Source organism: Paraburkholderia unamae (assembly GCF_003096875.1).
Lineage (GTDB): Bacteria > Pseudomonadota > Gammaproteobacteria > Burkholderiales > Burkholderiaceae > Paraburkholderia > Paraburkholderia unamae.
In genome coordinates, this window is sequence record NZ_QEOB01000009.1 from 227,934 (window position 1) to 283,365 (window position 55,432).

General features: G+C 67.1%; 52 protein-coding genes and 1 other RNA gene (1 of these 53 running past the window's edge). 26 read left to right on the plus strand and 27 right to left on the minus strand.

Going from position 1 to position 55,432, the window contains the following annotated elements:
- Positions 1-246 carry the 3' portion of a type II toxin-antitoxin system RelE/ParE family toxin gene (locus tag C7402_RS20225; protein WP_116611821.1) on the plus strand. The gene continues 42 nt to the left of window position 1, outside the view, so the window shows 246 of its 288 coding nt (coding positions 43-288); its start codon lies beyond the left edge, outside the window; its stop codon occupies positions 244-246.
- 53 nt (positions 247-299) lie between these two features.
- On the opposite strand, the gene C7402_RS20230 is transcribed toward C7402_RS20225, so the two are convergent.
- On the minus strand, positions 300-1,466 hold the full coding sequence (locus C7402_RS20230; protein WP_112172589.1) for an ABC transporter substrate-binding protein: 1,167 nt from the start codon (positions 1,464-1,466) through the stop codon (positions 300-302).
- Between the two features lie 98 nt (positions 1,467-1,564).
- Positions 1,565-2,506: a CysB family HTH-type transcriptional regulator gene (locus C7402_RS20235; protein ID WP_112172590.1), complete on the minus strand. Its 942-nt coding sequence runs from the start codon at positions 2,504-2,506 to the stop codon at positions 1,565-1,567.
- Positions 2,507-2,735: 229 nt separating this feature from the next.
- On the opposite strand from C7402_RS20235, the gene C7402_RS20240 reads away from it, so the two are divergent.
- The 6 genes from C7402_RS20240 (at position 2,736) to cobA (ending at position 8,989) form a co-directional block, all read left to right on the plus strand.
- Positions 2,736-4,415 carry a nitrite/sulfite reductase gene (locus tag C7402_RS20240; protein ID WP_112172591.1) on the plus strand — a complete coding sequence of 560 codons (1,680 nt, stop codon included), beginning with the start codon at positions 2,736-2,738 and terminating at the stop codon, positions 4,413-4,415.
- Between the two features lie 35 nt (positions 4,416-4,450).
- Positions 4,451-4,987, plus strand: coding sequence for a DUF934 domain-containing protein (locus C7402_RS20245; protein ID WP_116611822.1), 537 nt, complete (start codon positions 4,451-4,453; stop codon positions 4,985-4,987).
- On the plus strand, positions 4,984-5,763 hold the full coding sequence (locus C7402_RS20250) for a phosphoadenylyl-sulfate reductase (protein ID WP_112172593.1): 780 nt from the start codon (positions 4,984-4,986) through the stop codon (positions 5,761-5,763). The genes C7402_RS20245 and C7402_RS20250 overlap by 4 nt, the downstream gene beginning before the upstream one ends.
- Before the next feature lie 99 nt (positions 5,764-5,862).
- Positions 5,863-6,825 carry a sulfate adenylyltransferase subunit CysD gene (cysD, locus tag C7402_RS20255; protein ID WP_116611823.1) on the plus strand — a complete coding sequence of 321 codons (963 nt, stop codon included), beginning with the start codon at positions 5,863-5,865 and terminating at the stop codon, positions 6,823-6,825.
- A gap of 25 nt (positions 6,826-6,850) precedes the next feature.
- Positions 6,851-8,167, plus strand: a complete 1,317-nt coding sequence (locus C7402_RS20260) for a sulfate adenylyltransferase subunit 1 (RefSeq protein WP_112172595.1) — start codon at positions 6,851-6,853, stop codon at positions 8,165-8,167.
- Positions 8,168-8,221: 54 nt separating this feature from the next.
- Positions 8,222-8,989: a uroporphyrinogen-III C-methyltransferase gene (gene cobA, locus C7402_RS20265; protein WP_112172596.1), complete on the plus strand. Its 768-nt coding sequence runs from the start codon at positions 8,222-8,224 to the stop codon at positions 8,987-8,989.
- A gap of 79 nt (positions 8,990-9,068) precedes the next feature.
- On the opposite strand, the gene C7402_RS20270 is transcribed toward cobA, so the two are convergent.
- The 3 genes from C7402_RS20270 to lptF all read right to left on the minus strand — a co-directional run bounded on the left by C7402_RS20270 (position 9,069) and on the right by lptF (position 11,778).
- The gene (locus tag C7402_RS20270) at positions 9,069-9,446 is read right to left on the minus strand and encodes a sirohydrochlorin chelatase (RefSeq protein WP_112172597.1); all 378 of its coding nucleotides are present in this window, start codon (positions 9,444-9,446) and stop codon (positions 9,069-9,071) included.
- Positions 9,447-9,513: 67 nt separating this feature from the next.
- Entirely contained in the window at positions 9,514-10,662 is a 1,149-nt protein-coding gene (gene lptG, locus C7402_RS20275) for an LPS export ABC transporter permease LptG (protein ID WP_112172598.1), read from the minus strand.
- A gap of 15 nt (positions 10,663-10,677) precedes the next feature.
- Entirely contained in the window at positions 10,678-11,778 is a 1,101-nt protein-coding gene (gene lptF / locus C7402_RS20280) for an LPS export ABC transporter permease LptF (RefSeq protein ID WP_112172599.1), read from the minus strand.
- Positions 11,779-11,912: 134 nt separating this feature from the next.
- Between lptF and C7402_RS20285 the strand changes: the two genes are divergently transcribed.
- The 3 genes from C7402_RS20285 to C7402_RS20295 are packed head-to-tail and all read left to right on the plus strand — an operon-like array spanning position 11,913 to position 14,351.
- Positions 11,913-13,424 carry a leucyl aminopeptidase gene (locus C7402_RS20285; protein ID WP_112172600.1) on the plus strand — a complete coding sequence of 504 codons (1,512 nt, stop codon included), beginning with the start codon at positions 11,913-11,915 and terminating at the stop codon, positions 13,422-13,424.
- A 52-nt stretch (positions 13,425-13,476) separates the two neighbouring features.
- The gene (locus tag C7402_RS20290; RefSeq protein ID WP_116611824.1) at positions 13,477-13,893 is read left to right on the plus strand and encodes a DNA polymerase III subunit chi; all 417 of its coding nucleotides are present in this window, start codon (positions 13,477-13,479) and stop codon (positions 13,891-13,893) included.
- A gap of 59 nt (positions 13,894-13,952) precedes the next feature.
- On the plus strand, positions 13,953-14,351 hold the full coding sequence (locus tag C7402_RS20295) for a DUF2486 family protein (protein ID WP_224040656.1): 399 nt from the start codon (positions 13,953-13,955) through the stop codon (positions 14,349-14,351).
- A gap of 52 nt (positions 14,352-14,403) precedes the next feature.
- On the opposite strand, the gene C7402_RS20300 is transcribed toward C7402_RS20295, so the two are convergent.
- Positions 14,404-14,772, minus strand: coding sequence for a c-type cytochrome (locus C7402_RS20300; RefSeq protein ID WP_112172603.1), 369 nt, complete (start codon positions 14,770-14,772; stop codon positions 14,404-14,406).
- Positions 14,773-14,913: 141 nt separating this feature from the next.
- On the minus strand, positions 14,914-16,587 hold the full coding sequence (gene ilvD / locus C7402_RS20305) for a dihydroxy-acid dehydratase (RefSeq protein WP_116611825.1): 1,674 nt from the start codon (positions 16,585-16,587) through the stop codon (positions 14,914-14,916).
- A gap of 162 nt (positions 16,588-16,749) precedes the next feature.
- On the opposite strand from ilvD, the gene C7402_RS20310 reads away from it, so the two are divergent.
- Together C7402_RS20310 and lgt are read left to right on the plus strand one after the other, a co-directional pair.
- Complete coding sequence (locus C7402_RS20310) at positions 16,750-17,694, plus strand: LysR family transcriptional regulator (protein WP_116611826.1); 945 nt, start codon at positions 16,750-16,752, stop codon at positions 17,692-17,694.
- A gap of 283 nt (positions 17,695-17,977) precedes the next feature.
- Positions 17,978-18,901 (plus strand): prolipoprotein diacylglyceryl transferase, encoded by a 924-nt coding sequence (lgt, locus tag C7402_RS20315; protein WP_112172606.1) that lies wholly within the window; start codon positions 17,978-17,980, stop codon positions 18,899-18,901.
- A 92-nt stretch (positions 18,902-18,993) separates the two neighbouring features.
- Here the strand turns inward: lgt and C7402_RS20320 are convergent, their stop codons facing one another.
- From C7402_RS20320 to C7402_RS20340, 5 genes are all read right to left on the minus strand, one after another.
- Positions 18,994-19,725 carry an SIMPL domain-containing protein gene (locus C7402_RS20320; RefSeq protein ID WP_116611827.1) on the minus strand — a complete coding sequence of 244 codons (732 nt, stop codon included), beginning with the start codon at positions 19,723-19,725 and terminating at the stop codon, positions 18,994-18,996.
- 172 nt (positions 19,726-19,897) lie between these two features.
- Positions 19,898-20,356, minus strand: coding sequence for an EVE domain-containing protein (locus C7402_RS20325; RefSeq protein ID WP_112172608.1), 459 nt, complete (start codon positions 20,354-20,356; stop codon positions 19,898-19,900).
- A 122-nt stretch (positions 20,357-20,478) separates the two neighbouring features.
- A non-coding RNA gene (gene ssrS / locus C7402_RS20330) (6S RNA) lies at positions 20,479-20,660 on the minus strand.
- Between the two features lie 94 nt (positions 20,661-20,754).
- Positions 20,755-21,069: a cell division protein ZapA gene (locus C7402_RS20335; RefSeq protein WP_112172609.1), complete on the minus strand. Its 315-nt coding sequence runs from the start codon at positions 21,067-21,069 to the stop codon at positions 20,755-20,757.
- A complete protein-coding gene (locus C7402_RS20340; RefSeq protein WP_112172610.1) occupies positions 21,066-21,419 on the minus strand; it encodes an ATPase in 354 nt (117 codons plus the stop codon). The genes C7402_RS20335 and C7402_RS20340 overlap by 4 nt, the downstream gene beginning before the upstream one ends.
- A gap of 402 nt (positions 21,420-21,821) precedes the next feature.
- Here C7402_RS20340 and C7402_RS20345 point away from each other — a divergent pair, with 402 nt between their 5' ends.
- From C7402_RS20345 to cobC, 5 genes are read left to right on the plus strand one after another with little or no spacing between them, the layout of a single operon-like run.
- A complete protein-coding gene (locus C7402_RS20345; protein ID WP_116611828.1) occupies positions 21,822-22,889 on the plus strand; it encodes a FecCD family ABC transporter permease in 1,068 nt (355 codons plus the stop codon).
- Positions 22,886-23,719 carry an ABC transporter ATP-binding protein gene (locus tag C7402_RS20350; RefSeq protein ID WP_116611829.1) on the plus strand — a complete coding sequence of 278 codons (834 nt, stop codon included), beginning with the start codon at positions 22,886-22,888 and terminating at the stop codon, positions 23,717-23,719. Before C7402_RS20345 ends, C7402_RS20350 begins: the two co-directional genes overlap by 4 nt.
- Before the next feature lie 40 nt (positions 23,720-23,759).
- Positions 23,760-24,836, plus strand: a complete 1,077-nt coding sequence (gene cobT / locus C7402_RS20355; protein WP_116611830.1) for a nicotinate-nucleotide--dimethylbenzimidazole phosphoribosyltransferase — start codon at positions 23,760-23,762, stop codon at positions 24,834-24,836.
- 10 nt (positions 24,837-24,846) lie between these two features.
- Positions 24,847-25,605: an adenosylcobinamide-GDP ribazoletransferase gene (locus C7402_RS20360; protein ID WP_116611831.1), complete on the plus strand. Its 759-nt coding sequence runs from the start codon at positions 24,847-24,849 to the stop codon at positions 25,603-25,605.
- Complete coding sequence (cobC, locus tag C7402_RS20365) at positions 25,590-26,177, plus strand: alpha-ribazole phosphatase (RefSeq protein WP_116611832.1); 588 nt, start codon at positions 25,590-25,592, stop codon at positions 26,175-26,177. Before C7402_RS20360 ends, cobC begins: the two co-directional genes overlap by 16 nt.
- A 36-nt stretch (positions 26,178-26,213) precedes the next feature.
- Here cobC and C7402_RS20370 read toward each other — a convergent pair whose 3' ends face one another.
- Genes C7402_RS20370 through cobU form a run of 4 tightly spaced genes read right to left on the minus strand, consistent with a single transcriptional unit; the run spans position 26,214 to position 29,635 of the window.
- Entirely contained in the window at positions 26,214-27,134 is a 921-nt protein-coding gene (locus tag C7402_RS20370) for a cobalamin-binding protein (RefSeq protein WP_224038872.1), read from the minus strand.
- Complete coding sequence (gene cobD, locus C7402_RS20375; protein ID WP_116611834.1) at positions 27,134-28,159, minus strand: threonine-phosphate decarboxylase CobD; 1,026 nt, start codon at positions 28,157-28,159, stop codon at positions 27,134-27,136. The genes C7402_RS20370 and cobD overlap by 1 nt, the downstream gene beginning before the upstream one ends.
- On the minus strand, positions 28,152-29,087 hold the full coding sequence (cbiB, locus tag C7402_RS20380; protein ID WP_116611922.1) for an adenosylcobinamide-phosphate synthase CbiB: 936 nt from the start codon (positions 29,085-29,087) through the stop codon (positions 28,152-28,154). The genes cobD and cbiB overlap by 8 nt, the downstream gene beginning before the upstream one ends.
- Entirely contained in the window at positions 29,087-29,635 is a 549-nt protein-coding gene (gene cobU / locus C7402_RS20385; RefSeq protein ID WP_116611835.1) for a bifunctional adenosylcobinamide kinase/adenosylcobinamide-phosphate guanylyltransferase, read from the minus strand. The genes cbiB and cobU overlap by 1 nt, the downstream gene beginning before the upstream one ends.
- Positions 29,636-29,762: 127 nt before the next feature.
- Between cobU and C7402_RS20390 the strand changes: the two genes are divergently transcribed.
- A complete protein-coding gene (locus C7402_RS20390; protein WP_244314888.1) occupies positions 29,763-31,271 on the plus strand; it encodes a cobyric acid synthase in 1,509 nt (502 codons plus the stop codon).
- Between the two features lie 33 nt (positions 31,272-31,304).
- Here C7402_RS20390 and C7402_RS20395 read toward each other — a convergent pair whose 3' ends face one another.
- Positions 31,305-31,724: a PaaI family thioesterase gene (locus C7402_RS20395; RefSeq protein ID WP_112172619.1), complete on the minus strand. Its 420-nt coding sequence runs from the start codon at positions 31,722-31,724 to the stop codon at positions 31,305-31,307.
- Positions 31,725-31,920: 196 nt separating this feature from the next.
- On the opposite strand from C7402_RS20395, the gene C7402_RS20400 reads away from it, so the two are divergent.
- Positions 31,921-32,553 (plus strand): ParA family protein, encoded by a 633-nt coding sequence (locus tag C7402_RS20400; protein WP_112172620.1) that lies wholly within the window; start codon positions 31,921-31,923, stop codon positions 32,551-32,553.
- Between the two features lie 48 nt (positions 32,554-32,601).
- Here C7402_RS20400 and panD read toward each other — a convergent pair whose 3' ends face one another.
- The 4 genes from panD to C7402_RS20420 all read right to left on the minus strand — a co-directional run bounded on the left by panD (position 32,602) and on the right by C7402_RS20420 (position 35,438).
- Complete coding sequence (panD, locus tag C7402_RS20405) at positions 32,602-32,988, minus strand: aspartate 1-decarboxylase (RefSeq protein ID WP_028207747.1); 387 nt, start codon at positions 32,986-32,988, stop codon at positions 32,602-32,604.
- A 146-nt stretch (positions 32,989-33,134) separates the two neighbouring features.
- On the minus strand, positions 33,135-33,977 hold the full coding sequence (gene panC / locus C7402_RS20410; protein ID WP_112172621.1) for a pantoate--beta-alanine ligase: 843 nt from the start codon (positions 33,975-33,977) through the stop codon (positions 33,135-33,137).
- Positions 33,978-34,338: 361 nt separating this feature from the next.
- A complete protein-coding gene (locus C7402_RS20415) occupies positions 34,339-35,253 on the minus strand; it encodes a segregation and condensation protein A (RefSeq protein ID WP_244314889.1) in 915 nt (304 codons plus the stop codon).
- On the minus strand, positions 35,253-35,438 hold the full coding sequence (locus tag C7402_RS20420; RefSeq protein WP_112172622.1) for a DUF3460 family protein: 186 nt from the start codon (positions 35,436-35,438) through the stop codon (positions 35,253-35,255). The genes C7402_RS20415 and C7402_RS20420 overlap by 1 nt, the downstream gene beginning before the upstream one ends.
- A gap of 538 nt (positions 35,439-35,976) precedes the next feature.
- Between C7402_RS20420 and C7402_RS20425 the strand changes: the two genes are divergently transcribed.
- Both C7402_RS20425 and C7402_RS20430 read left to right on the plus strand, forming a co-directional pair.
- On the plus strand, positions 35,977-37,662 hold the full coding sequence (locus tag C7402_RS20425) for an autotransporter assembly complex protein TamA (RefSeq protein WP_116611925.1): 1,686 nt from the start codon (positions 35,977-35,979) through the stop codon (positions 37,660-37,662).
- Between the two features lie 61 nt (positions 37,663-37,723).
- Positions 37,724-42,181, plus strand: a complete 4,458-nt coding sequence (locus tag C7402_RS20430) for a translocation/assembly module TamB domain-containing protein (protein WP_116611836.1) — start codon at positions 37,724-37,726, stop codon at positions 42,179-42,181.
- 91 nt (positions 42,182-42,272) lie between these two features.
- Here the strand turns inward: C7402_RS20430 and metG are convergent, their stop codons facing one another.
- Both metG and C7402_RS20440 read right to left on the minus strand, forming a co-directional pair.
- Positions 42,273-44,423 (minus strand): methionine--tRNA ligase, encoded by a 2,151-nt coding sequence (metG, locus tag C7402_RS20435; RefSeq protein WP_116611837.1) that lies wholly within the window; start codon positions 44,421-44,423, stop codon positions 42,273-42,275.
- 465 nt (positions 44,424-44,888) lie between these two features.
- Complete coding sequence (locus C7402_RS20440; RefSeq protein WP_112172625.1) at positions 44,889-45,542, minus strand: YiaD family glycine zipper/OmpA-like lipoprotein; 654 nt, start codon at positions 45,540-45,542, stop codon at positions 44,889-44,891.
- Positions 45,543-45,863: 321 nt separating this feature from the next.
- On the opposite strand from C7402_RS20440, the gene apbC reads away from it, so the two are divergent.
- The 5 genes from apbC (at position 45,864) to C7402_RS20465 (ending at position 51,537) form a co-directional block, all read left to right on the plus strand.
- Positions 45,864-46,952 (plus strand): iron-sulfur cluster carrier protein ApbC, encoded by a 1,089-nt coding sequence (gene apbC / locus C7402_RS20445; RefSeq protein ID WP_112172626.1) that lies wholly within the window; start codon positions 45,864-45,866, stop codon positions 46,950-46,952.
- 129 nt (positions 46,953-47,081) lie between these two features.
- Positions 47,082-47,639 (plus strand): superoxide dismutase family protein, encoded by a 558-nt coding sequence (locus tag C7402_RS20450; RefSeq protein ID WP_372460544.1) that lies wholly within the window; start codon positions 47,082-47,084, stop codon positions 47,637-47,639.
- Positions 47,640-47,860: 221 nt separating this feature from the next.
- Positions 47,861-48,430: a dCTP deaminase gene (dcd, locus tag C7402_RS20455; RefSeq protein ID WP_028210539.1), complete on the plus strand. Its 570-nt coding sequence runs from the start codon at positions 47,861-47,863 to the stop codon at positions 48,428-48,430.
- An 81-nt stretch (positions 48,431-48,511) separates the two neighbouring features.
- Positions 48,512-50,791 carry an arginine/lysine/ornithine decarboxylase gene (locus tag C7402_RS20460; protein WP_112172628.1) on the plus strand — a complete coding sequence of 760 codons (2,280 nt, stop codon included), beginning with the start codon at positions 48,512-48,514 and terminating at the stop codon, positions 50,789-50,791.
- Positions 50,792-50,820: 29 nt separating this feature from the next.
- A complete protein-coding gene (locus tag C7402_RS20465; RefSeq protein ID WP_116611838.1) occupies positions 50,821-51,537 on the plus strand; it encodes a lysozyme inhibitor LprI family protein in 717 nt (238 codons plus the stop codon).
- Here the strand turns inward: C7402_RS20465 and C7402_RS20470 are convergent.
- The 4 genes from C7402_RS20470 to C7402_RS20485 all read right to left on the minus strand — a co-directional run bounded on the left by C7402_RS20470 (position 51,524) and on the right by C7402_RS20485 (position 55,418).
- Positions 51,524-51,793, minus strand: a complete 270-nt coding sequence (locus tag C7402_RS20470) for a DUF1090 family protein (RefSeq protein WP_116611839.1) — start codon at positions 51,791-51,793, stop codon at positions 51,524-51,526. The genes C7402_RS20465 and C7402_RS20470 overlap by 14 nt on opposite strands.
- A gap of 98 nt (positions 51,794-51,891) precedes the next feature.
- Complete coding sequence (locus C7402_RS20475; RefSeq protein WP_116611840.1) at positions 51,892-52,821, minus strand: bestrophin family protein; 930 nt, start codon at positions 52,819-52,821, stop codon at positions 51,892-51,894.
- 211 nt (positions 52,822-53,032) lie between these two features.
- On the minus strand, positions 53,033-54,448 hold the full coding sequence (gene argH / locus C7402_RS20480; RefSeq protein ID WP_116611841.1) for an argininosuccinate lyase: 1,416 nt from the start codon (positions 54,446-54,448) through the stop codon (positions 53,033-53,035).
- A 145-nt stretch (positions 54,449-54,593) separates the two neighbouring features.
- Entirely contained in the window at positions 54,594-55,418 is an 825-nt protein-coding gene (locus C7402_RS20485) for a helix-turn-helix transcriptional regulator (protein ID WP_116611842.1), read from the minus strand.
- Between the last annotated feature and the right edge of the window lie 14 nt (positions 55,419-55,432).

Below are 55,432 nucleotides of genomic sequence, written 5' to 3' on the forward strand. Positions count from 1 at the left end.
GCGATATTCAACTTTGCCGTGACGGATAGCCCGCGCAGGGCGATCGTGTGGGACGAACGGATTTCGGCATCCGTTCGACGTCTGCGGCTTTTTCCCAACCTTGGCCGCGTTGGCCGCGTGAGCGGCACGCGCGAGCTGGTGATCGAGTCAACACCGTTCGTGCTTGCCTACCGGTACGAGGACGACGCACTCACGATACTGCGCGTCGTGCATAGTGCGCGGCGATGGCCGGGCAATATCGACTAAGCGGCGGCGGGGCTGCAATGAACGCCGCCGCTCGTCGAACCCGCTCGTCGAACCTATTGCCCGAGATACACGAACTTGCCGCCGCGTACCGTGCCCATCACGCTGGCGCGCTGGTCGAGGCCCACGTGGTCCGTGGGGCTCGTGTTCACCATGCCGTTGGGCACGACCACTTCGTGCGCGTGTTCCAGTTCGTTGCGCAACGCCACGCGGAACGCCTCCGTGCCCGGCTGCGCGGTCTTGAGCGCGCGCGTGACGGCATCTTGCAGGCGCGGGTACACACCCGCGGCGTCGCCCGCGAACTGCGTGACGGTGCCGGGACCGTACTTGGCCTCGTAGGCGTCGACGAAGGCGAGCGCCGCCTTCTGCGCGGGCTGGTCGGCGGGCAGCGTGCGCGCCACGACCACAGGCTGGGTCGGGAACAGCGTGCCTTCCACGTCCTTGCCGCCGAGCTTGATGAACTCGGGCGTGGCGATGCCGTGCGTCTGATAAACCGGCCCCTTGTAGCCGCGCTCGATCAGCGTGCGCTGCGGCAGCACGGTCGGCGTGCCCGCACCCGCAATCAGCATGGCGTCGGGTTTGGCCGCCATCAGCTTGAGAATCTGGCCCGTTACGCTCGCGTCGGTGCGGTTGTAGCGCTCGGTCGCGACGATCTGGATATTGCGTTCCTTCGCGAACTTCGTGAACTCGTTGAGCCAGCTGTCGCCGTAGCTGTCGGCAAAGCCGATGAAGCCCACCGTCTTCACGCCGTGCGCGGCCATGTAGCGCGTCATGACGTCGGCCATGGCGGCGTCGGTCTGCGCCATCTTGAAGGCCCACACGCGCGGGCCCTGCTGCGGCTCGACCACCGAGCCGGAGCCGACCAGCGTGATCATCGGCGTCTTGTTTTCGGCCACCGGGTCGAGCGCCGCGAGCGCCGCCGGCGTGATGTTCGGCCCGACGATCACGTCCACGTGGTCTTCGTTGATGAGCTTGCGGATGTTGCGCACGGCGGCGCCCGGGTCGGAGCCGTCGTCGAGCACGATGTAGTCGGCCTTCTGGCCCGCGATCGTCTCGGGCCACATCAGCATGGCGTTCTTGCTGGTGATGCCGATGGCGGCGGCAGGCCCCGTGCTCGACAGGTCGATGCCGACCTTGATGTCGGCGTGGGCGGTGCTCGCGAAAGTGGCGGCGGCAAGCGCGGCCGCCGCGACGAGCGGGCGCAAAAACGTGTGCAACTTCATCCGTTGAGTCTCCAGGCGAAAAGTGAAGCGGGAAGTGATGTTCTTGTGATACCGATTTTGTCTGATTTTTCTTCCGCAGCGGCCCCGGCCGCGGACCGCTACAGCTCGTAACTCTCGTGCTCGCCCTTGAGCGCCTGCTCGATCAGCTTGCGGTTCAGGCTCGGTGAAAGCAGTTCGACGAGCGTATACACATAGCTGCGCAGGTAAGCCCCCTGTTTGAGCGCCACGCGCGTGACGTTGCTGCCGAACAGGTGCCCCACGGGCACGGCACGCAGGTGGCGGTCGCGCTCGGCGTTGAAGGCGATGTCGGCCATGATGCCCACGCCCAGACCCAGTTCCACGTAGGTCTTGATCACGTCCGCATCGATGGCTTCCAGCACGATGTCGGGCGAGAGGCCGCGCAGGCGGAACGCGTCGTTGATCTTGGTGCGGCCGGCGAAGGCGTTGTCGTAGGTGATCAGCGGATATTGGGCCAGATCGTCGAGCGAGAGCGGCTTGCGCTCCAGCAACGGGTGGTCGGGCAGCATCACCGCCACATGGTGCCAGGTGAAGCAGGGCAGCGACACCAGCTCCTTGTAGCCGGAGATCGCTTCCGTGGCGATGCAGAGGTCGGCCTGGTCATGGAGCACCATTTCCGCGACCTGCGTGGGGCTGCCTTGCAGGATCGAGAGATGCACCTTCGGAAAGCGCCGCTTGAATTCGGCGATGGCGGCGGGCAGCGAGTAGCGCGCCTGCGTGTGCGTGGCGGCGATGGTCAGGTTGCCCTGGTCCTGTGCGGCATAATCCTTGCCCACGCGCTTGAGGCTCTCCACCTCCTGCAAAATGCGCTCCACCGAGGCGAGGATGATCCGGCCCGGCTCCGTGAGCGAGCGCACGCGCTTGCCGTGGCGTGTAAAGATTTCGACCCCAAGCTCGTCCTCCAGCTCGATGATCGCCTTCGAAACGCCCGGCTGGCTTGTATACAGTGCCTTGGCCGCTTCGGTGAGGTTGAAGTTCTGGCGCACGGCCTCGCGGACGAAGCGGAACTGGTGCAGGTTCATAGATAACCCTTATAACCTGTGTGCATATCGACCTGATTTTTGAGTCGTTTGAAATATAAGGCGAGTTTATTACCATTCCTCCAACTTTTCCAATATGGATATCTGTTTTGGTCATTAGCAAATGACTGGCGCGATTGAAGGGCGCCGGGCATGAGCCAGAACAGAGAGTGCGAAGTCGGAGCGCGGCGTAACCGGAACGCCGCGAATGAACCAACCCTGGGGTCCCCGAATGTACCAATACGATCAGTACGACCAGACCATCGTCGACGAACGCGTCGCGCAATACAGCGACCAGGTTCGCCGCCGCCTGTCGGGCGAATTGAGCGAAGAAGAGTTCCGCCCGCTGCGCCTGCAAAACGGCCTGTACTACCAGCGCCACGCGTACATGCACCGCATCGCGATTCCGTACGGCAATCTGCGCAGCGACCAGCTCCGCATGCTCGCCACCATCGCGCGCGAGCACGACCGCGGCTACGGCCACTTCTCGACGCGCTCGAACATCCAGTACAACTGGATCAAGCTCGAAGAAACGCCGGAAATCCTGCGCAAGCTCGCTTCGGTCCAGATGCACGGCATCCAGACGTCGGGCAACTGCATCCGTAACATCACCGCCGACCAGTTCGCGGGCGTCGCGCCCGACGAAGTCATCGACCCGCGTCCGTGGGCCGAGATCCTGCGTCAGTGGTCGACGTTCCACCCCGAATTCGCGTGGCTGCCGCGCAAGTTCAAGATCGCCGTTTCCGGCTCAAAGGAAGACCGCGCGGCCGTGCAGATCCACGACCTCGGCGTGTACCTCGAGCACAACGAGAAGGGCGAAGTCGTCGCGAGCATTCTCGCGGGCGGCGGCCTTGGCCGCACGCCGATCGTTGGCGCCATCATCAAGCGCGACCTGCCGTGGCAGCATCTGCTGACCTACTGCGAAGCCGTGCTGCGCGTGTACAACCGCTATGGCCGCCGCGACAACATGTACAAGGCGCGTATCAAGATTCTCGTGAAGGCGCTCTCGCCCGCGAAGTTCGCCGAGCAGGTCGAAGAAGAGTGGCAGCACCTGAAGGACGGCCCCTCGACGCTCACGCAGGAAGAACTCGATCGCGTCTCGCAGTATTTCGTGCCGCCGGCGTATGAAAAGCTCGCCGACACGGACACGTCGTACGAAAAGCATCTGCTGGAAAACCGCGCGTTCGCGCGCTGGGTCGAGCGCAACGTGCGCCCGCACCGCGTGCCGGGCTACGCGTCGGTCACGATCTCGCTCAAGCCGCGCGACATCGCGCCGGGCGACGCCACCGACGTGCAGATGGACGCCGTGGCCGGCTGGGCCGACGAGTACTCGTTCGGTCAGATCCGCGTGTCGCACGAGCAGAACCTGATTCTCGCCGACGTGAAGAAGCGCGACCTGTTCGCGCTGTGGGAAAAGGCGAAGACGCAAGGTTTCGCGACCGCGAACATTGGTCTGTTGACCGACATCATCGCGTGCCCGGGCGGCGACTTCTGCTCGCTCGCGAACGCGAAGTCGATCCCCATCGCGCTCGCGATCCAGGAGCGTTTCGACAACCTCGATTTCGTCTACGACCTGGGCGACCTGACGTTCAACATCTCGGGCTGTATCAATGCGTGCGGTCATCACCACGTCGGCAATATCGGCGTGCTGGGCGTGGACAAGGACGGTTCGGAGTGGTACCAGGTCACGCTCGGCGGTGAGCAGGGCACAGGCGCCAACGGCGCGCGCCTTGGCCGCGTGATCGGCCCGTCGTTCTCGGCGGAAGAGATGCCCGACGTGGTGCAGAAGGTGGTCGACACGTTCGTCGAGCACCGCATCGACGGCGAGCGTTTTATCGACACGTACGACCGCATCGGCATTACGCCCTTCAAGGAGCGCGTCTACGCTTCGCGCCAGCCGGCCCACGCTTAAAAGCAGCACGCAACGAGATACGAGAGTCAAACACGATGGCATTGATTATCAAACAACGCGAGATCGTCGAAGACAACTGGCAAGTCGTGCGCGCGGCTGAAGACGGCGCGCTGCCGGAAGTCGGCGCACTGCCCGCCGGCAAGGTGCTGGTGCCGCTCGCCTACTGGCAAGCGCAGCGCGAAGCGCTGGTTGCCTCGCGCGGCAAGGACGAACTCGGCGTGTGGCTCGCGCCGGACAGCGAACCGGCCGATATCGCCGCCGACTTCGACAAGCTCGCGCTGATCGGCGTGGACTTCCCGGTGTTCCGTGACGGCCGCGGCTTTTCGATTGGCCGCCTGTTGCGCGAGCGCTATGGCTACCAGGGCGAACTGCGCGCGATCGGCGACGTGCTGCGCGATCAACTGCGCTTTCACGAGCGTTGCGGCTTCGATTCGTTCGCCGTGCGCGCCGACAAGGACATCAACGACGCGCTCAAGGCGTTCACCGAATTCACGGTGCAATACCAGGGCGCGTTTGACGAGCCGTCGCCGCTGTTCCGCCGCCGCCTCGCGCAACAAGGCGCCGCAGCATGAGCACCGTTTCTTCCACGCCAGCCAGCGAAATCACGGCTGACCTGCAAGCGAAGATCGAGCGCCTCGACGCGCTGCTCGATTCGATCGCGGCACGTCACGCCAACGTGAAGCTAGCCAGCAGCCTCGCGGCTGAAGACATGCTGCTCACCCACGCGATCCTGTCGCGCGGTGTGAAGATCGGCATCTTCTCGCTGAACACGGGCCGCCTGCACGCCGAAACGCTCGGCATGCTCGACGCCGTGCGCGAGCGCTACGGCTACGAAATCGAGCAGTTTCATCCGCAGCAGGACGCGGTGGACGAGTATGTCGCCCAGCACGGCCTGAACGCGTTCTACGAGAGCGTGGACCTGCGCAAGCGCTGCTGCGAGATCCGCAAGGTCGAGCCGCTGAACCGCGCGCTTTCGGATGTTTCCGCGTGGGTCACGGGCCAGCGCCGCGAGCAGTCGGTCACGCGCGCGGAACTGCACGAGGAAGAACGCGACGAAGCGCGCAACATCGACAAGTTCAATCCGCTCGCGGACTGGACCGAAGCCGATGTGTGGGCCTACCTGCGCGGCTTCGAGGTGCCGGTGAACCCGCTGCATGCGCGCGGCTACCCGAGCATCGGCTGCGAGCCGTGTACGCGTGCGATCCGTCCCGGCGAGGACAGCCGCGCGGGCCGCTGGTGGTGGGAATCGCGCGACACGAAGGAATGCGGCTTGCATATCACCTCTGTGTCGGCCATTCCGGTCGTCGAAGTGTCGCCTCTGGTGTCGCCCATCGGCCAGCCGAACTAAGATTGAAGTTTGTCGTGCCGTCGTCAAGACCGGCGCGCTACCGAATACCGAGTACTGCGTGCCCCGTAAAAAGGGCGCGAATCAACGAAGGATCCGAACATGAGCACCACGCTCGACTCAGCAGTGAACGCACCGCTCCAGGTCACGGCGAACCGCATGGACCACCTCGACTGGCTCGAAGCCGAGTCGATCCACATCCTGCGTGAACTCGTCGCCGAATGCAGCAAGCCTGCGCTGCTGTTCTCGGGCGGCAAGGATTCGGTCGTCGTGCTGGCGCTCGCACTGAAGGCGTTCGGCCTCGGCGCGAACCGCAAGACCTCGCTGCCGTTCCCGCTCGTGCACATCGACACGGGTCACAACTACGAGGAAGTGATCGACTTCCGCGATCGTCGCGCTGCCGAAATCGGCGCCGAACTCGTGGTCGGTCACGTGGAAGATTCGATCAGGAAGGGCACGGTGCGCCTGCGCCGCGAAACCGATTCGCGCAACGCCGCGCAAGCGGTCACGCTGCTCGAAACCATCGAAGAATACGGCTACACCGCGATGATCGGCGGTGCGCGCCGCGACGAAGAGAAGGCCCGCGCGAAGGAGCGTATCTTCTCGTTCCGCGACGAATTCGGCCAGTGGGATCCGAAGGCGCAGCGCCCGGAACTCTGGAGCGTGTACAACGCGCGCCTGCACAAGGGCGAGCACCTGCGCGTGTTCCCGATCTCGAACTGGACGGAACTGGACGTGTGGCAATACATCGAGCGCGAGAAGCTCGAACTGCCGTCGATCTACTACGCGCACCAGCGCGAGATCGTGCGCCGCAACGGCCTGCTCGTGCCGGTCACGCCGCTCACGCCGATGAAGGAAGGCGAGGTCAGCGAAATGGCGCAGGTGCGTTTCCGCACCGTGGGCGACATCAGCTGCACCTGCCCGGTGGCGAGCGATGCCGACAACGTCGAGAAGATCATCGCTGAGACGGCCGTGACTGAAATCACGGAACGCGGTGCGACGCGCATGGACGACCAGGCGTCGGAAGCCGCGATGGAACAGCGCAAGAAGCAAGGTTATTTCTAAAGAGCACGCAGAGGAAGAAACGAACATGGTTACGACGCATCAACCTGAAGACCTCGGCGTGCTGCGCTTCATCACGGCGGGCAGCGTGGACGACGGCAAGAGCACGCTGATCGGCCGCCTGCTGTACGACAGCAAGGCAGTTTTGAGCGACCAGCTTTCGGCGCTTTCGCGTGCGAAGAACAAGCGCACCGTCGGCGACGAGATCGATCTCTCGCTGCTCACCGACGGCCTCGAAGCCGAGCGCGAGCAGGGCATCACGATCGACGTGGCGTATCGCTACTTCGCCACGGCCAAACGTAAGTTCATCATCGCGGATACCCCCGGCCACGAGCAGTACACGCGCAACATGGTGACGGGCGCTTCGACCGCGCACGCCGCGATCATCCTGATCGACCCCACGCGCGTGACGGTCGAAGACGGCGTGACGCAACTGCTGCCGCAGACCAAGCGTCACAGCGCCATCGTCAAGCTGCTGGGCCTCCAGCACGTGATCGTCGCGATCAACAAGATGGACCTCGTCGACTACAGCGAAGCGACGTTCAATCTGATCCGCGAAGCCTATGTCGCGCTCGCGCGTCAGCTTGGCCTCGCCGACGTGCGCTTCGTGCCGGTTTCGGCGCTCAAGGGCGACAACATCGTGGCCGCGAGCGAGCGTATGCCGTGGTACGCGGGCGAGCCGCTCCTCGACGTGCTCGAACAACTGCCGGTCGCGCAGGCTACGGCCGAAGCGCTGCGCTTCCCGGTGCAGTGGGTCGCGCGCCAGGACGGTTCCAGCGCCGACGATTTCCGCGGCTACATGGGCCGTGTCGAAGCGGGCGAAGTGAAGCTCGGCGACGCCATCTCGGTGCTGCCGGCCGGCCGTAGCGCCACGGTTGCCGAAATCATCGCGCCGGTGCCGGGCGGCACGGCGCAAGTGGATCGCGCATTCGCGGGCCAGACCGTCACGATCCGCCTCGCGGAAGACGTCGATGTTTCGCGCGGCGACACCTTCGTGCCGGCGGCCGATGCCGTCGAGCCCGCGAAGAAGATCGAAGCGGACCTGTGCTGGTTCGACGACGAGCCGCTCTCGCCGCAGCGCAAGTACCTGCTCAAGCAGACCACGAGCACGGTGTTCGCGAAGATCGGCGCGGTCAAGCAGGTGCTGGACGTGCACACGCTCTCGCACGCGACCGACCGCCACGAACTCGCGATGAACGATATCGGCCGCGTGGCGCTCTCGCTGCAAAAGCCTTTGGTCTGCGACCTGTATGATGCGAATCCTGGCACCGGCGCATTCGTGCTGATCGACGAGGCGACGCATCACACGGTGGCCGCGGGCATGATCCGCGCGTTCTCGGCATAAGGCCTGGCCGCGACGTTGCGGCCGCGCGCGGCCGCAACAATGGATTCGAAGCAAATGGGCAAGGTATATCTGATCGGCGCGGGACCGGGCGCAGCGGACCTCATCACGGTGCGCGGCGCGCGGCTGCTCGCGGGCGCCGACGTCGTGCTGCATGATGCGCTCGTTGAGCCGGCCATGCTGGACTACGCACCGCAAACCGCGAAGTTCATCGCGGTCGGCAAGCGCTGCGGGCAGCGCTCCACGGCGCAACACTTCATCAACAAGCAACTCGTCGATGCGGCGCGCGAGCACGCCGTGGTCGTGCGCCTGAAGGGCGGCGACCCGATGCTGTTCGGCCGCGCCGACGAGGAAATGCGCGCGCTCGAAGCGGCCGGCATCGAATTCGAAGTCGTGCCGGGCATCACGGCGGCGCTGGCGAGCGCGGCGACGCTGCAACGCTCGCTCACGCTGCGCGGCGTGGCCCGCAGCGTGGCGCTCGCCACGTATTCGCGCGCGGCGGGCAGCGAAGAGATTCGCGAGCAGGTCAACGCCGATTCGCTGGTGTTCTACATGGGCCGCGACAGCGCGCCCGAGATTGCGCGCCAGTTGATCGAGGCGGGTCGCGCAGGCGCGACGCCCGTGGCGATCGTCGAAGCATGCAGCACCGCGCGCGAGCGCACGCTCACGCTCACGCTGGCGGCCCTCGAAGCGGGTGAGGCGCAGGAATGGCTCGACCCGGCGCAGCCGAGCCTGCTCATGATCGGCGACGCCTTTGCGCAACGAGCCGGGCAGGCGCAACGCGACGACGACGCGCAGGACGATAGCCGCCGCGCCGCTGCATAAACGCCGCACGCAAAAGGCAAGGAAAGCAAAACGGGCTCGCTGAAAATAGCGAGCCCGTTTTTTTATGCGTGAGCGTTTTTTAGTCGCGTTCGTTGCCGATGCAATACCGCACGATGGCATCGAGCACGGCGTCGTCCTCTCCAACGGCCCCCGCGCAACGCAGATGCACATTCGGATGCGCGCTCTGGCACTGTGCGATCAGCGCGGGCAGATCGCGCCGCACGTGGCCGCCCTGGCCGAAGAACACGGGCACGACCGTGATCGTGTCGCAGCCCGCCGCGGCCTGCCCGGCGATGGCGTCGGGCAGGCTCGGCGTCATGAGTTCGAGAAAGGCGAGGCCGACCGGTCCCGCATCGCCGCGCGCGGCCGTGAGCTTCGCGGCGAGGCGCTGAAACGGCTCTTGCCAGCGCGCGTCGCGCGCGCCGTGGCCGAAGAGGATCATGCCGTGCGTGCCCATGCTGGCGAGCCTGTGCGAGTGAACGAAGTAGCGAACTGGCGAAACTGGCTGGCGAGGGCGCCCGCCCTCAATGCCGGTCGACCCATTTGAGTCCGATCAGCCCCACCGCGAGGTAGATGAGCCCCGGTGTCGCCGCCGTGAGCGGCGCGGGCCAGGTGTTCAGTGTACCCACGTGCGAGAACAGCGTGTTCACGAGCTGGAAGCTCATGCCGAGCATGATGCCGCCGAACACCTTCATGCCCACCACGCCCGCGCGCGTATGCAGATACGCGAACGGCAGCGAGAGCACGAGCATCACGAACACGGCGAACGGGTAGAGCAGCTTGCGCCAGAACGCGATCTCGTAGCGCTGCGAGTCCTGATGGTTCTCGGTCAGATGCTGGATATAGCGGAACAGGTTGAACATCGACATGCGGTCGGGCGACACGAGCAGCACCGAAAGGATTTGCGGCGTGAGTTCCGAGCGCAGCGAGTATTCGGGAGCCGACGTCTGCTGGGCGCGATAGACCGGGTTGAGCGCGTCGGCCGGCTGGTTCTGCGGCGGCGGCACGCCGATCAGTTCGGTGTCGGTCACATCCTTGAGCAGCCAGTGGCCCGGCGGCTGGAACGTGCCGCTCTTCGCGAGACGCACGTTGGAGAGCCGGAACTGCGAATCGAATTCGTAGATGCGCACGTTCGTGATGGTCGCGTCGGGCAGCAGTTCGCCCACGTTCACGAAGCGCGTGACCTGCTCGCCGTCGGCGCGTGCGCTGAGCGTGTCCTTCACCCACACGCCCGACTGGAAGTTGCTCGACACGGCCGAGCCGAGCGCCTCGAGACGCACGCGCTCGGAAAGCTGGTCGGTGTACGGCCCGACCACTTCGCCGATCAGATAGGTGAGCAGCACGAGCGGCACGCCGATCTTGAGCAGCGAGCGCAGCGCCTGGTTCGTGGCGAGGCCGGACACGCGAAAGATCGTGTACTCCGAGTTCGCGGCCATTTGCGCGAACACGTAGATCGCCGCGATGAGCGCCGCGACCGGGATGATCTCGTAGAGCCGCGAGGGCGCCTGGAGCGCCACGCGCAGCACCGCGTACTGGAACTTGTAGTTGCCGTGCCCGACCGAGTTCAGCTCGTTGATGAGGTCGAAGAAGAAGAACAGGCCCGAGAAGGCGAACAGGATGAAGATGAACGTCAGATAAACCTGGCGTGCAAAGTATTTCTCGTAAATGCGCATCGGTCAGTTCCCCTCTCAGTTTCCAGGGGAGGTGCGCTGGAACATCGCACGTGTAATGAGCGGCCGGTTGCGCACACGTATCCAGAAGATGAACACCACGAGCGCGAACACCACGAGGTGCAGCGAGACGAGTCCCACGGCGAACGGCATTTTGCCTTGCTCGATCTGCGACTGCACGACGTTGAGCAGGTTCGAATAGGTGAGGTAGATCAGCACCGCCATCACGAGGTTGATCGTGCGGCTGCGGCGCGGGTTCTGGTACGCGAGCGGAATGCCGAGCAGCATCAGGTTGATCGCGATGAGCGGCAGCCCGGCGCGCCAGGCCAGCTCGCCCAGGTTGTCGTTGCTCGGCTGGCGCAGGAGGCCCGGCGTCGACGTGGTGCTCGCCGACGGCGTGTTCACCACGGGCTGGCTCGTGATCTTCACGCCATAGCGCTGGAACTCGCTGATGCGAAAGTCCGGGTGGCCCGGCTCGCCGTCGTAGCGGCGGCCGTTCTCCAGCACGACGAAGCGGTCGCCGCCCTTCATGGTTTCGGTGTGGCCGGTCTTCGAGACGATCACGCTGACCTTGCCGTTTTCCGTGCTCGTGACGAACACGTTCTCCACGCGGCCCTGGTCGGGGCTCATGCTCTCGATGAAGAACACGCGGTGCGTGGTGGGCGATTCGCGGAACTGGCCGGGTGCGAGCAGCGACACTTCATCGCGCTGCTGGAAGCGCGCGCGAATGAGCTTGCTCTGCGCGTTCGACCACGGCCAGCCGACGAAGGCGAAGAACACGATGAGCAGGATGATCGGCGCGGAAAACGTGGCGACCGGCTTGATCAGGCGCGTGAGGCTCACCCCGGAGGAGAGCCAGACGACCATCTCGGAGTCTTTGTACCAGCGCGTGAGCACGAACAGGATCGACACGAAGAGCGTGACGATGAGCATCACGGCCATGTAGCCGATCACGGTGAGGCCGATCAGCACCAGCACATCGCGCGGGTCGATTTGACCGGACGCGGCGAAGCCGACGATGCGGATCATCATCGTCGTCAGCATGATCGTGAGCAGAACCATGAACACGGCGCCGGCCGTGTACGCGAGTTCGCGCTGCAGGGAACGTTCGAAGATCATTCTAGATGGGCAGGGCGGACGGCCCGTGCCGGGAGGCGCGCAGCTCGCGCAACCGCCCAGGAGCCGCCGCGGGAAAAATAGCGGATAATTGCGGCTTTCATCCTAAGCCCTGATTTTATCCGAGGACAAGCGCGATGGACTTTAGCATAAAAGCCTGTGACTGGAGCAAAGGCGGGGAAGGCCCCTTCCTGACCGGCAAGTCGGATTGCGTCGTGGTCGGCGTGTTCGAGGCGCAAACCCTCTCGGGCCCGGCGTTCGCGATCGACAGCGCCATTGGCGGCGCAATCGCGCGCGTCGTCAAGGCCGGCGACATCGACGGCAAGGCAGGCTCCACGCTGTTCCTGCCGGAAGTGAGCGGCATTGGCGCCTCGCGCGTGCTGCTCGTGGGCCTCGGCAAGCAGGACGCCTTCGGCCAGAAGGCCTATGGCGACGCCGTGCGGGCCGCCTGGCGCGCCATCCTCGGCACGAAAATCGCGCAGGCCACGTTCACGCTCGCGCAACTGCCGGTGAAGGAGCGTACGGGCGACTGGGGCGTGCGCGCCGCCATTCTCGCGCTGCGCAACGAGACCTACCGCTTCACGCAGATGAAGAGCAAGCCCGACGTTTCGCAGCGGGCCCTGAAGCGCGTGGTCTTCAGCATCGACGCCGCCGAGGAAAAGGCCGCGAAGCTCGCCGCCAAGCAGGCCGCCGCGCTCGCCAACGGCATGGACCTCACGCGCGACCTCGGCAACCTGCCGGGCAACGTCTGCACGCCGACCTATCTCGCGGCCACGGCCAAGAAGCTCGCGCGCGACTGGAAGCTCAAGGTCGAGGTGCTCGGCCAGCGCCAGATCGAAGCGCTCAAGATGGGCTCGTTTCTTTCTGTAACAAAGGGCTCGGTCGAACCGCCGCAATTCATCGTCCTGCACTATCAGGGCGGCAGCGCGAAGGCGGCGCCCATCGTGCTGGTCGGCAAGGGCATCACGTTCGACACGGGCGGCATCTCGCTCAAGCCCGGCGAGGGCATGGACGAAATGAAGTACGACATGTGCGGCGCGGGCTCGGTGCTCGGCACGATGCGTGCGGTCGCCGAAATGGGGCTCAAGCTCAACGTGATCGGCATCATCCCGACCTGCGAGAACATGCCCGCGGGCAACGCCACGAAGCCGGGCGACATCGTCACGACGATGGCGGGGCTCACGGTCGAGGTGCTCAACACCGACGCCGAAGGCCGCCTCATCCTGTGCGACGCGCTCACCTACGCCGAGCGCTTCAAGCCGGCCGCCGTGATCGATATCGCCACGCTCACGGGCGCGTGCATCATCGCGCTCGGCCATCACAACAGCGGGCTCTTCTCGAAGGACGACGCGCTCGCGGGCGAGTTGCTCGACGCCTCGCGCGAAGCGAACGATCCGGCCTGGCGCCTGCCGCTCGACGACGAGTATCAGGACCAGCTCAAGTCGAACTTCGCCGACCTCGCCAACATCGGCGGCCGGCCGGCTGGCAGCGTGACGGCGGCGTGCTTCCTCTCGCGCTTCACCGAAAGCTACCCGTGGGCCCACCTCGACATCGCGGGCACCGCGTGGAAGAGCGGCGCGGCCAAGGGCGCAACGGGCCGCCCGGTCCCGCTGCTCGCGCAGTTCCTCATCGATCGCGCGGCGCAATGACGGCAGGCATGGCGATTGCTGCATGCATAACGGTGCGCGCGGTGGAGCAGGCATGACGCGCATCGATTTCCACACGAACGTCGGCGACTCGCTGCTGTATGCGTGCCGCCTCGTGCGCAAGGCGTATCAGGCGGGCCAGCAGGCGGTGGTGCTGGCCGAGCCCGCGCGTCTGCGCGCGTTCGACGAGATGCTGTGGACGTTCTCGCCGCTCGACTTCGTGCCGCATTGCATGGCGGGCAGCCCGCAGGTGGAGGCGTCGCCCATCGTGCTCGCGGTCGATCTCGAACGTGCGCCGCATCATCGCGTGCTGCTCAATCTCGGCGCGGCGGTGCCGCCGCAGTTCGCACGCTTCGAGCGCCTGCTCGAAGTGGTTGGCGATGCGCCCGACGAACTTGCGTCGGGGCGCGAGCGCTATCGTTTTTACCGCGACCGCGGTTACGCGCTCAACAACTACAAGCAGGGCGGCTGAGTCCGGGCGCGAGTGGCGTACCGGCCCCTGGCCGACTGCTCGGATCGATGGAGGTAAACATGTCCGGCATGCACGACACGGAAGAAGCTGCGATTCCGCTCTTGAGCGAGGTGATGGTGGCCGGCAATCCGCTGCGCGCCCATAACGTCGAAGAGGCGAAAAGCGCGACGGCCGCCGCCGTGAAGGCCGCCGTGGCCGAGCGCGAGGGCCTGTTCGCGCACGACGCCGACGCGCTCGTCGAGCGTCTGCGCGGGCGGTGTCTGACCTGGCTCACGGGCGAAGGCCGCGCCGTGATCGAGGCGCGTTGCAGCGCCGCGATGCAGGAGCATTCGACCTGGCTCGTGGGGCAGGTGTCGCGCGAGATCGGTCTCGCGCTCGAAACCGAGCTCAAGGTGTGGGTGAAGGCCGCCGTGCGCGAAGAACTCGCGGCGCGCGCGGGTCCGACGACCGCGGCCTGAAGCGGCCAAGCCGCGTGGCGCGGCGTCGCCGGGCCACGCGGCGCTTTGCACCTCACTTGAGCGTGAGGATCCAGTTCGCGAGCGTGGCCGCCTGGCCAGGATTGAGCTGCGTATTGGCCGGCATGGGCACCGTGCCCCATACGCCGGTGCTGCCTTCCAGAATCTTGTGGGTGAGGTAGGTTGGGGCGTCCGGCTTGCCGGCGTACTTCGCGGCGACGTCCCGCAACGCCGGACCCATGAACGTGCGGGTGACCGAATGGCAGCTCATGCAGTTTTGCTGCTGGGCAAGCGCCAGGCCCGTGGGACCGTGCTGTGCGTAGGCCGCGCCTGAGGCGAGTGCGCCGAAGGCTCCGAGAGAGCCAAGCGCGAGGGCGGCGGCGAGCGTCGCTGTCTTGTTCTTCGCTTGCGACTTCCGTTTCATACTGGTCTCCGCCAACGTGGTCGCCGGCTGTGTCGTCGCATTATAAGAGCAAAGGGCGCACGTCCCCGACGTGCGCCCCTTGCGTTACGACAGATCACGATTGCCGCGAATGACGCGGCCCCCGACCATGATGACTCGCTACTAGCCCGTCACCGCGCCCAGATTCGCAGGGCGCGCGAGCGCCGCATACTTCGCGAGCACGCCGCGCGTGTAGCGCGGCGCGGGCTGCTTCCAGGCCGCGCGGCGGCGCGCGAGTTCGGCGTCGTCCACGTTCAGTTGCAGCAGCAGTGTGTGCGCGTCGATGGTGATCGAATCGCCTTCCTGCACGAGGGCGATGGTGCCACCTTCGAACGCCTCCGGCGCCACGTGCCCCACCACCATGCCCCAGGTGCCGCCCGAGAAACGACCGTCGGTGATGAGGCCCACCGATTCCCCGAGCCCCTTGCCGATGATCGCGGAGGTGGGCGCGAGCATTTCCGGCATGCCGGGGCCGCCCTTCGGGCCGAGATAGCGCAGCACGACCACGTCGCCGGCCTTGATCTTGTCGGCGAGGATCGCTTCCATCGCGCTCTGCTCGTCTTCGAACACGCGCGCGGGGCCGGTAATGACCGGGTTCTTCAGGCCCGTGATCTTCGCGACCGCGCCTTCGGTCGCAAGGTTGCCCTTGAGGATGGCGAGGTGGCCTTCCTTGTACAGCGCCTGGCTAATGGGGAAGATCACTTTCTGGTCGGCGCGCGGCGTGGACGGCACGTCCTTCAACTCTTCGGCAATGGTCTTGCCCGTGATCGTGATGCAGTCGCCGTGCAGCAGACCGGCGTCGAGCAGGATCTTGAGCACCTGCGGAATACCGCCCGCCGCATGCAGGTCGGTCGCGACATATTGCCCCGAGGGCTTCAGGTCACAGATCACCGGCACTTTCTTGCGCATGCGCTCGAAGTCGTCGATGGTCCAGTCGATTTCCGCGGCGTGCGCGATGGCGAGGTAATGCAGCACGGCGTTGGTCGAGCCGCCCGTCGCCATGATGAGCGCCACGGCGTTTTCGATCGACTGCTTCGTGATGATGTCGCGCGGCTTGAGATCCTTCTTCACGGCCTCGACGAGCACGCGTGCCGACTCCGCCGCGGAACCGACTTTCTCTTCGTCGGGGTTGGCCATCGTCGACGAATACATGAGCGACATGCCGAGCGCCTCGAACGACGAGCTCATGGTGTTCGCGGTGTACATGCCGCCGCACGAGCCCGTGGACGGGCAGGCGTTTTTCTCGACGCCTTCGAAATCCTCTTCGGTCATGCGCCCGGCCGTGAATTCGCCCACCGCCTCGAAGGCCGAGACGATGGTGAGCGCCTTGCCTTTCCAGTTCCCCGGACGGATGGTGCCGCCGTACACGTAGATGCCGGGCACGTTGATGCGCGCGAGCGCGATCATGCCGCCGGGCATGTTCTTGTCGCAGCCGCCGATCACGACCACGCCGTCCATCCACTGGCCCTGCACGCAGGTCTCGATGCAGTCGGCGATGACTTCGCGCGAGACGAGCGAATACTTCATGCCTTCGGTGCCCATCGACATGCCGTCCGAGATCGTGGGCGTGCCGAAGGTCTGCGGGTTCGCATCGGCGCCCTTGATGGCCGCGACGGCCGCGTCGGTGAGCCGTTGCAGCCCCGCGTTGCAGGGCGTGATGGTCGAATGCCCGTTGGCCACGCCGATCATGGGCTTGTCGAAGTCGGTCTTCTCGTAGCCGAGCGCGTAATACATCGAGCGGTTCGGCGAGCGGGCGACACCCTGCGTGATGTGCTTCGAACGACGGTTATAGGGCATGGGGATCTCCGGTGGGCGTTGTCTCGGATGCCGGGCCTGGGTTTTCTTGTGGGGCAGGGCGCCAGCGTGTGCATAGAAGGATGCGGTTTCCCGAGAGCGATGTCTAATATATTATTCGTGGCCTATTGAGTCGGAAAACATATCAATACGGAAGCCCGCCCGATGAGTGCCACCATCCCCGATCTGCGCCAGCTGCGCTATTTCGTGGCCGTTGCCGAGGAGCAGCATTTCGGCCGCGCGGCGGCGCGACTTTCGATGACGCAGCCGCCGCTGTCACAAGCTATCCGCGCGCTGGAAGAGACGCTGGGCGTGGCGTTGTTCGCGCGCACGCGGCGCTCGGTGGAATTGACGGCGGTGGGGGCCGATCTGCTGCCCGAGGTGCGGCGGCTGCTCGCCTCGGCCGAAGCGCTGCGGCCGCTCGCGCAGAGCCTCGCGCGCGGCGAGGCGGGCGTGCTGGCGCTGGCCTTCGTTTCGACCGCCGATTACGGCCTGCTGCCGCTGTTGCTGCGCGACTTCGGCGCGCGCTATCCGCGCGTGCGTCTGCAACTCGCCGAGGCCACGAGCGACGTCCAGGTCGAGGAACTGGTGGCGGGGCGCATCGACGCGGGCCTCGTGATCGCGCCCTTGCCGCCGCGCCATGCGGCGCAGCTTTCCTATGTGCCGATCGCGCGCGAGCCGCTCGTGGTCGCCATGCCGTCGGCGCTGTCGGCGCGTCTGGGCGTGGCGGCCACCGACGACTGGCACGACGAGCCCGTGAGCCTGCGCGATCTCGCCGATGCGCCGCTCGTTGTTTTCCCGCGCCATCTCGCGCCCGGCTTCTACGACACGATCATGGACTGCTACGGCGCGGCGGGCCTCGCGCCGGTCGTCGGCCAGGAGGCGATCCAGATGCAGACCATCGTGAGCCTCGTCTCGGCCGGCATGGGCGTGGCGCTCGTGCCGCAGTCGCTGCGGCATCTGCGGCGCACTGGCGTCGTGTACCGGCCGCTCGCCGCGGCCGCGCCGGTGATCGAAACGGGGCTCGTGTGGCGCTCGGCCGAGGTGAGCCCTGTGCTTGCGGCTTTTATCGAGATCGTGCGCGCGCACGCGGCGACGGGCCGGCGCTGACTGCGCCAGGCCGCATCAGGTCGCATTCGCTCACGGTAGTCGCATTGGGCCGCGCGCCACGCGGCGCTTTCATCCGTCACCGTTACACTCGCTGCGCGCCGCAAACGGTGCGTTTTGGTTCGGGCGCCCTCGCGTCGGCGATAATGTCACGCCATGACGTTCCGGCGGCGAACCTCCCCGCTTTGCAAACGTCCAACGCGCTTTGCCCGCTCGTGCTTTGCCAACTGCGGCGCTGCTTACAACCCGATTTCAACCGATCTCGCCGACAAGACCTCACTCCACGATGCTCATCCACCCGAACTTCGACCCCATCGCCATTCATCTGGGGCCGCTCGCCGTGCGCTGGTACGGCCTCATGTATCTCGTCGGCTTCATCCTCGCGATCGTGATCGGCCGTCTGCGTCTGCGCCTGCCATTTGTGGCCGCGCAGGGCTGGACCGCGAAAGACATCGACGACATGCTGTTCTATGGCGTGCTCGGCACGATCCTCGGCGGGCGCTTAGGTTACGTGCTGTTCTACAAGGCGAGCTGGTATTTCGCACATCCGCTCGACATCTTCAAGGTGTGGGAAGGGGGCATGTCGTTTCACGGCGGCTTTCTCGGCGTGACCTTTGCGATGGTCCTGTTCGCGTGGCAGCGTGGACGCACGTGGCTGCAAGTGACGGACTTCGTCGCGCCGATGGTGCCCACGGGTCTCGCCGCGGGGCGTCTGGGCAACTTCATCAACGGTGAACTCTGGGGCCGCGTGACCTCGCCCGACTCGCCGTGGGCCATGCTGTTCCCCGGCGCCGCGAACGACGACGCCGCATGGCTCGCCGCGCATCCGCAACTGGCCGCGCAGTGGCACCTGAACGAAGTGTTCGCGCAGTACCATCTGCTGCCGCGCCATCCTTCGGAGCTCTATGAAATCGCGCTCGAAGGCATTGCGCTCTTCATCGTGCTGATTCTTTTCTCGCGCAAGCCGCGCCCCGTTGGCGCGATCTCGGCGATGTTCCTGATCGGCTACGGTCTCGCGCGTTTCACCGTGGAATTCGCGCGCGAGCCCGACGACTTCCTCGGCTTGCTCGCACTCGGCCTTTCGATGGGTCAATGGCTCTCGCTGCCGATGATCATCGCGGGCATTGGCTTGATGGCGTGGTCGTATCGCCGCGCGAAGCGCAGCAAGAACGGCAACGACGGCGCGCCGGTGGCGAGCGCGAAGCGCTGATGCCCACGCGAGCGCGTTTTGCGTTTTAGCCCATGAAAAAGGCCACGGTTTGCACCGTGGCCTTTTTTTCCGCGAGCGCGATGGGCTGCGCGTTACTTCATCTGCACCGAGCCGGAGACGTTGACCGTCACGGTGGAGGTGCCGCCTTCGAGGGGCACGGGCGCGGACATCTTCGCGTCAGCCGAAGCGGCGCGCGCGCTCATCATCATCACGGGGCGCGGCATCACGCCGGAATGCCCCACGTTCACGTCGCGAATCGTGTAGCTGCTGTATCCGAACGCGCGCGTGGCCGACAAGGCCTGGTCGCGAAACGAGGCGATCGCCTGGCCCGAGAGTTTTTGCTCCGCTGTGCGTTGCGCTTCGGGCGAAAGCGAGAACTGCACGTTGCCCACCTGCATGACCGAAGCGAGATCGCCGGCAAGCTTCGACGCCGCCGCGAAATCATGCGATTCGAGCACGACTTCCGTGCGGCCGCGCCAGGCCGAGATGCGCCCGTCGCGATCGGTGGAGGGGAAGATCGAGAACTGGCCCGAGCGCGCGGTCACGCCCGCGACGCCCTTGGCCCGTTGCAACGCGGAGTCGGCGCGCTGGTTGAGCGTGGCGGTGAGCGAAGAGGGGTCGCTTGCTTCCTGCTCGTAGAACAGCGTAATGGTGACGACATCTTGCGGCACTTCGGCGCTGGCCTGCGCGGAAAGCGAAAGCACGCCCGCGGGCTGATAGCGCGCGTCGCTCTGTGCGAATGCGGCGCGCGGCGCGAGCGTCATGGCGAGGGGCACGGCGGCCGCGAATGCGGCGGCGAGCGTGACGGCGGTTTTTCTGTTCATTGAGGCTCCTTGCAGAACTTGTGTCGCGGGCGCAGCACAGCCAACACAGGCCACGCCGTACGACTGTGCGCGATTGTGCTTGAACTCGCGCGCGCATGTCGTCTGCGTGCCGGGTCTCGCGATGCGTACGGCCCATGCCACGGCAAAGTCGCGTGGCAGCCTCACATCGCGATCACATCAACTGTTTCGTGATGAAGTTCCACTCAGCCGTGGTGACCGGCGTGATCGAAAGACGATTGCCCTTCGCGAGCACGCGCATGTCCGCGAGTGCTTCGTGCTCACGCAAGGCGGCAAGCGCAATCAGCGGACACTTCTTCTTGAACACGACATCGACGAGCATCCAGCGCGGATTCTCGTGTGTCGATTTCGCGTCGTAGTAAGGACTCTTCGCATCGAATTGCGTGGGGTCGGGGTACGCCGTGGACGACACCTGCGCAATGCCCGCGATGCCGGGCTCGGGACAGCTCGAGTGATAGAACAGCACGCCGTCGCCGGGCTGCATCGTGTCGCGCATGAAATTGCGCGCCTGATAGTTGCGCACACCCGTCCACGGCAACGTGCGTTGTGGTGCGTTCGCGAGATCGTCGATGCTTGCTTCGTCGGGTTCGGACTTCATCAGCCAGTAGCGCATGAGTCGAAGGTCACGTCGAAAGGGGAGGGGGCGGGCGCGCGTGCAAGCGCACGCGTAAGCACATGAAGAAATGTGCCGCACAATGGAAAACGGCATCGGACACAGGTCCGATGCCGTTTGAATAGGTCCCCGCCATAGCCGCTAGGCCGGCATCCTGAACCGAGGGTTCAGAATTGGTCGCAGTTAGCAGCACTTTGGGTACATCAGACAGTGTGACGCGCACGCCCGTGCTACAAATTTCCGCAACCGTGCACATGGCATTGGTTCAAGGAATATATGACCTTGGCGAACCAGGCAGGGAAGCTGACTAAACTCGTTGGTAGCGCGTGGTGTTTAGAAACAATCCAACGCTACCCATGAACAACATCATACCGCAGTGCTACGACTTGCTACAGCGCTTATTGCACCCCGTGCTGCTGGATGACGGCGCCGAGTTGTTCATTCATTTGACGCATTGTACGACGGATTTCTTCGGCTGGGAATGCTTCGCCGTGTCGCACGCTCGTTTGCAGGCGCAGCAGTTCCGAGGCGATCGAAAGCGCCGCCATGACCGCGATGCGATCGGTGCCGCGCACGTTGCTGTGATTGCGGATCTTCGACATTTCGGCGTCGACGCGCGCCACCGCTTCGAGCAGGGCTTGTTCCGTTTCTGCCGAACAGGCGAGGCGATAGGTTTGCCCGAGTATCGTCGCTTCGATCTGCTTGGTGCTCATGCATTTTCTCCGTGGCGGGCCGCGTTGCTGTCGTCGTCGTTGCTCGGTGACGGTTCGAGCAGATCGAGCTGGTTCTCGCGTTCGTTGCTCGCGCGTGCGCGCGGCAGCTTTTCGAGAATCGCGTTCAGGCGTACCTGCGCGTCGTCGATCTTGGCCGAGAGCGCATCGCGCTCCGCTTGCAACGCATTGCGCTCTTCGCGGACCTGTTCGAGCTCGGCGCGCGTGGCGTCGCATTGCGCACGCAGCTGTGCGAGTTGCTCTTCGAGTGCGAGGCGTGCTTCATGATGGCGCTGATTAATCTGGATCAGCCGCCCGATGTTCTGTGAGAGTGTTTCGAGTTCGTTGAGCATGTGCTGCGTCCTCTAAAGACAGGCATTCTAGCGCGGATTAACGCGCATTCCGATAATTGTGTCGTTTCCAGACGTAACAACCCGGCTTCTTACCTGAATGAGGCCTGAATCCCGCACTACGTGCTGCACAAAGGCGCAGCAGGAACGCAAATTGCCCATGCCGCGCCCGCGCGACGTCGCCGCGATCGCGGCCCGTGCGTTATAACATCACGAGTTCGCGGCTTCATGCGTGGCTAAAGCTTGCCTGACAAAAGAGATTGATTCGCTGCATTGATCCGTATGTTTGTCTGCGGGTGAATGTCACTTTGTCAGCATCGCTTTGCATGCGTTGCCCGGCCGTTTTGAATGCCCCTTTGTTTTCTCGTGTGAAGTTTTTTAAACCTGTCGCCGCCGAATTTTCCGATGCGCTCCGTAAGCCGCGATAAAGCCCCTGACGTCCCCGCGTTGCCGACGCTGCCGCGCCGCTCGATGAGCGCGCGCCGCGCATGGGCAATCTGGGGCGCGCTCGCCGCGGCGGCGCTCGTGGTGTTCGCGGCGTCGCTCGCGAGCGGCAGCGTGAGCGTTACGCTCGCACAGGCGCTGGCGGCGCTCTCGCCCGCGCACGGCACGCCCGACATGGCCACCGAAATCGTGCGCACGCTGCGCCTGCCGCGCGCGCTGGCCGGTTTCGCGTGCGGCGCGTTGCTCGCGCTGGCGGGCGCGTTGTTGCAGGTGTTGCTGCGCAATCCGCTGGCGGAGCCCTACGTGCTCGGCGTGTCGGGCGGCGCGGCCGCGTTCGCGCTCGTGGCGATGATCGCGGGCGTGGCATGGTGGGGCGTGCAGGCGAGCGCCTGCGCGGGCGCGTTCGTTTCGATCCTGCTCGTGCTCGGCCTGGCGCGCCGGGAGCTCTGGCGCGGCGAGCCGCAGGACAGTTCGCCAAAACTGCTGTTGACGGGCGCGGTGACGGCGGCCGGTTGGGGCGCGCTGATCACGTTGCTGCTCACGCTCGCCCCCGATACGCACCTGCGCGGCATGCTGTTCTGGCTCACGGGCGACCTGAACGGCGCGGGCATGCCGTGGCCCGCGCTTGCGGCGCTCGCGATCGTGCTGGCGGGCGTGGTGCCGGCCGCGCCGATGCTCAACGTGCTGCTGCGCGGCGACGCCGCCGCGCAGGCGCTCGGCGTGCCCGTGCTGCGCCTGCGCGTTGGCATCTATCTTGCCGCGTCGCTCGGGGCGGCGGCGGCCGTGACTACGGGCGGCACCATTGGTTTCGTCGGGCTCGTCGTGCCCCACATGTTGCGCCTCGCGTTCGGTAACGATCAGCGCATGCTCGTGCCCGCCGCCGCGCTCGCGGGCGGCCTGGCCGTGATGGGCGCGGACCTCGTCGCGCGCACCGTGGCCGCGCCCGCGCAATTGCCGGTGGGCGTCGTGACGGCGCTCGCGGGCGTGCCCGTGTTCCTGTGGATGCTGCTCGCGAGGCGCACACGATGAGCGACGCACGCGCATCGCTGCTCGCCGCCCACGCGCTCACCTTGCGCGCGGGCGCACGCACCCTCGTTCAGGCGCTCACGCAGCGCTTCGATGCCGGCGAGATCTGGTGCGTGGCGGGCGCGAACGGCGCGGGCAAGACGACGCTCATCGGCGCGCTCGCGGGCCTGCGCGAACCGGCGGCGGGGCGCGTGGAAGTGGAAGGCATCGCGCTTGCGCAGTGGCCCGCCGTGCGCCTCGCGCAGCGCCGCGCGCTCATGCCCCAGGATCAGCGCGACGCATTCAGCGCGAGCGTGCTCGACACCGTGCTGCTCAATCGCTATCCGCATCTGGCCGGCTGGGGCTGGGAGGGCGACGCCGATCGACAAGCCGCGCATGCCGCGCTCGCCACGCTCGGTCTCGAAGCGCTCGCCGCGCGCGACGTGCTCTCGCTTTCGGGGGGCGAACGCCAGCGCGTCGCGCTGGCCGCCGCGCTGTGCCAGGGCGCGCCGCTCCTGCTGCTCGACGAGCCGCTCGCGCATCTGGACCTCCATCATCAGATCGCCTGCCTCGAAGCGCTCTCGCACTGGGTGCGCAGCGAAGCGCGGGCGATCGTGTTTTCCTGCCACGATCTCAATCTTGCGCGGCGCTTCGCGACGCATGCGCTCCTGCTCGACGGCCACGGCGGCTTTCACGCGGGCCGTGTGCGCGAAGTGCTCACGCCGGAGCGCGCGAGCGCCGCATTCGGCCATCCGCTCGTGCTCATCCGCGAAGGCGCGCACGAGGCGCTCGTGCCCGCGCTCGCTTCGGCATCGTCGTTACCGCATTCGCCTGGATCGAATGCCGCGCGCTAACGCGTGGCTTGGGTCCGCACCATTACGAAACGAACTCATCATGACGTCATCGCTTACCGAACTGCTCGCTGTCGAACCGCTCGATCTCTCGCTGCGCGACGAACTGCAACGCCTCATCGACACCAAGACCAAACCGCCCGGCAGCCTCGGCCGCATGGAAACACTCGCACGCCAGCTCGGCATGATCCAGCGCAGCGTGCGCCCGAGCGTCGAGCGGCCCGTGATGATCGTCTTCGCGGGCGATCATGGCATCGCCGCCGAAGGCGTGAGCCCGTACCCGCAGGCCGTGACCGCGCAGATGGTGGCGAACTTCCTGGCGGGTGGCGCCGCCATCAACGCGTTCAGCGGCGTGGCGGGCCTCACGCTCGAGATCGTCAACGCGGGCGTGGCGACGCCGCTGCCTTGCGCGCCCGAACCGGCGCCCTCGCTCATCGATGCACCCATCGCGCGCGGCACGCGCAACTTCGCACACGAGCGCGCCATGACGCGCGACGAAGCGCTCGCCGCGCTTGCGGCGGGCGCGGCGCGCGTGCGCCATCACGCGGCGCTCGGCACGAACGTGATCGGCTTCGGCGAAATGGGCATTGCAAACACGTCGTCGGCCGCGTGCCTGATGAGCCGGCTGTGCAGCGTGCCGATCGACGAATGCGTGGGGCGCGGCACGGGCCTCGACAACGCGGGCCTCGCGCGAAAGCGCAATGTGCTCGCGGCGGCGCTCGCGCATCACGCCGACGCGCGCGAGCCGCTCGACGTGCTCGCGGCCTTCGGCGGCTTCGAGATCGCGATGATGGCGGGTGCGTTCATCGAAGCGGCGCGCTCGCGCATGGCGATTCTCGTGGACGGCTTCATCGCGACTTCGGCGCTGCTCGTGGCCGACTCGCTCGCGCCGAACGTGCGCGACTACTGCGTGTTTGCGCACGCATCGAACGAAGCGGGACACCGGCGCATGCTCGATCATTTCGGCGCGCGCGAGCTGCTCGCGCTCGACCTGCGGCTGGGCGAAGGCACGGGCGCGGCGCTCGCGGTGCCGCTGTTGCGCGCGGCCGTGGCGTTTCTCAACGAGATGGCGAGCTTCGAGTCGGCGGGCGTGGACAATCGCAGTGACCGCAACGCCTGAGCGCCACGCGATGAATCCGCTGGCGGAACTGCGCTACTTCTTCACGGCGCTCGGTTATTTCACGCGTGTGCCGGTGCCGCGCTGGGTGGGTTTCGAGCCCGCGTGGCTCAATGCGGCGGCGCGCTACTTTCCGCTGGTCGGCGCATTGATCGGCGTGCTCGCGGCGCTCGTCTATCTCGCCGCGCTGCGCGTGTTTCCGGCGAGCGTTGCCGTGCTGCTCTCGATGGCCGTCACGCTGCTCGCGACGGGCGCGTTTCACGAGGACGGTCTCGCGGATTGCTTCGACGCCTTCGGCGGCGCGTACACGCGCGAGGACGTGCTGCGCATCATGCACGACTCGCGCATCGGCGCGTTCGGTGCGATCGGTCTCGTGGTGGCGCTTGCGCTCAAGTGGCAGACGCTCGCGGCGCTGCCGCCCGCGCGCGCCGCGATGCTCATGATCGCGGGTCACGCCGCGAGCCGCGCGTGCGCGATCAGCTATCTCGTCTCGCTCGACTACGTGCGCCCCGAAGGCAAGGCCAAGCCTGTCGCGCAGCGCATGAGCCTGCTCGCGTGGTTGTGCGCGTGCGTGTTCGGCTTGCCCTGGCTTTTCTGGCCCGACTGGCGCGCGGGCGTGCTCATGCTCGTCGTGCTCGCGGCGCTGCGCTTCGCGCTGGGGCGTTACTTCGTGCGGCGCATCGGCGGTTATACGGGCGATTGTCTCGGCTTCGCGCAGCAGGTGTTCGAGATCGCCATCTATCTCGTGGGGCTTGCATGGATCTCGTTCTGATTCGCCATCCCGCCGTGGCCGTGGAGGCGGGCGTGTGCTACGGCGCGAGCGACGTGCCGCTCGCGGGCGAGGCGAACGAGCAGGCCGCGTTGCTCGCCACGCGCCTCATGGCGCTCGGCGTGCGCGCGCCGCAACGCATCGCGACGAGTCCGCTCACGCGTTGCGCGAGCGTGGCGGCGGCGCTCTCGGCCGCGCACGGCCACACGCCGGCGGCGGACGCGCGCCTCGCGGAGATGGATTTCGGCGCGTGGGAGCGGCAGCGCTGGGACGAGATCGACCGTGCGCAGATCGATGCCTGGGCCGCTGACTTCGAGCACGCGCGCATGCACGGCGGCGAGAGCGTCGCGCAGTTCGACGCGCGCGTGAGCGCGTGGTTCGCCACGCTCGACGCGCACGAAAAGACGACCGTGTGGGCCGTCACGCACGCGGGCGTGATCCGCACCGTCACGGCGCGTGCGCTCGGCATGCCGCTCGCGCGCTGCGTGCGCTGGCCGCTGGAAATGGCGGCCGTGGTGTGGCTGCGCTACGACGCGTCGAGCGCGCAGTGGTTGCTGTCGCGCTGGAACGCCTGATCGGTTTCAGTCTGTCGAATCGATTCGGATGCCTAATCAATGTGCGGCGGCATCGCGTGTGCGGGCGAGATCGAGGTCTTCGCAGAGCTGCGCCGCGCCCTGGGCGATGCGTGGCGCGGGGCGGGTGAGCAGGTCGCCGTCGATGGCGAAGAGATTGCCGCGCTTGACGGCCGTGAGCGTGGGCCACGACTGCCAGAGCGCGAGGCCGGGCAGCGGCCGGTCCGGCGACGTCGCGCCCTGCGCCGCGGTGACGATCGCATCGGGGTTCGCGGCCAATACGGCTTCGGTCGAAACCGCCGGCACGAGCGGTTCGAGCGCCGCGAACACATTGCGCCCGCCGCACAGCGCGATCACGTCGCTGATCATGTGCTGGCCGTTGAGGGTCATCAGCGGCCGATCCCAGACTTCGTAGAACACACTCACGGGCGCGCGCCGGGCGTAGCGCGCGCGCAGTTGCGCGATGTCGCGCCGGTAGGCGCCGGCGGCGGCCTGCGCCGTGGGCTGCGTGCCGAGCAGCACGCCAAGCCGCGTGAGCGAGGTCGCGACATCGTCGAGCCGATGCGGCTCGCTGAAAAAGAGCGGAATATGCAGCGCGCGCAGGCGGTCGAGTTGCTGCTGCGCATTGCCGTGACGCCAGACCACGATCAGGTCGGGCTTGAGCGCGGCGATGCGTTCGAGGTCGAGCGCGCGGTTGTCGCCCACGCGCGGCACCTTTTGCGCTTCGGGCGGGTAATCGCTGTAGGCGACCGCGCCGACGACCTTCGCGCCGCCGCCCGCCGCATAGAGCAACTCGGTCACGTGCGGCGCGAGGCTGACGACGCGCTGGGCGGGAGCGGGGAGGGTAACGGTGTTGCCCGCGTCGTCCACGGCGCTGACCGCTGCGTTGGCGGTGCGCGATTCGAGCGAGCCAAGCAGGCCGGCGCACGCGAGCGCCAGTGCGAGGACGGCGCCGCGCATCAATCGATCGCCCGCATCGCTTGTGCGAGTGCGTCTTCGAAGCGCCGCCATTCGTCGTCGCAGGCGGGCAGGCCGAAGCGCAGGCTGGCGGGCGCGTCGAAGCGGCGCGTCCACACCGCGTGCCGCGCGAGCGCGTCCTGCAACGCCGCCGCGCGCGGGTCCGCGATCCACGCGAAGAGCGGCGTGGCGTGCGGCGCGAAGCCGTGCGCGCGCAGCAGCGCGACGAGGCGAGCGCTTTCGGCAGCGAGACGCTCGCGCATTGCGCGCTGCCATGCGCCGTCTTCGAATGCGTGAGTGACCGCGTGCCGCGCGGGCCCGCTCACGGTCCACGCGCCCAGGCGCGCGCGCAGCGCGTGCAGCAGCGCGGGCCGCGCCAGCGCAAATCCGCAGCGTGCGCCCGCGAGCCCGAAGAACTTGCCCGGCGAGCGCAGCACGACGAGGCCCTCGCGATCGGTTGCGTGCGCAAGCGTTTCGGCGTGCTGCGGGCCGAACGCATCGGCGAAGGCTTCGTCGACGATCAGCGTGCCGCCGCGCGCCGCGAGCTGCGCGTGCCAGTGCAGCAGGCGGCCCGCATCGAAATGAGCGGCCGTCGGGTTGTTCGGATTCACGACCACGGCGTGCGTGAGCGCATCGGGCAGCGTGTCGCGCGTGATGTCGAGCGGGGCGATCTCGTGCCCGGCCTGGGCGAACGCCGGTGCGTACTCGCCATAGGTGAGCGGCGCGATGGCAACGCGCGCGCGAGGCAGCAGCGCGGGCAGCGCCCGAATCGCGGCCTGGCTGCCCGCAACCGGCAGCACGTGACGGGCGTCGGGCGCGCCGTAGTAGCGCGCGGCGCAGGCGGCGAAGCCGTCGCCTTCGTCGGGCAGGCGCCGCCACGCCGAAGACGGCACGGGCGGCACGGGGTAGCCGTGCGGATTGATGCCGGTCGACAGATCGATCCACGCTTCCCAGGCGATGCCGTAGCGCTCGGCCGCTTCGTGCAGATTGCCGCCGTGCGCGACAAGGACGGGTTGTGGTTCAGACATGGGTGGCCACGCTCACGAAAGCCAGCGCCAGCAGCGCCGCGAGCCACAGGACGGTGGTGCGCTCGACGAGGCGCAGCGCCGCATGCACATCCTGCGCGCGCGGCGGCGAGCCTGCGCCGAGCGCCGGGCGCTGCTCGAGCGTGCCGTGATAGACGGCCGCGCCGCCCAGCAGCACGTTCAGGCTGCCCGCGCCCGCTGCCATCACCGGGCCCGCGTTCGGGCTGTCCCAGCGATGCGCCTGTTCGCGCCAGCAGCGCAGCGCCGTGCGCGTGTCGCCGAGAAGCGCATAGCTCGTGGCCGTGAGGCGCGCGGGAATCCAGTTGAGCACGTCGTCGATGCGCGCCGCCGCCCAGCCAAAGCGCAGGAAGCGCGGCGTGCGGTAGCCCCACATCGCGTCGAGCGTGTTGGCGAGGCGAAATGCCAGCGCGCCGGGGCCGCCCGCGATCGCGAACCAGAACAGCGCGCCGAAGATCGCGTCGTTGCCGTTCTCCAGCGCCGATTCGACGGCCGCGCGCGAGAGCGCGGTGGCGTCGGCCCCGGCCGTGTCGCGCGAGACGATGCGCCCGGTCAGCTCGCGCGCGGCGGCGAGGTCGCGCCGCGCGAGCGCCGCGCCGATCGGCGCGATGTGCTCCGTGAGGCTGCGCGCGCCGAGCGCGAACCACAGCAGCGCGACGTGCAGCGTCCACGCGAGCGGCAAGGGGAGCAGCGCGCACAGCAGCGCCGCGAGCGCGACGGGCGGCGCGACGGCGGCAAGCCACGCGAGCAGGCCGAGCGGGCGGCCGCGACGCCCGGTGTTCAGGCGCGCTTCGATGTGGTTCGCGAGCCGCCCGAAGGCGACGAGGGGATGGGCGCGGCGCGGCTCGCCGAACCAGCGGTCCACGGCGACGCCGGCCACGGCGAGCACGGCGGTGACGGGCAGCGTGAGCATCATGAGGCCGGCGCCTTGAGCACGAGGGGCAGTCCGGCGGCGACGAGCGTGGCGCGGTCCGCGAGCGCGGCGATGCGCTGGTTCAGGCGGCCGAGCTCGTCCACGTAAAGGCGTGTGGCCGCGCCGAGCGGCACGACGCCCATGCCGATTTCGTTGCTCACCACGAGCACCGTGCCTTGCGCGCGCTCGCAGGCGGCGGCGAAGGCGTCGAGGCGCGCGCGCCAGTCGGGCAGCGGCGCTTGCGCCTCGGGCGGGCACAAAAGGCTGGCGAGCCAGAGCGTGAGGCAGTCGATCAGCACGCAGCGGTCCGGCGCGGCCGTGGCGTCGAGCGCGCCCGCAAGGTCGAGCGGCGCTTCGACGAGCCCCCAGTGCGCGGGACGGCGTGCGCGATGGTGCGCGATGCGATCGGCGAATTCGGCGTCGCCGGTCACGCGCGCGGTCGCGATATAGGTGACCGCCAGGCCGCTATCGGCGGCGAGGCGTTCGGCGTGCGCGCTCTTGCCCGAGCGCGCGCCGCCGACGATGAAGGTGAGATCGCGCGAATTCATCGCGCAATTGTAACGGCTGTCCCCCTTTCGGCTAACGCTCGCCCGCGCCTGCTGCTGCGCTGCGGCGGGCGATGGGATAATGCGCGTTCGCCACAGCCGCCCACGCGCCACCCGCGCCAACCGCTTCATGACCGCAACGCTACCCGCCGTGCCCCAGGGCACGCTGATGATCCAGGGCACCACGTCCGACGCCGGCAAGAGCACGCTCGTGGCCGGCCTGTGCCGCCTCGCGCGCCGCGCGGGCGCGCGCGTCGCCCCGTTCAAGCCGCAAAACATGGCGCTCAACAGCGCCGTGACCGTGGATGGCGGCGAGATCGGCCGCGCCCAGGCGCTCCAGGCGATCGCGGCCGGCATCGAGGCGCACACCGACCTCAACCCGGTGCTGCTCAAGCCCAACAGCGACCTCGGCTCGCAGGTCATCATTCACGGCAAGGCGCGCATGAACCTCAATGCGCGCGCGTACCAGGACTACAAGCCGCTCGCGCGCGAGGCCGTGCTCCAGTCGTACGCGCGCCTGCGCGAGCGCTACGACACGGTGTTCGTGGAAGGCGCGGGCAGCCCCGCCGAAGTCAATCTGCGCGCCAACGACATCGCCAACATGGGCTTCGCCGAGGCCGTGGACTGCCCGGTCGTGCTCGTGGCCGACATCGACCGTGGCGGCGTGTTCGCGCACCTGATCGGCACGCTGGCCTGCCTGTCGGAGAGCGAGCGCGCACGCGTGAAGGGCTTCGTCATCAACCGTTTTCGCGGCGACCGCACGCTGCTCGAACCCGGCCTCGAATGGCTGGAGAAGCAAACCGGCAAGCCCGTGCTCGGCGTGGTGCCGTATCTGCACGGCCTCACGCTCGACGCCGAGGACATGCTGCCCGGCGCGGCCCACAGCGGCGCGCAGGCGGGCGGCGAGATCTTGCGCGTGGTCGTGCCCGCGCTGCCGCACATCAGCAACCACACGGATTTCGACGCGCTGCGCGCCCATCCGCAAGTCGATTTCACCTACGTGCGTACGGGCGAAACGCCGGGCGCCGCCGATCTCGTGATCCTGCCGGGCTCGAAGAACGTGCGCGACGACCTCGCGTGGCTGCGCGCGCAGGGCTGGGAGACGGCGCTCACGCGGCATCTGCGCTACGGCGGGCGCGTGATCGGCATTTGCGGGGGCATGCAGATGCTCGGGCGCGCGATTGCCGATCCGCACGGCGTGGAGGGCGAGCCGGGCGCGGTGGCGGGCTTTGGCTGGCTCGACTACGAAACCGAACTCACGCGCGAAAAGACGCTCAAGAATGTGACGGGCGCGCTTGCGCTGGAAGGCGCGGAACCGGCGCGGGTGGCCGGTTACGAGATTCACATGGGCGAAACGCGCGGGCGCGCGCTGGAAACGCCCGCGCTGCGGCTTGCGCAGGAGGGCGCAGGGGCGTCGCGTCCCGACGGCGCGTGTTCGGCCGACGGCCAGATCCTCGCGACCTACGTGCACGGCCTCTTCGACACGCCCGAGGCGTGCACCGCGCTGCTGCGCTGGGCGGGGCTCGCGGCGGCGCGCGCGGTGGACTACCCGGCGTTGCGCGAGGCGTCGCTGGAGCGGCTGGCGGATACGCTCGCGGCGAGCCTCGATCTGGAGAGGGTGTTTGGGGTGATCAGGTAAATACGCGCCTGAACGCGCGATAAAGCGCGCAGCTCAGTAAAGCACCATCTGCGTGCAGCGGAACAGCGCGATGGTCTTGCCGTCCGGGCCGCTCACCGTGGCGTCCCAGACCTGCGTGCTGCGCCCGAGGTGCACGCCCGTCGCCACGGCCGAGATCGTGCCTTCGCGCGCCGTGCCGAGATGGTTGCTCTTGATCTCGATGGTCGTGAAGTTCTTCGCGTTGGGCGGCAGGTGGGCGAGGCAGGCGTAACCGCAGGCGGTGTCGGCAAGGCCGATCACCGTGGCCGCGTGCAGGAAGCCGTTGGGCGCGAGCAGATTGCTGCGCACGTCGAGTTCGGCGCGCAGCAGGCCTTGTTCGAGCGCGAGCGGGCGAAAGCCCAGCAGTTCGGGCAGGCGGCCGCGCTGGCGCTCGAGCAGGGTTTCGATCGTGACATCCTGGCGTAGGGTGCTCATGGTCGGTCAGTCTCCGGAATTTGACAGCAACAAATGCGGTGCGCACACGCGGGGGCTTCGGCGGCGCGCAATTTGCCGATAATATCGGACGGTTGATTCGGGGCGGCGGCTCGTCCGCAAGGCGCCTCGAAGGGCATCAGGCAAGAATCACGGCAATCCGGCTGGCCCAGTGCCAGCCATCCTGACGGGAGCATTCATGACGGTAATCGTGGTGGCGAATCCCAAGGGCGGCGTGGGAAAGAGCACGCTGTCCACCAATCTGGCGGGCTATTTCGCCGCGCAAGGCGAGTGGGTGGCGCTCGCGGATCTCGACCGGCAGCAGTCTTCGCACGCATGGCTCGATTTGCGGCCGGCCACGCTGCCGCCCATCGAAAGCTGGCAGGTCGACCTGGACAACCCGGCGAAGCCGCCCAAGGGACTCGAGCACGCCGTCATCGACACGCCTGCCGGCCTGCACGGCAACCGGCTCGGGGCGATCATCGAACTGGCCGACAAGGTGATCGTGCCGCTGCAACCCTCGATGTTCGACATCCTCGCCACCCAGGACTTCCTGAACCGCCTCGCCAAGGAAAAGGCCGTGCGCAAGGGCTCGATCCAGGTGGGCGTGGTGGGCATGCGGGTGGATTCGCGCACGCGCTCGGCCGAGCAGCTCCAGCGCTTCGTGGAAGGGCTGGAGCTGCCGGTGCTGGGCTATTTGCGCGACACGCAGAACTACGTGCAGCTGGCCGCGCACGGCCTCACGCTGTGGGACGTGGCGAAGAGCCGGGTCGAGAAGGATCTCGACCAGTGGCAGTCGATTCTCGGCTGGGTGGACGGCGCAGGCAAGTAAGCTCGCAACCAGGCTGGCAAGCGAGCCCGCGCCGGCCGGCCGCGCGCCTTAGCTCCAGCTTTGCGTGGGCACGTGGTCGCGGCTGCCCTTGATGCGGTTGTTCTCGTCGACGAACACGAGGTCCGGCTTCCAGCCGGCCTTGAGCTCTTCCTCTTCCACGTTCGCGAAGGCCGCGATGATCACGAGGTCGCCCAGTTGCGCGCGGCGCGCGGCCGAGCCGTTCAGCGAGATCATGCCGCTGCCGCGTTCGCCCTTGATCGCGTAGGTCGTGAAGCGCTCGCCATTGTTGATGTTCCAGATGTCGATGCGCTCGTTCTCGACGATGTTCGCCGCTTCGAGCAGGTTCTCGTCGATGGCGCACGAGCCTTCGTAGTGCAGCTCGCAGTGCGTGACGGCGACGCGGTGGATCTTCGACTTGAGCATATGGCGTTGCATGGCGTGTCTCCTCAGGCGTGCGGGCGCGCGGCCCGCCGCGGGTCAGGTGCTTGAGCTTGAGCCCGCGTCAAGGCGCGGATAACCGGAATCAAGCGGGATCAAGCGGGTATCTTGTGAACAGGGGCGGCGCGGCCGCCCCGCGGACCTCAGATTTCGAGGTTGTCGATCAGGCGCGTGGCGCCGAGCTTGGCCGCGGCCAGCACGACGAGCGGCTCGTCGGCTTGAGCGGCGACGCCCGGCGTGGGCGGCAGCAGGTTCGCGCGCTTGCGGATCGCGATGTAGTCGGGCTTCCAGCCGCGCGCGGCAAGCGTGGCCATGGCGTCGAGTTCGAGCTGCTGGAAGTCGCGGCGGCCCGAGAGCACCGATTCGCGAATCGCGCGCAGCACGCCCGCCAGTTGCGGGGCTTCCGCGCGCTCGGCTTCGCCCAGGTAGCGGTTGCGCGAGCTGAGCGCGAGGCCGTCGGCGTCGCGCACCGTTTCGGCGGCGATCACCTCGGTCGGCAGCGCGAACTGGTTGCACATCGCGCGCACGATCATCAACTGCTGGTAGTCCTTCTTGCCGAACACGGCCACACGCGGCTGCACGCACGACATCAGCTTCATGACGACCGTGCACACGCCCTCGAAGAAGCCGGGGCGGAACTCGCCCTCCAGAATGTCGCCCAGGTCATGGGGCGGGCGCACGCGGTATTCCTGCGGCTGCGGATACAGGTCGCGCTCGGTCGGCGCGAACAGCACGTAGACGTTCTCCTTCTGCAACTTCTCGATGTCGTCCTGGAGCGTGCGGGGATACTTGTCGAAGTCCTCGTTCGGGCCGAACTGGAGGCGGTTCACGAAGATGCTCGCCACGACCGGGTCGCCGTGCTGGCGCGCGAGGCGCATCAGCGAAAGATGGCCTTCGTGCAGGTTGCCCATGGTCGGCACGAACGCGGTGCGGTTTTGGCCGCGCAACTGGTCGCGCAATTCCTGAATCGAACTGATGACTTTCATGATCGGATGCTTTATGCCTCGCGCGGGGCAAGACTTGGGTTGCACGCCGCAGGGCCCGGCCCACGGACCGCGAAGCGGACGTCGCGCGCCCGGGCCGCGCAGCTTGGCGCGTGCGGTTCTTCGTGTGTCCCGTATGTGGGACGAGACCGGGCAGGCGCGGGCGATTGTAGTGGATTTGTGAGCGCGGCGCACCCGCCCCGGGTGAGGGATTTTCCTGGCGTCGCGCCGCGCGGGCCGGCCGGCGGCCCTTCATTTGATGTGGTGCTATTTATTTGCGGCGGGGGCGCGGCAAGCCCGAACGGGCCTTGCGCCTTGCCCTGGGCGCTCAGGGAGACACTCAGGGAGACACTCAGGCAGGCACTCAGGTAGGCAAATACGCGAGCCGCACGTAGATCGGCGCGAACGGCTCGGGCTGGGTGATCTCGATGAGCGATTCGCGCGACAGCTCCAGCATGGCGATGAAGTTCACGATCACCACGGGCACGCCGCGCGTGGTGTCGAACAGCTCGGAGAATTCCATGAAGCGCTCGCCCTGGAGCCGGCGCAGGATGATGCTCATGTGCTCGCGCACGGAGAGCTCCTCGCGCGAGATCTTGTGGTGCTGAACGAGCTTCGCGCGCTTGATGACGTCGGCCCACGCGGCGCGCAGGTCGTTGCTGTCCACGTCGGGAAAGCGCGGCGTGATGCTCTGCTCGATATAGACCTCGGCGCGCATGAAGTCGCGCCCGAGCTGCGGCAGGCGGTCGATGCGCTGGGCGGCGAGCTTCATCTGCTCGTATTCGAGCAGGCGCCGCACGAGTTCGGCGCGCGGGTCTTCGGCTTCCTCGCCGGTATCGGCCTTCTTGACCGGCAGCAGCATGCGCGACTTGATCTCGATGAGCATGGCCGCCATCAGCAGATATTCCGCGGCGAGTTCGAGGTTGGTCTTGCGCAGTTGCTCGACGTAGCCGAGGTACTGGTTCGTGACCTCCGCCATCGGGATGTCGAGAACGTTGAAGTTCTGCTTGCGGATAAGGTACAGCAGCAGGTCGAGCGGGCCTTCGAAGGTCTCGAGAAAGACTTCGAGCGCGTCCGGCGGGATGTAGAGGTCCTGTGGAAGCTTGAAGAGCGGCTCGCCGTACAGGCGTGCGTACGCGACGCCGTCGATCGTGTCGGGCGTCGAGTCGGTGGAGGGTGCGGTCAGCGCTTCGCCGGGCGGCTGCCCGGCGGGCTGGCCCGCGTGACTGGCCGCGTGCTCGCCCGCTGGCGGCGTGCCGGCCCCGTCAGCCTCGGCCATCAGAAGTTCTGATAGTAGACGTAAGGCGTTTGCCGCACGCGCGAGGCTTGCTGGCGCTCGCGCTCGTCGAGGTCGATCGGCTGCTTGTCCCACAGGAGCGCGCGGCCCTTGCGCTGCTGCTCCTCGAGTTGCGGCTTTTGCTGCTTGAGCTGGGTGATGAACTGCGTGATGTCCGACTGATACATGGCTGACGTCCGTCCAGTAAGGCGGGGCGCATGATTGCACCGCGCCGCTAATTCTGTCGGCGGTAATTTTACCGCAAGCCATCGCCGCGGAACATCGGGGCGGGCGTCGCACGGGGTGTCAAACGAGGCGTTCAGCGGGTGTCCGGCGGGGTGACCAACATCAGGACGGCGCTTGCGCCCCGATTGTCGTACGTGTTCCCGCCCGACTTGCGCCGCCTCCTGGGGTATTTACGCGCCGATGTGGTGAAATAACGCGTTTGCGCCCGATGCCGCGCTCCGCGCCCCGCGCGCGAGCCGCGCAACCGGTGGCGACCAGTTCTACGACAGCCGGAGGTCTTGTTTGGCGGGATGGGTGATCGAAGCGTTGCGCGCATGGCGACGTCCCACGCGGACGGCGCGGGCGCAGCATGCCGTCGTGGCGCGCAGGGCCGAAGGGCGCGCGTCGTTGCGCTTTGCCGCTTCGCTGGCCGTGTGTTTCATCGCGTGCCTGGCCGCCGCCACGCCCGCCCGGGCCGATCTCGCCAGCCTGCTGCCGTGGATGCGCGCGCGCACCTACTACGACGTCGAGATCGACGCGTCCCCGCGCGAACTGCGCAACCTGCTTCAGGCGCACCTCGACATCGCGCGCTTCGCCACCCGCCCCGACGTGGGCGAGGACCAGTTCGAATTCCTCGTGACGGCCACGCCGCAGCAGGTGCGCGATCTCGCTTCGACCGACGGTTATTTCTCGCCCGTCGTGCGCACCGACGTGCGCAACATCGAGGGCAGGCGGCACGTGACGGTGAGCGTCGACGCGGGGCCGCGCACGACGATATCGTCGGTGAATCTCACGTTCCGCGGCCCGGTGCTCACCGAAGACCCGGCGCAGGAAAACACCGCGCGCTTCGCCTTTTCGCTGCACGATGGCGACGCCTTCACGCAGTCGGGCTGGGACGACGCCAAGAACGCCGCGCTCAAGGCGCTGCAAGCGCGCCGCTATCTCGGCGCGAAGATCGTGCAGTCGCAGGCGCGCATCGATCCGCTCCAGAACGACGCGCAACTTTCCGTAACCTTCGACAGCGGCCCCACCTTCACGTTGGGCAAGCTCGACGTTTCGGGCACGCGGCGCTACCCCGGCTACATCATCGACAACGTGAATCCGCTCTCGCCGGGCGAGATCTACGACCTGAACCGCGTGACCGAGCTGCAACGCCAGGTGCAGAACACGCCGTACTACGCGAGCGTGGCGATCGACGTGGACGCCAACACACAAAAGCCGCTCGACACGCCCGTGCACGTGAAGGTGAGCGAGTTCCCGTACAACAGCTTTCGCGGCGGCGTGGGTTACTCGACCGACACCGGCGCGCACGTCCAGGGCTCGTACACGTATCTGAATACGTTCGGCGCGGCGTGGCCGTTCCAGGTGCAGGGCCGGCTCGACCAGATCCAGAAGTTCGGCCAGGTCCAGCTCTCGATGCCGCCCGGCCCGCGCGCGTGGACCAACAGCCTCGTCGCCTCCTACACGAGCACCGACGTGTCCGATACGAACATCTACAGCGCGCGCGTCGGCGTGCAGCGCACGCGCACTTCGCAGAACATCGATTACGCCTACGCGCTGATGTTCTACGACGACCGCATCACGCAGAACGTGGGCGCGCCCACGCGCGCCTATGCGCTCGTGCCGACCTGGTCCTGGACGCGCCGCAACGTGGACGACCCGCTGTTTCCGCGCACCGGCAACATCATCCGCGTGGAGGCGGGCTTCGCGCTCAAGAACGTGGGGGCCGAGCAAAGCTTTCTGCGCGCCTACATGCGCGGCCAGCAATACCTGCCGATCGGCCAGAGCGACCTCATGGTGTTTCGCGCGGAGATGGGCGGCGTGTTCACGAGCGGGCCGTCGAGCGGCGTGCCCGCCTCGCTGCTGTTTCGCGCGGGCGGCTCGAACTCGGTGCGCGGCTACGCGTTCCAGAGCATCGGCAACGACGTGGGCGGATCGATTTTGCCGACCAAGTATCTCGTGACCGGCTCGGCCGAGTACCAGCACTGGTGGAGCCGCGACTGGGGCGGCGCGGCGTTCTTCGACGTGGGCACGGCCACCGACACCTGGGGCGAGAAGGAATTCGATCCCGGCGCCGGCATCGGCGCGCGCTGGCGCAGCCCCGTCGGGCCGGTCAACCTCGATCTCGCCTATGGCTTTCGCACCCATAGCGTGCGGCCTTATCTGACTCTCGGGATCGCCTTCTGATGACGACGCGCGCGCCGCTCCGTTTTGCTTCGACGCTCGCGCTGCCCGGCGGGGTGGCCGCATGATCGCGCGCCGCCTTGCCGCGCTGTTCCGGCTCGCTCCCGCGTTCGCCGTGCCGCCGGGAGAGCCGGCCGCTTCGGACCGTGCCGAGGACGATGGCGGCGATGGCGCCAACGGTGGCGGGAACGGCGGCGACGGCGATGCACGCACGCCGCCGCCGCGCCGGCCACGGCGGCTCTGGAAGGCGCTGGTCTGGGCGATCGTCGTGCCGGTGCTGATTGTCGGGATCGTCGGCGGCCTGCTCTATGGCGTGCTGACCACCGAGCGCGGCGCGTCCTACGTCTGGCGCGTCGCCGTGAAGGTGCTCGACGGCAAGCTCGCGGGGCGCTTCGAAGGCGGCACGCTCGCCACCGGCGTGCGTTTTTCCAACCTGAGATGGCACGGCCCGGATGGCACCACGCTCGAAGTGGATCGCGTGGGCGGGCAGTGGGCGGTGGAGGGCTTTCGCAAGACGCCGTGGCGCTTCGTGATCGACTATCTGCATGTCGGCGACGTCGACCTGCGCATCGTGCCGTCGCACGAGCCTTCCTCGCCGATGCAGTTGCCGGAAAACCTGCAACTGCCGCTCGGGCTGGAGATCCGCGATCTTCAGGTCAACAAGCTCACGCTGCACGAAGGCGCCTCGACGAGCGAGTACTCGCGGCTCCAGTTCCACGCCCGCAGCGATGGCCGTCATCATGAAGCCGCCATCGAGCGCCTCGACACGCCCTTTGGCGCGGTGAGCGCCGAGGCGAAGCTCGACGGCGTGCGCCCGTTCGCGCTCTCGGGCGACCTTGGGTACTCGGGCAAGGTCAACGGCGAGGCCGTACAGGTCAGCGCGACGCTCGCGGGCTCGCTCGAAGCGCTCACGGCCGACATCGAGGCGAGCGGCATGAAGCTCACCGGCCGCGCTCACGTGGAGGCGGCGCCGTTTGCCGCCGTGCCGCTGGAGCGCGCGACGCTCGCGTTCGATCACGTCAATCCGCAGGCGTTTGCGCCCGGCGCGCCGTTTGCCGATCTGGCCGTGCGCGCGCAGTTGCAGCCGGTGCCGGGCGGCGCGGCGGGTGTCGCGGCGGCGCTGGCGGCGGCTGCATCGGGGGCGTCGGGGGTGTCGGCGGCTTCCGCGGCGACGCCCGCGTCGGTTCCGGCCGCGGCTTCGGCGCCGCACCGCGGGGCGCGGGCGGGCGCACGCGGCAACGCGGCCGATTTCACGGTCGCGGGCACGGTGTCGATCGTCAACGCGAAGCCCGGCTCCATCGACGAGAAGCTGCTCCCGCTCATCGACGCGCACGCGGACGTCGTGCTCGACGCGAAAACGCAGCGCATCCCCAGGCTCGCCGTGCGTCTCGTGAAGAACGCGACGCTCACGGGCGGCGGCACGATCAGCGGGCGCGACGGGCGCTTCGACCTGAGGGTGGCCGGGCTCGACCTCAACGCGATCGAGTCGAGCGTGCGCGCGACGCAGTTCGCGGGGCCGATCGGCGTGCGCCTGAACGGCGACGTGCAGAGCGTCACGCTCGATCTCGCCGATCCGAGGGCGGCGCTGCGCGTGCAGGGCAAGATCACGCAAGACCCCGCGCGCCTGTCGTTCAGCGACGTGCGCCTGACCTCGGGCGCCGGGCGCATCGACCTGTCGGGCGCGCTCAAGCACGACGCCGGCTCGACGTATCAGCTCAAGGCGGTGCTGACCAATTTCGATCCGCTCTCGCTTACGGCGCAAACGCCGGTGCGCACGCCGGCGAACGCGGGGAAGGCCGCGAGTGCCTCGAAGGCGGCCCAGGCGAATGCGCGTACGCGGGCCGCCGCCACACCTGCAACGAGCGGCGACGCCCTCAACCCGCAACGCAATCTCGCGCTCAATCCCACGCTGAACCCGGCGCTCAATCCCGCGCAATCGAGCGATCAGGCCGCCGAGCAAAAGCGCGTGGAGAACGCGAAGGCGACGGAGCAGGGCGGCGCCGCGCCCCCGGCCCGGCCCGCGCCGCGCCCGCCCGGCCGCCGCATCGAGGCGCGCGTGAACGGCACGCTCAACGCGAGCGGCGTGCTCGCGCCCACCTTCACGACGAAGGCGGAGTTCAAACTCGGCCCGAGCGTGTACGACGATCTGCCGCTCACGGGCCAGGGTCTCATTCAACTGGCGGGCTCGCGCATTCTGCCGAGCCGCGCGAACCTCTCGGTCGCGGGCAATACCGTCGATCTGCAAGGCAGCTTCGGCGCACCGGGCGACCGCCTGCGCTTTCGCGTGGATGCGCCTCAGCTCGACCGCCTCGGCTTTGGCGTGGCGGGCCAGCTCGCGGCGAACGGCGACCTCACCGGCAGCTTCGCGCATCCCGACGTCTCGCTCGACTACAAGGCCGACCACGTGGTGTTCGGCGAGAACCGCGTCGGCCACGCCGAGGGCCACGCGCTCGCGCGCGACGGCGCGAACGGCGCGCTCGCTTTCAGCACGGACGCGAGCGGCATTGCCGTGGCGGGCGTCGATATCACGACGCTCACCGCGCGCCTCACCGGCACGCGCGCGAAGCACACGCTCACCGCGAACGCGAAGGGCAAGGTGCAGGGCCAGCCGATCGACTTCGCGGTGGCGGCGAACGGCGGTCTCGCGGACACGCGCGAGGGCACGCGCTGGAACGGCACGCTCACGCAGCTCGAAAACCGCGGCGTGCCGGGCGTCAAGCTTCAGTCGCCGCTCACCGTGAGCGCGGGCCCGGGCAAGGTCACGCTCGGCGCGACGCGCCTCGTGGCCGAAGGCGCGTCGCTGGAGCTCAAGTCGTTCGATCTGGATAACGGCCACATCCGTTCGGCGGGCACGCTCACGAACGTATCGCTCGCGCGCATCATGCAACTGCGCCAGCAGTTCACGGGCGTGCCGTCCACGCTCAGGACGGACATGATCTTCGACGGCGACTGGGACTTTTCCATCGGCCAGAGCGCGAGCGGCTACGTGCAGATCAAGCGCCGCTCGGGCGACATCACGACCGCGATCGGACGCGGCTTCGCCTCGCTCGGCGTCGGCGACCTCAACGCGCGCGCGGCCTTCAGCGGCGGCAATCGCCTCACGCTCACGGCGCACGCGCAGGCGAGCCGCGTGGGCGTGCTCGACATCGACGCCTATACGACGCTCGCGCCGCGCGACGGCATGCTCACCGTCGTGGACGAGGCGCCGATCGGCGGCACGATCAAGGCCAACGTCCCCTCGCTCAGGACCACCGGCGGCCTGTTCGGCCCGAGCTATCTGCTCGACGGCCACCTCGCGCTGCAACTCGCGCTGGGCGGCACGATCGCGAAGCCCAATGTCACGGGCTCGCTCACCGGCGACGGCCTCTCGGCCACCATGGTCGATCAGGGCGTGGAGTTGAAGGACGGCGTGATCCGCATCGCGCTCTCGCAGAATCTCGTCGACTTCCAGCAGGTGGAGTTCCACGGCGCGACGAGCGGCACGCTGCGCGCGACGGGCCGCGTGCGGCTCGACAACGCCGAACCCGATCTCACCGCGAGCATCGTCGCGGACAAGCTCGAACTCTTCGCCTCGCCCGACCGCAAGCTCTCGCTCTCGGGCAGCGCGAGCATCGCCAATGGCGGTCACCTGGGCGGCATGCAGATCGACGGCAAGTTCACGGTCGATCACGCGCTGTTCGACATGCCCGAGTCGCCCGCGCCCTCGCTCGGCGACGACGTGGTGATCGTGCGTCCCGACGGCTCGACGATCGGCGGCAAGCCGCCGATCGAGGAAACGGCCTCGACCAGGCCCGCGCCGCGATTCGCGCCGCGCGCGAACGTCGACATCGACCTCGGCCACGATTTCCGCTTCCGCGGGCAGGGCGCCGATCTCGGCCTTGCGGGCAAGATCTCGGTGAACAGCGCGCCGGACGTGCCGCTGCGCGCCGAAGGCAACGTTCGCGTGACCGAAGGCTCCACCTACACGGCGTTCGGCACCAAGCTGAACATCGAGAACGGCTTCTTCACGTTCAACGGGCCGGTCGGCAATCCCGGCATCAACATTCTCGCCATGCGCCGCAACCAGCAGGTCGAGGCGGGCGTGCAGGTCACCGGCACGGTGCAGGCGCCGGTGGCGCGGCTCGTTTCCGAGCCCAACGTGCCCGACAACGAAAAACTGTCCTGGCTTCTGTTCGGCCACGGCACCGACCAGGGCAACAACATCGGTCAGCAGAGCGCGATGACGACGGCGCTCGCCTTGCTCGGCAGCGCGCAGGGCAAGCGCATCGCGCAGAGCATCGGGCTTGATGAATTCTCGATCGGGCGCAGCGAAGTGGGCCTGACCGACCCCGAGGTCGTGATGATCGCGAAGGCCATCAACCAGCGCTTCGTGATCGGCTACGAGCAGGGTTTGCAGTCGGCCTCGAACGCGGTGAAGGCCACGATCAATCTTTCGCGTTACTGGTCGGTGGTGGTGTACGGCGGCACGTTCTATGGCGCCGATATTCTGTACACGCGACGGTTTGATCGGCTGCGCAGGTGAGCGCGCGGAAATAAAAAAAGGACGCAGGCGCTGGGCGCTTGCGTCCTTCCTGTCGAGGCAGTGGTCCGACTGGCTTGATTGCCTTAGCGCTTTAACGTACCCGCATGCCCGGCTTCGCGCCGCTATGCGGCTCGAGAATGTAGAGGCCCGGTTCGGCCTTCTCGTCCTTGGCCGATGCCGCGAGCACCATGCCCTCCGACATGCCGAACTTCATCTTGCGCGGCGCGAGGTTCGCGACCATCACCGTGAGCTTGCCCTTGAGGTCTTCCGGCTTGTAGGCCGAACGAATGCCCGAGAACACGTTGCGGGTCTTTTCCTCGCCCACGTCGAGCGTGAGTTGCAGCAGCTTGTCAGAGCCTTCGACGATATTGCAGTCGACGATCAGCGCCACGCGCAGATCGATCTTCGCGAAATCGTCGATCGAGATGACTTCCGGCGTCTCAGGCTCGGCCTTCTTCGCTTCCTTCGAAGCCTTCGACTTCTTGTTCGCGTCGGCGGCAGCTGCGGCGGGCGCTTCCGTGGCCTGGAGCGAATCGCGGTTCGCGGCGAGCAGCGCTTCGATCTGCTTCGGATCGACGCGCGTCATCAGATGCTTGTACGCGTTGATCGGGCGTTGCGACGACAGCGCCTTGCCTGCGTCGGCCCACGTGAGCGGGTCGATCGCGAGGAACTGCTCGACGCCTTCGGCGAGTTGCGGCAGCACCGGCTTCAAAGCGAGCGAGAGCAGACGGAACGCTTCGAGGCTCACGCTGCAAGTCTCGTGCAGCGCGACGGAGTTGGCCGGGTCCTTGGCCTGTTCCCACGGCTTGGCCGTATCGACATAGCCGTTCACGGCGTCGGCGAGTTCCATCGTCTGGCGCAGCGCGCGGCTGTACTCGCGTGCTTCGTAGTGCGCGGCGATTTGCGGAATGGCGGCACGCATCTGCTCGATGAGCGGATGGTTCATCGCGCTGTCCTGCACGCGGCCCTCGAAGCGCTTGATCAGGAAGCCCGCGGCGCGGCTCGCGATGTTGATGTACTTGCCGACCAGGTCGCTGTTCACGCGCGCCTGGAAGTCCTCGAGGTTCAGGTCGAGGTCTTCCATCGTGCTGTTGAGCTTCGCGGCGAAGTAGTAGCGCAGCCACTCGGGGTTCAGGCCCGTCGTCACATAGCTCTCGGCCGTGATGAAGGTGCCGCGCGACTTCGACATCTTCGCGCCGTCCACGGTCAGGAAGCCGTGCGCGAACACGTTGGTCGGCGTGCGGTGGCCCGAGAACTGGAGCATGGCCGGCCAGAACAGCGTGTGGAAGTACAGGATGTCCTTGCCGATGAAGTGGTACTGCTCCGTCTTCGAACCGGCCTTCACCCAGGCCTCGAAGTCGAGGCCGCGCTTCTCGCACAGGTTCTTGAAGCTCGCGTAGTAGCCGACCGGCGCGTCGAGCCACACATAGAAGTACTTGCCGGGCGCGCCCGGAATCTCAAAGCCGAAGTACGGCGCGTCGCGCGAGATGTCCCAGTCGGCGAGCTTCGATTCGCCCGAGTCGCCCAGCCACTCGCGCATCTTGTTGGTCGCTTCCGGTTGCGCCAGACCGCTCACCCAGCCGCGCAGGAAGTCTTCGCAGCGCGGGTCGGAGAGGCGGAAGAAGTAGTGCGTCGAGGTCTTGCGGATGGGCGTGGCGCCGGAGACCACCGAGTACGGATTCTTCAGGTCGGTGGGCAGGTAGGTCGAGCCGCATACTTCGCAGCTGTCGCCGTATTGATCTTTCGCGCCGCACTTCGGGCACTCGCCCTTGATGAAGCGGTCGGGCAGGAACATGTTCTTGACCGGGTCGTAGGCCTGCTCGATGTCGCGCGTTTCGATGAAACCCGCTTCCTTGAGCGCCAGATACACCGACTCGGAGAGCACGCGGTTCTCGTCGGAGTCCGTCGAGTAATAGTTGTCGAACGACACGCCGAAGCTATCGAAGTCGCGCTTGTGCTCCTGCCACACGCGCGCGATCAGCTGCTGCGGCGTGAGGCCTTCTTTCTCCGCGCGCAGCATGACGGGCGTGCCGTGCGTGTCGTCGGCACCGACGTAGTAGACCTCGTGGCCATGCATTCGCAGCGCGCGAACCCAGATGTCCGTCTGGATGTACTCGACCAGGTGGCCGATGTGGATCTGCCCGTTGGCATAGGGCAGAGCAGACGTGACGAGAATCTGGCGGCGGCCGCTTTGATTGGCATGCGCGCCGGCTGCTGCGAGGTCGGTGGCGGGTGCTGACATAAGTGAGGAGAAGTCCGATGTTGCGGGGGGAAAGGGCGATTTTAGCAGGGCGGGCGGGCCCTCGTTGCACGGCCGGATGGCGGCTTGCGGGAGAAGCGGCCTGAAAAGCGTTCCGAACACGCGCGCTCGCACGGCCGAACGCTATGCTGCGTCGCACAAATTACGGGCAAAAAAAACCGGGGCAGGATGGCCCCGGAGCAACAACGACAAGAGGAGAATGGTGACGCGGCGGCACTGCCGCACACGTACCGTAAAGACAGACAGCGCGATTTCCGGAGAGTTCGAATTATTTTTCGATTCTCTGCGCGCGTCTTTTGCGAGGCCTGCAAAGCCCGTTCGGCTTGGGGTCGCACGGCGGTTTGGCTCGCTGCGCCGGCCGCCGGAAACGCAAACGGGACGGCGTTGTCGCCGTCCCGTTCTTATGTCGCTGTTGGATTGCGCCAGGACACCTGGCGCCGGGCGCGCTTAGCCGCCCTGGTGTTGCGATGTCGCGCGCAGGTAGATTTCCACGCGACGGTTCGCGGCGCGGCCGGTTTCCGTGCTGTTGTCGGCGATCGGCTGGGTGTCGCCGCGGCCTTCGGCCGACATGCGCTGCATCGGGATGCCGCGCGAGGCGAGGTAGTTCACCACGCTCTGCGCGCGGTTGACCGACAGCGTCTGGTTGTACGCCGGCTGGCCGGTGTTATCCGTATGGCCAACCACTTGTGCGACGACTTCCGGGTTCTGCTGGAGCGTTTGCGCGACCTGGTCGAGCACCGGCGCGAACGACGGCTTGATCGCATAGCTGCTCGTGTCGAACGTCACGTTGCTCGGGATGTTGAGCTTGAGCGAGCCGTCCGGCTGCTCGGTGATCTGCGTGCCGGTGCCCTTGGTGGCGCCCGTCAGCTTGTTGTGGATCGCGGTCCAGTTGTAGCCCGTGATACCGCCGACCAGCGCGCCGGCGCCCGCGCCGATCGCCGCACCCTTGCCGCCGCCGAAGATGGCGCCGATCGCGGCGCCCGTGCCCGCGCCGACACCCGTGCCGACGGCCGTGTTGGTGCCTTGCTGGGTTGCGCAGCCGGCGACGAGTGCGCCGGCAACTGCGAAGACGGACAGGCGGGTCAGGATTCTTGTGTTCATTTGCTTTCCTTTCTTGAGTGGAACGGACGCTGCCGGTGACGCTCGCCGGCCCCGCCTGTGAGCAGGGTCTTCGAACGGCGCGTGGCGGCAGCTACTACAATGACGGCTTGAAGCTTTGCGCCATGCGGCGTGACGCTGCCGGATGGCGTTTCGAAGGTTGCTTCGAAGGGCGCTTCACCGGCACCATAAATGCTGTTGCCGCGAAGCGTGCCCTGTCGCCTGATTTTGCGCAATGCAGCTTAACAATTTCTTTCGATTTCCGGCGCGTGCGCGACCATTCGGCCCGCTCACGCAGGCCGGCATTCTCCCCACGGAGTTTCAATGAGCATAGATCGGTCTTTGGTCGATGCCGCGCTCGCGGCCTTGACGGATCCGAACACGGGTCACCCGTATGCGGTGGCGAAGGGCGTGCGTAACGTCACGATCGAAGGCGATACGGTCGGTGTCGAGATCGTGCTCGGCTATCCCGCGAAGAGCCAGTTCGATGCCGTGCGCGCGCAGGTCGAGGCGGCGCTCGCCGCCGTGCCGGGCGTGAAGGCGAGCCGTGTGGCGCTCAGGAGCGAGATTACCGCCCATACCGTGCAGCGCGGCGTCAAGCTGCTGCCGAACGTGAAAAACATTGTCGCCGTGGCGTCGGGCAAGGGCGGGGTGGGCAAGAGCACGACCGCCGTGAACCTCGCGCTCGCGCTCGCGGCCGAGGGCGCCTCGGTCGGCGTGCTCGACGCGGACATCTACGGCCCCTCGCTGCCGATGATGCTCGGTATCGAGGGCCGCCCCGAATCGCCCGACGGCCAGTCGATGAATCCGCTCGAAGGCCACGGCGTGCAGGCCAACTCGATCGGCTTTCTGATTGAGCAGGACAACCCGATGGTCTGGCGCGGCCCGATGGCCACGTCCGCGCTCGAACAACTGTTGCGCCAGACGAACTGGCGCGAACTCGACTATCTCGTGGTCGACATGCCGCCGGGCACCGGCGACATCCAGCTCACGCTATCGCAGAAAGTGCCCGTCACGGGTGCCGTGATCGTCACGACGCCGCAGGACATCGCGCTGCTCGACGCGAAGAAGGGCCTCAAGATGTTCGAAAAGGTGGGCATTCCGATTCTCGGCATCGTCGAGAACATGGCCGTGCACATCTGCTCGCACTGCGGCCACGCCGAGCATATCTTCGGCGCGGGCGGCGGCGAGCGCATGGCGAAGGAGTACGGCGTGGAGGTGCTCGGCAGCCTGCCGCTCGACATCACGATCCGCGAGCAGGCCGACTCGGGCAACCCCACCGTGGCGGCCGCGCCGCAGGGACCGGTCGCGCAGATCTATCGCGCGATCGCGCGGCGCGTGGCGATCCAGATCGCCGAACGCGCCCGCGACATGAGCTCGAAGTTCCCGACCATCGTCGTGCAGAACACCTGAGGCGGCCGGCGCGCTCGCACGCATGGGGACAGATAGGCGCGCGGCGCGCCGCGCGCGCGGTATCATGTGGGCTTCATCGAGTCCGGCCTGGCGACTGCAAGGGGCGGCGCCGGCCGGCAAGAGGATCGCATGGATAAAGGACACGACAGGCAAGCGGAGACTGCGCACGTCGTACGGGTGATGGCTCTCGTGGCGCTTTGCGGCTGCGTGCTCCTCGCCGCGGGCTGCACGAGTTTCATGGGGCAGCAGGAAAAACGCGCGAGCGCACAATTGTTGCCGACTGTCGGCAACCAGGTGCGCGGCACCGTCTCGTTCGTCGAGCACTCGGACGGCGTGCAGGTGAGCTACAACCTCGCGGGCCTGCCGCCCGACAGCGATCACGCCTTGCAGGTGCACGAGCGCGGCGACTGCAACGCCACGGACGCTTCGAGCGCCGGCGCCGTATTCGCGCCCGCGGCCGAGCGCCTGAAGCCCGGCGCGCGCGTGGAGGGTGACCTCGGCAACATTCATGCGGATTCGAATGGCGTCGCAACCGGTTTCATCGTGGCGCCGGACGTTTCGCTCGATGGCGTGCGCTCCGTGTTGCAGCGCGCCGTGATCGTGCATCGCGACCCGATCGACCCCTACGCCTACCCGCAGCGCGGCACGGGCCCGGCGCTCGCGTGCGGCCTGATCCGCGCCCAGTGAGCGCGGCATGGCGCCGCGACGCTGCGAAGGCCCCCGGCCGTGCGGTGGCGGCCCGGCGGGGTCCGGCAGCGGCTTCACAGGCCGGTTCGCAGGCCATTCACACACGCCATTCCAGGCAAGCTGATCCACATCGCGTAAAATAGACGCCTTTCGCACGCGGCGCGCGCCCGGTGGGCCCTGCGCATGCTTTCCCGACCCGTTTTTCTCGTTAAGTAGCGAACATGGCAATCAAGTCCGACAAGTGGATCCGGCGCATGGCCGAAGAGCAGAAGATGATCGAGCCGTTCGTGCGCGATCAGGTCCGTATGTCGGAAGACGGCCGCAAGATCGTGAGCTACGGCACCTCGAGCTACGGCTACGACATCCGCTGCGCCGACGAATTCAAGATCTTCACGAACATCAACTCGACCATCGTCGATCCGAAGAACTTCGACGAAAAGTCGTTCGTGGACTTCAAGGGCGATGTCTGCATCATCCCGCCCAATTCGTTCGCACTGGCGCGCACGGTCGAGTATTTCCGCATTCCGCGCAACGTCCTGACGGTGTGTCTGGGCAAATCCACCTATGCGCGCTGCGGGATCATCGTGAACGTCACGCCGTTCGAGCCCGAGTGGGAAGGGTACGTCACGCTCGAATTCTCAAATACGACACCTTTGCCTGCGAAAATCTACGCGAACGAGGGTGTGGCCCAGGTGCTGTTCTTCGAGAGCGACGAGGTCTGCGAGGTGTCCTACGCGGATCGCGGCGGCAAATATCAAGGCCAGCACGGTGTCACCCTGCCGAAGACCTGACGCAATCATCCACCGGACACAACGACATACGGGGACCGCTGCGCGTCATATGCAGCGGTCGTTTCTTTTGGAGAATCGCCCATGAAGTTTCGTTTTCCCGTCGTCATCATCGACGAAGACTTTCGCTCCGAGAACATCTCGGGTTCCGGCATCCGGGCACTCGCCGAAGCCATCGAGAAAGAGGGCGCGGAAGTCCTCGGGCTGACGAGCTATGGCGACCTCACGTCGTTCGCGCAGCAGTCGAGCCGCGCGGCGTGCTTCATCCTGTCGATCGACGACGACGAGCTGCTGCCCTACGTGGAGGGCGCGGACGGCGAAGCGCCGGAGCACGCGCCCGCCATCGTCGCGCTGCGCGCGTTCATGGAAGCGGTGCGTAAGCGCAACGCCGACATCCCCATTTTCCTGTACGGCGAAACGCGCACTTCGCGCCATCTGCCCAACGACATCCTGCGCGAGCTGCACGGCTTCATCCACATGTTCGAGGACACGCCGGAATTCGTCGCGCGTCACGTGATTCGTGAGGCGAAGGTGTATCTCGATGCGCTCTCGCCCCCGTTCTTCAAGGAGCTGGTGAAGTACGCCGACGAAGGCTCGTACTCGTGGCACTGCCCCGGTCACTCGGGCGGCGTGGCGTTCCTGAAGAACCCGCTCGGCCAGATGTTCCACCAGTTCTTCGGCGAGAACATGCTGCGCGCCGACGTCTGCAACGCCGTGGAAGAACTCGGCCAGCTGCTCGATCACACCGGCCCGGTTGCGGCTTCGGAGCGCAACGCGGCGCGCATTTTCAGCGCGGACCACGTGTTCTTCGTGACCAACGGCACGTCCACGTCGAACAAGATCGTGTGGCACGCGACCGTGGCGCCCGGCGACATCGTGCTGGTGGACCGCAACTGCCACAAGTCGATCCTGCACGCGATCACGATGACGGGCGCGATTCCCGTGTTCCTCACGCCCACGCGCAACAACTTCGGCATCATCGGCCCGATCCCGCGCGACGAATTCAAGCCGGAAAACATCCGCAAGAAGATCGAGGCGAATCCGTTCGCCCGTGAAGCGCTCGCGAAGAACCCGAACGTGAAGCCGCGCATTCTCACGATCACGCAGAGCACCTACGACGGCGTGATCTACAACGTCGAGATGATCAAGGATCTGCTCGGCGACATGCTCGACACGCTGCACTTCGACGAAGCCTGGCTGCCGCACGCCGAATTCCACGAGTTCTACCAGGACATGCACGCGATCGGCGCGGGCCGTCCGCGCACCAAGGCGCTCGTGTTCGCGACGCACTCCACGCACAAGCTGCTCGCCGGCATTTCGCAGGCTTCGCAGATCGTGGTGCAGGACTCGGAAGACAGCGCGTTCGACCGCCATCGCTTCAATGAGGCGTATCTCATGCACACGTCCACGAGCCCGCAGTACGCGATCATCGCGTCATGCGACGTGGCCGCGGCGATGATGGAAGCGCCGGGCGGCCCGGCGCTCGTGGAAGAGTCGATCGCCGAAGCGCTCGACTTCCGCCGCGCCATGCGCAAGGTGGATGCCGAATACGGCGACGACTGGTTCTTCCAGGTCTGGGGTCCGGACGATCTCGCCGAGGAAGGTATCGGCTCGCGCGAGGACTGGATCCTGCGCCCGAACGACCACTGGCACGGCTTCGGCGCGCTGGCCGAAGGCTTCAACATGCTGGACCCGATCAAGGCGACCATCGTCACGCCGGGTCTGGATGTGGACGGCGAGTTCAGCGACGCCGGCATTCCGGCCGCCATCGTCACGAAATACCTGGCCGAGCACGGCATCATCGTGGAGAAGACCGGCCTGTACTCGTTCTTCATCATGTTCACGATCGGCATCACCAAGGGCCGCTGGAACTCGATGGTCACCGAACTCCAGCAGTTCAAGGACGACTACGACACCAACCAGCCGCTCTGGCGCGTGCTGCCCGAGTTCGTCGCGCAGCATCCGATGTACGAGCGCGTGGGCCTGCGCGATCTGTGCCAGCAGATCCACAGCGTCTACCGCGCCAACGACATCGCGCGCCTCACGACCGAGATGTACCTCTCGAGCATGGAGCCCGCGATGAAGCCGTCGGATGCGTTCGCCAAGCTCGCGCACCGCGAGATCGACCGCGTGGCCATCGACGAACTCGAAGGCCGCGTCACGTCGATCCTGCTCACGCCGTATCCGCCGGGCATTCCCCTGCTGATTCCGGGCGAGCGTTTCAACAAGACGATCGTGAATTACCTGAAGTTCGCGCGCGAGTTCAACGAGCGCTTCCCGGGCTTCCACACTGACATCCACGGACTCGTGGGCGAGACCATCAACGGCCGCATCGAGTATTTCGTGGATTGCGTGCGCGACTGAGCGCCGACCGAGGCGCACGAGAGAGGGCAATGAAGGGCGGTTCACCGGCGCGGTTTGCGCGTTTCTTCACCGCGACGTTGTGTGCGGTATCGGCTGCCGTGGCGCTGTTGACCACGGCGCCGTCCGCGCGCGCCGAAGTCGCTGCGGCCGATCCGATCGATACGGCCATGCGCACGTGCGCGGCGCGCGCCGACCGGTCGTCTTCGGCGGGGCAGATCCAGTGCATGGACGACGCGCGCACCGCGTGGCGCGCCGCCGGCGAGACGGCGCTCGCGCAGATGCTCGCGAAAATGCCGCCCGCGCTGCAAAGGCGCTGGCGGCTGAGCCAGCAGAAGTGGGTGGCCTGGCGCGACGCGGAAGACACCATGCTGGGCGCGGCGTTCGCCACGTCGAGCGGTAGCACCTATCAGCTCTATGAGGCGGACATGCGCTTGCAGCCCGTGCGCGACCGCGCGATTGCGCTGCGCAACCAGGCGGCGGCGTACGACGGCAAGACGCCGCGTGCGCGCGTCTGTAGCGCCGACGCGCACTGCGAGCACGTGAGTTACGACTTGAACCGGTACTATCGCCAGTTCTACGCGCGCATGCCGGCACACGCGCGGCCGGCGGTCTCGCGCGCCCAAAGCGCGTGGCGCGCGTACCGCGACGCGACCACGCCGCTCATCGACGAGCATGCGCGGCTCGACCTGCTCGGCGCGCGTCTTGCCACGCTCAAGCGTTTGTCGGAAACGGTCAATAACCGGTGAGCCGCGTGGTGGCGGCCGGTGCTGCCGCCGCTTGTCCATCTTGTCGTTCAGCCTGGCCTGCGTTGGGGCAGCGTGCCCGTATGTTCGCCAGCTTGCGTTCGAGGCCGGCGACCTGACAGGCGTTGCCCCGCTGCCTGGCGTAATCGATCTTCGTCTGGATGATGTTGATGCGCGTCGCGCAGTTCTGCGTTCCTGCAAACGTAGCACTGCTGATAAAAACGAAAGGCGCGACTGCGGCAAGGACGATCTTCTTCATGGGGATTCGATGCACGCCGTGGAGCGTGGCCGGGGACGTGACGTAAGCCGGGACTGTGCCGGAGCGCGCCGCAGGCGGGCATCGAATAGATACGAGAGTCAGTCGATGATGAACTGCTCCGGCGCGCGCCTGGGCAGGGTGGTGGGCTCGCCCATGAGGTCGTGCAACGCGACCTCGATGCCCGTCGACATCATGTTGAGCGCGAGGTCGTTGTCCTCGGTGCCGAACGGATCTTCGAGCTGCGCGGCGATGGCTTCGTGGGCCATGAACGCGTAGGCCACGAACACGGCGAAGATGGGCGTGAGCGCGCCGATGCTGTCCACGAGGCCGAACGGCAGCATCGCGCAGAAGAAGTACACGGTGCGGTGAATCATCACCGTATAGGCGAACGGCAGCGGCGTGGAGACGATGCGCTCGCAACCGCCAATGACATCCGAGAGTCCGTTGAGATTGTGCTCGAACGCGAGCACCGCATAGCCGTCGAGGTGGCCTTCGCGCGCCTCGCGCCGAACCCATTCCGAGGCGCACAGCATGAGCGTGGCGGGGCGGTAGCGCGTGGCCATCACGCGCTCGAACACGGCGGGCGGCAGGCGCGATTCGAGGTCGGCGCGCGGGTCGGTGTTGCGCAACTGATGGCGCAGCGCGTGCGGCAGCGCGGCCAGGAGGGCGACGAGCTCGCGGGCGCGCCCGTGGGTGGCGGCCTCGTCGGCGCTCAAGGGGAGCGTGAGCGCCTCGCGCACGAGCGAGCGCGTTTCGTTGAGCATTTGCCCCCAGAGCTTGCGGCCTTCCCAGTAGCGGTCGTAGCTCGCGCTGTTGCGAAAGCCGAGAAACACCGCGAGCGCAATGCCGATCAGCGAGAACGGCACGGTGCTCAGGTTCACCGTGAGCTTGAGGATGTGATCGTGCGCGGCCACCGCAACGATCGAGAGGGCCAGCACGAGAAAGAGGCGCGGCAGGAGCTGCGGCAGCACGGAGCCGCGCCACGCGAGCAGCATGCGGAACCAGTGGAGATGAGGGCGGACGATCATCGGGGCAGGGAGTCGGAGCGAAGTCTGGGACCGCTGCGGCAAGCCGACGGTCCCGGTCGGGATCTTAGGCCACGGCGCACGAGCGCCGGGCGCACACTTCCGCCATTTTGCTGCGGGTACAGCGCGCTGTCATCTCAGGCGTGCCCCATAAACGAACCGGGCGCGCGACGTTGACCGTCGCGCGCCCGGTTGTGTTGCGCTTATTTCGCGCTTATTTCGACGCGGTAAGCGCCGCGCGCGCCGCCGCGATGGCCGCACGCACCTGCTCGGGCGCGGTGCCGCCCGGATGATTGCGCGCCGAGACCGAGCCTTCGAGCGTCAGCACTTCGAACACGTCTTCGGCCAGCAGATTCGACACCGCCGGCAGTTCGCGGCGCATTTCGTCGAGCGTGAGGTCGGCCAGATCGCAGTTGCGGTCCACGCAGATGCGCACGGCGTGCGCCACGGCTTCGTGCGCGTCGCGGAAGGGCAGGCCCTTCTTCACGAGGTAGTCGGCCAGATCCGTGGCCGTGGAGAAGCCTTGCAGCGCGGCGGCGCGCATGGCCTGCTCCTTCACCGTGATGCCCGCGACCATTTCGGCGAAGATGCGCAGCGTGTCGGCAACCGTGTCGACCGTGTCGAACAGCGGTTCCTTGTCTTCCTGGTTGTCCTTGTTGTACGCGAGCGGCTGGCCCTTCATGAGCGTGAGCAGGCCCATCAGATGGCCGTTCACGCGGCCGGTCTTGCCGCGCGCGAGTTCCGGCACGTCCGGATTCTTCTTCTGCGGCATGATCGACGAGCCCGTGCAGAAACGATCGGCCAGATCGATGAAGCCCACGCGCGGGCTCATCCACAGCACCAGTTCTTCCGAGAAACGCGAGACGTGCGTCATCACGAGCGCGGCGGCGGCCGTGAATTCGATCGCGAAGTCGCGGTCGGACACGGCGTCGAGCGAGTTCGCGCAGATGCCGTCGAAGCCCAGCGTCTTCGCAACCGCATGGCGGTCGATCGGGTAGCTCGTGCCCGCGAGCGCCGCCGCGCCGAGCGGCAGGCGGTTCACGCGCTTGCGGCAGTCCACCATGCGCTCGGCGTCGCGCGTGAACATTTCCACGTAGGCGAGCAGGTGATGGCCGAAGGTGACCGGCTGCGCCACTTGCAGGTGGGTGAAGCCGGGCATGATCGTGCCCGAGTGCTGTTCAGCCAGGTCGAGCAGCGCGCCGCGCAGGTCGCCGAGCAGGCCGCCGATGCGGTCGATCTCGCCGCGCAGCCACAGGCGGATATCGGTCGCGACCTGGTCGTTGCGCGAGCGGCCCGTGTGCAGGCGCTTGCCCGCGTCGCCGATCAGGGCGGTCAGGCGCGCTTCGATGTTCAGGTGCACGTCTTCGAGGTCGAGCAGCCACTCGAATTCGCCGCGCTCGATCTCACCCTTGATCTTCGCCATGCCGCCCTGGATGGCGGCGAGGTCGTCGGCGGAGATGATCTTCTGCGCGGCCAGCATCGAAGCGTGCGCGAGCGAGCCCTCGATATCGACGAGCGCGAGACGCTTGTCGAAGAAGACCGACGACGTGTAGCGCTTGACCAGCTCCGACATGGGTTCGGAGAAGCGAGCCGACCAGGCTTCGCCTTTTTTGTGCAGTTGGGAGGTCATGGTGATGAGCGGTGAGCGATGGGAAAGCGGGCCGCGCGGCCATTCGCAAAGCACAAAGCGCGGCGCACGGCGGGAAAGGAGAGAATTTTACCATCGGCGGGCGCCGCGGCCGGATGCGCCGCGCCGGCCGGGGCGCGCGCCCGGTTCAGAGCCGCACCAGCACCACGAGCTTGAGATCCTCGCGGTGCGCGGGCTTGAGCGTGATCTGGTCGTAGGCGATGCGGCCGTGGCGCGGATGGTTGAACTCGCGCCGGCCGCCCTCGCGCTCGAAAACGTCCTGCGAGGCCCAGAAGCGCGCGAACTCGTCGCTTGCGGCGATCAGCGAATCGATCAGCGCGCGCGTGGGCGGGTCGTTCAGGTGCCGGATCGAGTCGGCGCGGAATTCGGCGGCCAGACGCCGGGCGCGCGTCTCCCAGTCGACGATCAGCTCGCGCCCGAGCGGCTCGGTGAAAGTGAAGCGCAGCAGGTTGCGGTCGTGCTCGCCGTCGAGCCAGCCCGTGAAAAGGTCCGCCGCGTGTGCGTTCCAGGCGAGCGCCGTCCACTGGCGGTCGAGCACGTAGGCGGGGGCGTCCACGAGTTGCACCGTTTGCAGCAGCGTGGCGGGCGCGTCGGCGGCGGTGGCCGGGTCCGGTTCGGCCGGATCGCGCTGCGCGGCCAGTTCGAACAGGTAGGCGCGCTCGGCGCGCGAGAGCCGCAGCGCGACGGCGATGCGCGCGAGCGCGTCCGCCGAGGCCGAAACGGGGCGACCCTGCTCGATCCACGTGTACCAGGTCGGGCTCACGCCGCACAGTTGCGCGACCTCCTCGCGGCGCAGGCCGGGCGTGCGGCGGCGCGGGCCCGGCGGCAAGCCGACTTCCGCCGGCGAAAGACGCTCGCGATGCGCGCGGATGAATTCGCCGAGCGCGCGGGCGGGCGTCGCGTCGAGGGTTTTGGAGGCGCCGGATTCGGCGGCCGGGGTGTCGAGACTCATGGGGCGTGGGGCAG

Excerpts from the sequence above, each read along its gene's own strand:
- C7402_RS20400 (WP_112172620.1), top strand. The coding sequence starts at position 31,921 with ATGACGGTAATCGTGGTGGCGAATCCCAAGGGCGGCGTGGGAAAGAGC.
- C7402_RS20260 (WP_112172595.1), top strand. The coding sequence starts at position 6,851 with ATGGTTACGACGCATCAACCTGAAGACCTCGGCGTGCTGCGCTTCATC.
- C7402_RS20475 (WP_116611840.1), bottom strand. The coding sequence starts at position 52,821 with ATGATCGTCCGCCCTCATCTCCACTGGTTCCGCATGCTGCTCGCGTGG.
- lgt (WP_112172606.1), top strand. The coding sequence starts at position 17,978 with ATGCTCATCCACCCGAACTTCGACCCCATCGCCATTCATCTGGGGCCG.
- dcd (WP_028210539.1), top strand. The coding sequence starts at position 47,861 with ATGGCAATCAAGTCCGACAAGTGGATCCGGCGCATGGCCGAAGAGCAG.
- C7402_RS20335 (WP_112172609.1), bottom strand. The coding sequence starts at position 21,069 with ATGAGCACCAAGCAGATCGAAGCGACGATACTCGGGCAAACCTATCGC.
- C7402_RS20370 (WP_224038872.1), bottom strand. The coding sequence starts at position 27,134 with ATGCGCGGCGCCGTCCTCGCACTGGCGCTCGCGTGCGCCGGCCTGCTT.
- C7402_RS20360 (WP_116611831.1), top strand. The coding sequence starts at position 24,847 with ATGAATCCGCTGGCGGAACTGCGCTACTTCTTCACGGCGCTCGGTTAT.
- cobU (WP_116611835.1), bottom strand. The coding sequence starts at position 29,635 with ATGAATTCGCGCGATCTCACCTTCATCGTCGGCGGCGCGCGCTCGGGC.
- panD (WP_028207747.1), bottom strand. The coding sequence starts at position 32,988 with ATGCAACGCCATATGCTCAAGTCGAAGATCCACCGCGTCGCCGTCACG.
- C7402_RS20250 (WP_112172593.1), top strand. The coding sequence starts at position 4,984 with ATGAGCACCGTTTCTTCCACGCCAGCCAGCGAAATCACGGCTGACCTG.
- C7402_RS20485 (WP_116611842.1), bottom strand. The coding sequence starts at position 55,418 with ATGAGTCTCGACACCCCGGCCGCCGAATCCGGCGCCTCCAAAACCCTC.
- C7402_RS20460 (WP_112172628.1), top strand. The coding sequence starts at position 48,512 with ATGAAGTTTCGTTTTCCCGTCGTCATCATCGACGAAGACTTTCGCTCC.
- C7402_RS20390 (WP_244314888.1), top strand. The coding sequence starts at position 29,763 with ATGACCGCAACGCTACCCGCCGTGCCCCAGGGCACGCTGATGATCCAG.
- metG (WP_116611837.1), bottom strand. The coding sequence starts at position 44,423 with ATGTCAGCACCCGCCACCGACCTCGCAGCAGCCGGCGCGCATGCCAAT.
- C7402_RS20235 (WP_112172590.1), bottom strand. The coding sequence starts at position 2,506 with ATGAACCTGCACCAGTTCCGCTTCGTCCGCGAGGCCGTGCGCCAGAAC.
- C7402_RS20465 (WP_116611838.1), top strand. The coding sequence starts at position 50,821 with ATGAAGGGCGGTTCACCGGCGCGGTTTGCGCGTTTCTTCACCGCGACG.
- C7402_RS20290 (WP_116611824.1), top strand. The coding sequence starts at position 13,477 with ATGACGCGCATCGATTTCCACACGAACGTCGGCGACTCGCTGCTGTAT.
- C7402_RS20350 (WP_116611829.1), top strand. The coding sequence starts at position 22,886 with ATGAGCGACGCACGCGCATCGCTGCTCGCCGCCCACGCGCTCACCTTG.
- cbiB (WP_116611922.1), bottom strand. The coding sequence starts at position 29,087 with ATGCTCACGCTGCCCGTCACCGCCGTGCTCGCCGTGGCCGGCGTCGCC.
- C7402_RS20340 (WP_112172610.1), bottom strand. The coding sequence starts at position 21,419 with ATGCTCAACGAACTCGAAACACTCTCACAGAACATCGGGCGGCTGATC.
- C7402_RS20425 (WP_116611925.1), top strand. The coding sequence starts at position 35,977 with ATGCGCGCGCGCACCTACTACGACGTCGAGATCGACGCGTCCCCGCGC.
- C7402_RS20285 (WP_112172600.1), top strand. The coding sequence starts at position 11,913 with ATGGACTTTAGCATAAAAGCCTGTGACTGGAGCAAAGGCGGGGAAGGC.
- C7402_RS20320 (WP_116611827.1), bottom strand. The coding sequence starts at position 19,725 with ATGAACAGAAAAACCGCCGTCACGCTCGCCGCCGCATTCGCGGCCGCC.
- C7402_RS20300 (WP_112172603.1), bottom strand. The coding sequence starts at position 14,772 with ATGAAACGGAAGTCGCAAGCGAAGAACAAGACAGCGACGCTCGCCGCC.
- cobC (WP_116611832.1), top strand. The coding sequence starts at position 25,590 with ATGGATCTCGTTCTGATTCGCCATCCCGCCGTGGCCGTGGAGGCGGGC.
- C7402_RS20310 (WP_116611826.1), top strand. The coding sequence starts at position 16,750 with ATGAGTGCCACCATCCCCGATCTGCGCCAGCTGCGCTATTTCGTGGCC.
- cobT (WP_116611830.1), top strand. The coding sequence starts at position 23,760 with ATGACGTCATCGCTTACCGAACTGCTCGCTGTCGAACCGCTCGATCTC.
- C7402_RS20345 (WP_116611828.1), top strand. The coding sequence starts at position 21,822 with ATGCGCTCCGTAAGCCGCGATAAAGCCCCTGACGTCCCCGCGTTGCCG.
- C7402_RS20395 (WP_112172619.1), bottom strand. The coding sequence starts at position 31,724 with ATGAGCACCCTACGCCAGGATGTCACGATCGAAACCCTGCTCGAGCGC.
- cysD (WP_116611823.1), top strand. The coding sequence starts at position 5,863 with ATGAGCACCACGCTCGACTCAGCAGTGAACGCACCGCTCCAGGTCACG.
- lptF (WP_112172599.1), bottom strand. The coding sequence starts at position 11,778 with ATGATCTTCGAACGTTCCCTGCAGCGCGAACTCGCGTACACGGCCGGC.
- C7402_RS20230 (WP_112172589.1), bottom strand. The coding sequence starts at position 1,466 with ATGAAGTTGCACACGTTTTTGCGCCCGCTCGTCGCGGCGGCCGCGCTT.
- C7402_RS20295 (WP_224040656.1), top strand. The coding sequence starts at position 13,953 with ATGTCCGGCATGCACGACACGGAAGAAGCTGCGATTCCGCTCTTGAGC.
- C7402_RS20420 (WP_112172622.1), bottom strand. The coding sequence starts at position 35,438 with ATGTATCAGTCGGACATCACGCAGTTCATCACCCAGCTCAAGCAGCAA.
- C7402_RS20325 (WP_112172608.1), bottom strand. The coding sequence starts at position 20,356 with ATGCGCTACTGGCTGATGAAGTCCGAACCCGACGAAGCAAGCATCGAC.
- C7402_RS20430 (WP_116611836.1), top strand. The coding sequence starts at position 37,724 with ATGATCGCGCGCCGCCTTGCCGCGCTGTTCCGGCTCGCTCCCGCGTTC.
- C7402_RS20450 (WP_372460544.1), top strand. The coding sequence starts at position 47,082 with ATGGATAAAGGACACGACAGGCAAGCGGAGACTGCGCACGTCGTACGG.
- cobD (WP_116611834.1), bottom strand. The coding sequence starts at position 28,159 with ATGTCTGAACCACAACCCGTCCTTGTCGCGCACGGCGGCAATCTGCAC.
- panC (WP_112172621.1), bottom strand. The coding sequence starts at position 33,977 with ATGAAAGTCATCAGTTCGATTCAGGAATTGCGCGACCAGTTGCGCGGC.
- argH (WP_116611841.1), bottom strand. The coding sequence starts at position 54,448 with ATGACCTCCCAACTGCACAAAAAAGGCGAAGCCTGGTCGGCTCGCTTC.
- ilvD (WP_116611825.1), bottom strand. The coding sequence starts at position 16,587 with ATGCCCTATAACCGTCGTTCGAAGCACATCACGCAGGGTGTCGCCCGC.
- cobA (WP_112172596.1), top strand. The coding sequence starts at position 8,222 with ATGGGCAAGGTATATCTGATCGGCGCGGGACCGGGCGCAGCGGACCTC.
- C7402_RS20270 (WP_112172597.1), bottom strand. The coding sequence starts at position 9,446 with ATGGGCACGCACGGCATGATCCTCTTCGGCCACGGCGCGCGCGACGCG.
- C7402_RS20240 (WP_112172591.1), top strand. The coding sequence starts at position 2,736 with ATGTACCAATACGATCAGTACGACCAGACCATCGTCGACGAACGCGTC.
- C7402_RS20245 (WP_116611822.1), top strand. The coding sequence starts at position 4,451 with ATGGCATTGATTATCAAACAACGCGAGATCGTCGAAGACAACTGGCAA.
- lptG (WP_112172598.1), bottom strand. The coding sequence starts at position 10,662 with ATGCGCATTTACGAGAAATACTTTGCACGCCAGGTTTATCTGACGTTC.
- C7402_RS20415 (WP_244314889.1), bottom strand. The coding sequence starts at position 35,253 with ATGGCCGAGGCTGACGGGGCCGGCACGCCGCCAGCGGGCGAGCACGCG.
- C7402_RS20440 (WP_112172625.1), bottom strand. The coding sequence starts at position 45,542 with ATGAACACAAGAATCCTGACCCGCCTGTCCGTCTTCGCAGTTGCCGGC.
- C7402_RS20470 (WP_116611839.1), bottom strand. The coding sequence starts at position 51,793 with ATGAAGAAGATCGTCCTTGCCGCAGTCGCGCCTTTCGTTTTTATCAGC.
- apbC (WP_112172626.1), top strand. The coding sequence starts at position 45,864 with ATGAGCATAGATCGGTCTTTGGTCGATGCCGCGCTCGCGGCCTTGACG.